Source organism: Geodermatophilus siccatus (genome assembly GCF_900103785.1).
GTDB lineage: Bacteria > Actinomycetota > Actinomycetes > Mycobacteriales > Geodermatophilaceae > Geodermatophilus > Geodermatophilus siccatus.
In genome coordinates this window covers 341,233-396,993 of sequence record NZ_FNHE01000004.1, presented here as the reverse complement: position 1 = coordinate 396,993, position 55,761 = coordinate 341,233, and the positions used below count along the sequence as shown (strand labels likewise).

At 75.0% G+C, this 55,761-nt stretch carries 57 protein-coding genes, 1 pseudogene and 1 riboswitch (2 of these 59 cut by a window edge); of the genes and pseudogenes, 19 read left to right on the top strand and 39 right to left on the bottom strand.

The features are described from left to right. The 3 genes in view from BLS21_RS10455 to BLS21_RS10445 are tightly spaced (at most 38 nt apart) and all read left to right on the top strand, a layout consistent with a single transcriptional unit that may run on beyond the window. Positions 1 to 888, top strand: the 3' portion of a protein-coding gene (locus BLS21_RS10455) for a Re/Si-specific NAD(P)(+) transhydrogenase subunit alpha (protein ID WP_091217659.1). The gene continues 654 nt to the left of window position 1, outside the view; 888 of the gene's 1,542 nt are visible here — the last part of the coding sequence; its start codon lies beyond the left edge, outside the window; it ends in the stop codon at positions 886 to 888. 5 nt (positions 889 to 893) lie between these two features. Continuing rightward, positions 894 to 2,300: a Re/Si-specific NAD(P)(+) transhydrogenase subunit beta gene (gene pntB / locus BLS21_RS10450; protein WP_091217404.1), complete on the top strand. Its 1,407-nt coding sequence runs from the start codon at positions 894 to 896 to the stop codon at positions 2,298 to 2,300. Between the two features lie 38 nt (positions 2,301 to 2,338). Next, positions 2,339 to 2,767, top strand: a complete 429-nt coding sequence (locus BLS21_RS10445) for a hypothetical protein (RefSeq protein WP_091217402.1) — start codon at positions 2,339 to 2,341, stop codon at positions 2,765 to 2,767. On the opposite strand, the gene BLS21_RS10440 is transcribed toward BLS21_RS10445, so the two are convergent. From BLS21_RS10440 to BLS21_RS10430, 3 genes are all read right to left on the bottom strand, one after another. After that, complete coding sequence (locus BLS21_RS10440) at positions 2,764 to 3,318, bottom strand: DUF4334 domain-containing protein (protein ID WP_091217399.1); 555 nt, start codon at positions 3,316 to 3,318, stop codon at positions 2,764 to 2,766. The genes BLS21_RS10445 and BLS21_RS10440 overlap by 4 nt on opposite strands. Before the next feature lie 73 nt (positions 3,319 to 3,391). Beyond that, on the bottom strand, positions 3,392 to 4,267 hold the full coding sequence (locus tag BLS21_RS10435) for a pentapeptide repeat-containing protein (protein ID WP_091217397.1): 876 nt from the start codon (positions 4,265 to 4,267) through the stop codon (positions 3,392 to 3,394). 14 nt (positions 4,268 to 4,281) lie between these two features. Beyond that, positions 4,282 to 4,491: a DUF4177 domain-containing protein gene (locus BLS21_RS10430; protein WP_091217393.1), complete on the bottom strand. Its 210-nt coding sequence runs from the start codon at positions 4,489 to 4,491 to the stop codon at positions 4,282 to 4,284. 143 nt (positions 4,492 to 4,634) lie between these two features. Between BLS21_RS10430 and BLS21_RS10425 the strand changes: the two genes are divergently transcribed. After that, positions 4,635 to 5,816: a PP2C family protein-serine/threonine phosphatase gene (locus tag BLS21_RS10425; RefSeq protein WP_245700256.1), complete on the top strand. Its 1,182-nt coding sequence runs from the start codon at positions 4,635 to 4,637 to the stop codon at positions 5,814 to 5,816. A gap of 34 nt (positions 5,817 to 5,850) precedes the next feature. Then, entirely contained in the window at positions 5,851 to 6,234 is a 384-nt protein-coding gene (locus tag BLS21_RS10420) for a VOC family protein (protein ID WP_091217390.1), read from the top strand. A gap of 1 nt (position 6,235) precedes the next feature. On the opposite strand, the gene BLS21_RS10415 is transcribed toward BLS21_RS10420, so the two are convergent. Then, entirely contained in the window at positions 6,236 to 6,622 is a 387-nt protein-coding gene (locus BLS21_RS10415; RefSeq protein ID WP_091217387.1) for a hypothetical protein, read from the bottom strand. Between BLS21_RS10415 and BLS21_RS26195 the strand changes: the two are divergent. Beyond that, a pseudogene (locus BLS21_RS26195) lies at positions 6,621 to 6,992 on the top strand (DUF2784 domain-containing protein); the annotation flags it as partial. The gene BLS21_RS10415 and the pseudogene BLS21_RS26195 overlap by 2 nt on opposite strands. A 108-nt stretch (positions 6,993 to 7,100) precedes the next feature. Here the strand turns inward: BLS21_RS26195 and BLS21_RS10405 are convergent. The 3 genes from BLS21_RS10405 to BLS21_RS10395 all read right to left on the bottom strand — a co-directional run bounded on the left by BLS21_RS10405 (position 7,101) and on the right by BLS21_RS10395 (position 9,626). Beyond that, entirely contained in the window at positions 7,101 to 7,823 is a 723-nt protein-coding gene (locus BLS21_RS10405; RefSeq protein ID WP_091217384.1) for a DUF72 domain-containing protein, read from the bottom strand. Positions 7,824 to 7,831: 8 nt separating this feature from the next. Beyond that, complete coding sequence (locus BLS21_RS10400; RefSeq protein WP_091217383.1) at positions 7,832 to 8,476, bottom strand: class I SAM-dependent methyltransferase; 645 nt, start codon at positions 8,474 to 8,476, stop codon at positions 7,832 to 7,834. Between the two features lie 310 nt (positions 8,477 to 8,786). After that, the gene (locus tag BLS21_RS10395) at positions 8,787 to 9,626 is read right to left on the bottom strand and encodes an aggregation-promoting factor C-terminal-like domain-containing protein (RefSeq protein ID WP_091217380.1); all 840 of its coding nucleotides are present in this window, start codon (positions 9,624 to 9,626) and stop codon (positions 8,787 to 8,789) included. A gap of 216 nt (positions 9,627 to 9,842) precedes the next feature. Continuing rightward, positions 9,843 to 10,003: riboswitch (cyclic di-AMP (ydaO/yuaA leader) on the bottom strand. Positions 10,004 to 10,218: 215 nt separating this feature from the next. Here BLS21_RS10395 and BLS21_RS10390 point away from each other — a divergent pair. Both BLS21_RS10390 and BLS21_RS10385 read left to right on the top strand, forming a co-directional pair. Further along, complete coding sequence (locus tag BLS21_RS10390; RefSeq protein WP_091217378.1) at positions 10,219 to 11,316, top strand: LLM class flavin-dependent oxidoreductase; 1,098 nt, start codon at positions 10,219 to 10,221, stop codon at positions 11,314 to 11,316. Beyond that, positions 11,313 to 11,933, top strand: a complete 621-nt coding sequence (locus tag BLS21_RS10385; protein WP_091217376.1) for an FMN reductase — start codon at positions 11,313 to 11,315, stop codon at positions 11,931 to 11,933. The genes BLS21_RS10390 and BLS21_RS10385 overlap by 4 nt, the downstream gene beginning before the upstream one ends. Before the next feature lie 83 nt (positions 11,934 to 12,016). Here BLS21_RS10385 and BLS21_RS10380 read toward each other — a convergent pair whose 3' ends face one another. Both BLS21_RS10380 and BLS21_RS10375 read right to left on the bottom strand, forming a co-directional pair. After that, positions 12,017 to 12,742, bottom strand: a complete 726-nt coding sequence (locus BLS21_RS10380; RefSeq protein WP_091217373.1) for an AmiS/UreI family transporter — start codon at positions 12,740 to 12,742, stop codon at positions 12,017 to 12,019. Positions 12,743 to 13,117: 375 nt separating this feature from the next. Beyond that, positions 13,118 to 13,369 carry a hypothetical protein gene (locus tag BLS21_RS10375; protein WP_091217371.1) on the bottom strand — a complete coding sequence of 84 codons (252 nt, stop codon included), beginning with the start codon at positions 13,367 to 13,369 and terminating at the stop codon, positions 13,118 to 13,120. A gap of 134 nt (positions 13,370 to 13,503) precedes the next feature. Between BLS21_RS10375 and BLS21_RS25120 the strand changes: the two genes are divergently transcribed. Continuing rightward, positions 13,504 to 13,671: a hypothetical protein gene (locus BLS21_RS25120; protein WP_175479525.1), complete on the top strand. Its 168-nt coding sequence runs from the start codon at positions 13,504 to 13,506 to the stop codon at positions 13,669 to 13,671. A gap of 55 nt (positions 13,672 to 13,726) precedes the next feature. On the opposite strand, the gene fmdA is transcribed toward BLS21_RS25120, so the two are convergent. The 7 genes from fmdA to BLS21_RS10340 form a co-directional block, all read right to left on the bottom strand. Then, the gene (gene fmdA, locus BLS21_RS10370; RefSeq protein WP_091217367.1) at positions 13,727 to 14,980 is read right to left on the bottom strand and encodes a formamidase; all 1,254 of its coding nucleotides are present in this window, start codon (positions 14,978 to 14,980) and stop codon (positions 13,727 to 13,729) included. Positions 14,981 to 15,144: 164 nt separating this feature from the next. Further along, the gene (locus BLS21_RS10365; protein ID WP_091217364.1) at positions 15,145 to 15,423 is read right to left on the bottom strand and encodes an FmdB family zinc ribbon protein; all 279 of its coding nucleotides are present in this window, start codon (positions 15,421 to 15,423) and stop codon (positions 15,145 to 15,147) included. A gap of 46 nt (positions 15,424 to 15,469) precedes the next feature. Then, on the bottom strand, positions 15,470 to 17,152 hold the full coding sequence (locus BLS21_RS10360; protein ID WP_091217361.1) for an FMN-binding glutamate synthase family protein: 1,683 nt from the start codon (positions 17,150 to 17,152) through the stop codon (positions 15,470 to 15,472). 168 nt (positions 17,153 to 17,320) lie between these two features. Continuing rightward, on the bottom strand, positions 17,321 to 18,784 hold the full coding sequence (locus BLS21_RS10355) for a GntP family permease (RefSeq protein WP_091217357.1): 1,464 nt from the start codon (positions 18,782 to 18,784) through the stop codon (positions 17,321 to 17,323). Between the two features lie 31 nt (positions 18,785 to 18,815). Continuing rightward, on the bottom strand, positions 18,816 to 20,363 hold the full coding sequence (locus BLS21_RS10350; protein ID WP_091217354.1) for a gluconokinase: 1,548 nt from the start codon (positions 20,361 to 20,363) through the stop codon (positions 18,816 to 18,818). Between the two features lie 46 nt (positions 20,364 to 20,409). Then, positions 20,410 to 21,045, bottom strand: coding sequence for a DivIVA domain-containing protein (locus BLS21_RS10345; RefSeq protein ID WP_091217351.1), 636 nt, complete (start codon positions 21,043 to 21,045; stop codon positions 20,410 to 20,412). Positions 21,046 to 21,291: 246 nt separating this feature from the next. Further along, a complete protein-coding gene (locus tag BLS21_RS10340) occupies positions 21,292 to 22,623 on the bottom strand; it encodes an MFS transporter (protein ID WP_091217348.1) in 1,332 nt (443 codons plus the stop codon). A 153-nt stretch (positions 22,624 to 22,776) separates the two neighbouring features. Between BLS21_RS10340 and BLS21_RS10335 the strand changes: the two genes are divergently transcribed. The 5 genes from BLS21_RS10335 (at position 22,777) to BLS21_RS10315 (ending at position 26,919) form a co-directional block, all read left to right on the top strand. Continuing rightward, positions 22,777 to 23,409 carry a TetR/AcrR family transcriptional regulator gene (locus BLS21_RS10335; RefSeq protein WP_091217345.1) on the top strand — a complete coding sequence of 211 codons (633 nt, stop codon included), beginning with the start codon at positions 22,777 to 22,779 and terminating at the stop codon, positions 23,407 to 23,409. Between the two features lie 198 nt (positions 23,410 to 23,607). After that, positions 23,608 to 24,009, top strand: coding sequence for a cupin domain-containing protein (locus BLS21_RS10330; RefSeq protein ID WP_091217342.1), 402 nt, complete (start codon positions 23,608 to 23,610; stop codon positions 24,007 to 24,009). A 143-nt stretch (positions 24,010 to 24,152) separates the two neighbouring features. Next, positions 24,153 to 24,707: a glycosyltransferase gene (locus tag BLS21_RS10325; protein WP_091217340.1), complete on the top strand. Its 555-nt coding sequence runs from the start codon at positions 24,153 to 24,155 to the stop codon at positions 24,705 to 24,707. 128 nt (positions 24,708 to 24,835) lie between these two features. Beyond that, positions 24,836 to 26,239, top strand: a complete 1,404-nt coding sequence (locus tag BLS21_RS10320) for a sensor histidine kinase (protein ID WP_091217337.1) — start codon at positions 24,836 to 24,838, stop codon at positions 26,237 to 26,239. Beyond that, the gene (locus BLS21_RS10315; protein ID WP_281241928.1) at positions 26,236 to 26,919 is read left to right on the top strand and encodes a response regulator; all 684 of its coding nucleotides are present in this window, start codon (positions 26,236 to 26,238) and stop codon (positions 26,917 to 26,919) included. Before BLS21_RS10320 ends, BLS21_RS10315 begins: the two co-directional genes overlap by 4 nt. A 31-nt stretch (positions 26,920 to 26,950) precedes the next feature. On the opposite strand, the gene BLS21_RS10310 is transcribed toward BLS21_RS10315, so the two are convergent. Beyond that, entirely contained in the window at positions 26,951 to 28,219 is a 1,269-nt protein-coding gene (locus BLS21_RS10310) for a GAF domain-containing protein (RefSeq protein WP_091217651.1), read from the bottom strand. A gap of 205 nt (positions 28,220 to 28,424) precedes the next feature. Here BLS21_RS10310 and BLS21_RS10305 point away from each other — a divergent pair, with 205 nt between their 5' ends. Beyond that, a complete protein-coding gene (locus tag BLS21_RS10305) occupies positions 28,425 to 30,248 on the top strand; it encodes a flavin-containing monooxygenase (RefSeq protein WP_091217334.1) in 1,824 nt (607 codons plus the stop codon). A gap of 122 nt (positions 30,249 to 30,370) precedes the next feature. On the opposite strand, the gene BLS21_RS10300 is transcribed toward BLS21_RS10305, so the two are convergent. The 13 genes from BLS21_RS10300 to BLS21_RS10240 form a co-directional block, all read right to left on the bottom strand. Further along, complete coding sequence (locus BLS21_RS10300; RefSeq protein ID WP_091217330.1) at positions 30,371 to 33,199, bottom strand: CHAT domain-containing protein; 2,829 nt, start codon at positions 33,197 to 33,199, stop codon at positions 30,371 to 30,373. After that, positions 33,196 to 33,573, bottom strand: coding sequence for a CU044_2847 family protein (locus BLS21_RS10295; RefSeq protein WP_091217328.1), 378 nt, complete (start codon positions 33,571 to 33,573; stop codon positions 33,196 to 33,198). The genes BLS21_RS10300 and BLS21_RS10295 overlap by 4 nt, the downstream gene beginning before the upstream one ends. A 309-nt stretch (positions 33,574 to 33,882) precedes the next feature. Further along, a complete protein-coding gene (locus tag BLS21_RS10290) occupies positions 33,883 to 34,506 on the bottom strand; it encodes a GDSL-type esterase/lipase family protein (RefSeq protein WP_091217325.1) in 624 nt (207 codons plus the stop codon). A gap of 133 nt (positions 34,507 to 34,639) precedes the next feature. Continuing rightward, entirely contained in the window at positions 34,640 to 35,410 is a 771-nt protein-coding gene (gene fabG / locus BLS21_RS10285) for a 3-oxoacyl-ACP reductase FabG (RefSeq protein ID WP_091217322.1), read from the bottom strand. 127 nt (positions 35,411 to 35,537) lie between these two features. Next, on the bottom strand, positions 35,538 to 35,957 hold the full coding sequence (locus BLS21_RS10280; RefSeq protein ID WP_091217319.1) for a DUF350 domain-containing protein: 420 nt from the start codon (positions 35,955 to 35,957) through the stop codon (positions 35,538 to 35,540). A 99-nt stretch (positions 35,958 to 36,056) separates the two neighbouring features. After that, entirely contained in the window at positions 36,057 to 36,461 is a 405-nt protein-coding gene (locus BLS21_RS10275; protein ID WP_091217648.1) for an AAA family ATPase, read from the bottom strand. An 83-nt stretch (positions 36,462 to 36,544) separates the two neighbouring features. Continuing rightward, positions 36,545 to 36,808, bottom strand: a complete 264-nt coding sequence (locus tag BLS21_RS10270; RefSeq protein WP_091217317.1) for a hypothetical protein — start codon at positions 36,806 to 36,808, stop codon at positions 36,545 to 36,547. Positions 36,809 to 36,896: 88 nt separating this feature from the next. Next, positions 36,897 to 38,216 carry an AI-2E family transporter gene (locus BLS21_RS10265; RefSeq protein WP_091217311.1) on the bottom strand — a complete coding sequence of 440 codons (1,320 nt, stop codon included), beginning with the start codon at positions 38,214 to 38,216 and terminating at the stop codon, positions 36,897 to 36,899. A 144-nt stretch (positions 38,217 to 38,360) separates the two neighbouring features. Continuing rightward, positions 38,361 to 38,771, bottom strand: coding sequence for an ankyrin repeat domain-containing protein (locus BLS21_RS10260; RefSeq protein ID WP_091217308.1), 411 nt, complete (start codon positions 38,769 to 38,771; stop codon positions 38,361 to 38,363). 148 nt (positions 38,772 to 38,919) lie between these two features. Then, on the bottom strand, positions 38,920 to 39,669 hold the full coding sequence (locus BLS21_RS10255) for a dienelactone hydrolase family protein (protein ID WP_091217305.1): 750 nt from the start codon (positions 39,667 to 39,669) through the stop codon (positions 38,920 to 38,922). 48 nt (positions 39,670 to 39,717) lie between these two features. Then, positions 39,718 to 40,263, bottom strand: coding sequence for a hypothetical protein (locus BLS21_RS10250; RefSeq protein WP_091217302.1), 546 nt, complete (start codon positions 40,261 to 40,263; stop codon positions 39,718 to 39,720). Between the two features lie 190 nt (positions 40,264 to 40,453). Continuing rightward, positions 40,454 to 41,041, bottom strand: a complete 588-nt coding sequence (locus tag BLS21_RS10245) for a hypothetical protein (RefSeq protein ID WP_091217300.1) — start codon at positions 41,039 to 41,041, stop codon at positions 40,454 to 40,456. 37 nt (positions 41,042 to 41,078) lie between these two features. After that, complete coding sequence (locus tag BLS21_RS10240; protein ID WP_091217297.1) at positions 41,079 to 41,546, bottom strand: PPOX class F420-dependent oxidoreductase; 468 nt, start codon at positions 41,544 to 41,546, stop codon at positions 41,079 to 41,081. Positions 41,547 to 41,609: 63 nt separating this feature from the next. Between BLS21_RS10240 and BLS21_RS10235 the strand changes: the two genes are divergently transcribed. Both BLS21_RS10235 and BLS21_RS10230 read left to right on the top strand, forming a co-directional pair. Continuing rightward, the gene (locus BLS21_RS10235) at positions 41,610 to 42,959 is read left to right on the top strand and encodes an AI-2E family transporter (protein WP_245700253.1); all 1,350 of its coding nucleotides are present in this window, start codon (positions 41,610 to 41,612) and stop codon (positions 42,957 to 42,959) included. Positions 42,960 to 43,041: 82 nt separating this feature from the next. Continuing rightward, a complete protein-coding gene (locus BLS21_RS10230; RefSeq protein WP_091217294.1) occupies positions 43,042 to 43,992 on the top strand; it encodes a proteasome assembly chaperone family protein in 951 nt (316 codons plus the stop codon). A 294-nt stretch (positions 43,993 to 44,286) separates the two neighbouring features. Here the strand turns inward: BLS21_RS10230 and BLS21_RS10225 are convergent, their stop codons facing one another. The 7 genes from BLS21_RS10225 to BLS21_RS10195 form a co-directional block, all read right to left on the bottom strand. Continuing rightward, positions 44,287 to 45,948, bottom strand: a complete 1,662-nt coding sequence (locus tag BLS21_RS10225) for a catalase (RefSeq protein ID WP_091217292.1) — start codon at positions 45,946 to 45,948, stop codon at positions 44,287 to 44,289. Then, the gene (locus BLS21_RS10220; RefSeq protein WP_091217288.1) at positions 45,945 to 46,418 is read right to left on the bottom strand and encodes a Fur family transcriptional regulator; all 474 of its coding nucleotides are present in this window, start codon (positions 46,416 to 46,418) and stop codon (positions 45,945 to 45,947) included. Before BLS21_RS10220 ends, BLS21_RS10225 begins: the two co-directional genes overlap by 4 nt. A 65-nt stretch (positions 46,419 to 46,483) precedes the next feature. Then, positions 46,484 to 47,377 (bottom strand): formyltetrahydrofolate deformylase, encoded by an 894-nt coding sequence (gene purU / locus BLS21_RS10215; protein WP_091217285.1) that lies wholly within the window; start codon positions 47,375 to 47,377, stop codon positions 46,484 to 46,486. A 157-nt stretch (positions 47,378 to 47,534) separates the two neighbouring features. Then, complete coding sequence (gene ligD, locus BLS21_RS10210) at positions 47,535 to 48,455, bottom strand: non-homologous end-joining DNA ligase (RefSeq protein ID WP_091217282.1); 921 nt, start codon at positions 48,453 to 48,455, stop codon at positions 47,535 to 47,537. Between the two features lie 90 nt (positions 48,456 to 48,545). Continuing rightward, complete coding sequence (ligD, locus tag BLS21_RS10205; protein WP_245700250.1) at positions 48,546 to 49,799, bottom strand: non-homologous end-joining DNA ligase; 1,254 nt, start codon at positions 49,797 to 49,799, stop codon at positions 48,546 to 48,548. Positions 49,800 to 49,851: 52 nt separating this feature from the next. After that, positions 49,852 to 50,916: a non-homologous end joining protein Ku gene (gene ku / locus BLS21_RS10200; RefSeq protein WP_091217277.1), complete on the bottom strand. Its 1,065-nt coding sequence runs from the start codon at positions 50,914 to 50,916 to the stop codon at positions 49,852 to 49,854. Positions 50,917 to 51,045: 129 nt separating this feature from the next. Continuing rightward, the gene (locus tag BLS21_RS10195; protein ID WP_217636076.1) at positions 51,046 to 51,621 is read right to left on the bottom strand and encodes a DUF1360 domain-containing protein; all 576 of its coding nucleotides are present in this window, start codon (positions 51,619 to 51,621) and stop codon (positions 51,046 to 51,048) included. A 189-nt stretch (positions 51,622 to 51,810) separates the two neighbouring features. On the opposite strand from BLS21_RS10195, the gene BLS21_RS10190 reads away from it, so the two are divergent. Both BLS21_RS10190 and BLS21_RS10185 read left to right on the top strand, forming a co-directional pair. Beyond that, positions 51,811 to 52,344, top strand: a complete 534-nt coding sequence (locus tag BLS21_RS10190; RefSeq protein ID WP_091217274.1) for a hypothetical protein — start codon at positions 51,811 to 51,813, stop codon at positions 52,342 to 52,344. Between the two features lie 396 nt (positions 52,345 to 52,740). Then, positions 52,741 to 53,139, top strand: coding sequence for an STAS domain-containing protein (locus BLS21_RS10185; protein ID WP_091217271.1), 399 nt, complete (start codon positions 52,741 to 52,743; stop codon positions 53,137 to 53,139). Between the two features lie 193 nt (positions 53,140 to 53,332). Here the strand turns inward: BLS21_RS10185 and BLS21_RS10180 are convergent, their stop codons facing one another. Together BLS21_RS10180 and BLS21_RS10175 are read right to left on the bottom strand one after the other, a co-directional pair. Continuing rightward, positions 53,333 to 54,355 carry a DNA topoisomerase IB gene (locus tag BLS21_RS10180; protein ID WP_245700248.1) on the bottom strand — a complete coding sequence of 341 codons (1,023 nt, stop codon included), beginning with the start codon at positions 54,353 to 54,355 and terminating at the stop codon, positions 53,333 to 53,335. Positions 54,356 to 54,413: 58 nt separating this feature from the next. After that, a protein-coding gene (locus BLS21_RS10175; protein WP_091217268.1) for a SpoIIE family protein phosphatase crosses the window boundary here: on the bottom strand, positions 54,414 to 55,761 show its 3' portion. 503 nt of this gene lie beyond the right edge of the window; 1,348 of the gene's 1,851 nt are visible here — the last part of the coding sequence; the start codon falls outside the window, past its right edge; the stop codon is at positions 54,414 to 54,416.

The following is a 55,761-nucleotide window of genomic DNA, read 5'->3' as shown; positions in this document are numbered from 1 at the left end:
GAGCAGGCCGGCGGCGGCACCGGCTACGCGAGCGTGACCAGCGAGGACTACGACCGCCGGGCCGCGGCGATGTACGCCGAGCAGGTCCGCGAGGTGGACATCGTGATCACCACCGCGCTGATCCCCGGTCGGCCGGCGCCGCGGCTGATCACCGAGGAGATGGTGGCCGCCATGGCGCCGGGCTCGGTGGTCGTCGACATGGCCGCCGCGCAGGGCGGCAACGTGGCCGGCTCGGTGCCTGACGAGGTCGTCGTCACCCCGAACGGCGTCACGATCATCGGCTACACCGACCTGCCGGGCCGGCTGCCCGGCCAGGCCTCGCAGCTGTTCGGCACGAACCTGGTCAACCTGGTCAAGCTGCTCACCCCCGGCAAGGACGGGCGGCTGGTGCTGGACCTCGACGACGTCGTCCAGCGCTCGATGACCGTGGTGCGGGACGGCGAGCTGCTCTGGCCCCCGCCGCCGGTGCAGGTGTCGGCGGCGCCGGCTGCCGCTCCGGCTCCGCGCCCGGCCCCGCCCGCGCCCGCGCCGAGGGCGCCGCGCTCCCCCGCCCGGACCGCGGCCGTCGTCGGTGTCGCGGCGCTGGTGCTCTTCCTGGCCACCGCGTTCTCGCCGAACCAGCTGATCGGCAACCTGACGGTGTTCGCGCTGGCGGTCGTCGTGGGCTTCTACGTGATCGGCAACGTGCACCACGCGCTGCACACGCCGCTGATGAGCGTCACCAACGCCATCTCCGGGATCATCGTGGTCGGCGCCCTGCTGCAGATCGGCCACACCAGCGCCCTGGTGACCGTGCTGGCCACGGTCGCCGTGCTCGTCGCCAGCATCAACGTCTTCGGCGGCTTCGCCGTGACCCGCCGCATGCTCGGCATGTTCACGAGGAGCTGACCGCCATGACCCTCACCTCGGCCGCTGCCGGCGCCTACGTCGTCGCCGCGCTGCTGTTCGTGCTCAGCCTCGCCGGGCTGTCCCGGCACGAGACCGCCAAGTCGGGCAACGCCTCCGGCATCGCCGGCATGGCGATCGCCCTCGCCGCGACCGTCGGCCTGGCCGCCCGCAGCCTCGAGGCCGCCGCCGTGGGCCTGATCGTCGTCGCCATGGCCGGCGGCGCCGCGATCGGGCTGTGGCGGGCCCGCCGGGTCGAGATGACCGGCATGCCCGAGCTGATCGCGCTGCTGCACAGCTTCGTCGGCCTGGCCGCCGTGCTCGTCGGGTGGAACGGCTACCTGTCGGTCGAGGCGAGTGCCGGGGAGCAGACCGAGGTGCCGGCCGACCTGCTCGGCATCCACTCCGCCGAGGTGGTGATCGGCGTCTTCATCGGCGCGGTCACCCTCACCGGCTCGATCGTCGCCTTCCTCAAGCTCTCGGCGCGGATCAAGAGCAACCCCCTCATGCTGCCGGGACGCAACTGGCTCAACCTCGGCGCGCTGGTCGCCTTCGCCGCGCTGACGGTCGTCTTCGTCGTCTCGCCGTCGCTCGGGGTGCTGGCCGCGGTCACCGTGCTCGCGCTGGCGCTGGGCTGGCACCTGGTCGCCTCGATCGGCGGCGGCGACATGCCGGTCGTCGTCTCGATGCTCAACAGCTACTCGGGCTGGGCGGCCGCGGCGTCGGGCTTCCTGCTCGACAACGACCTGCTGATCATCACCGGCGCGCTGGTCGGCTCCTCGGGCGCCTACCTCAGCTACATCATGTGCAGGGCGATGAACCGCTCCTTCCTGTCGGTGATCGCCGGCGGCTTCGGCAACGAGGGCAGCACCGCCTCCGGCACCGAGGACGGCGAGCACACCGAGATCACCGCCGAGGAGGTCGCCGAGCTGCTGCGCGACGCCGAGTCGGTGGTGATCACGCCCGGCTACGGCATGGCGGTGGCCCACGCCCAATACCCGGTGGCGGAGCTGACCCGCCAGCTGAGCGAGAAGGGCGTGCGGGTGCGGTTCGGCATCCACCCGGTCGCCGGCCGGCTGCCCGGCCACATGAACGTGCTGCTGGCCGAGGCGAAGGTGCCCTACGACATCGTCCTGGAGATGGACGAGATCAACGACGACCTCGCCAAGACCGACGTGGTGCTGGTCATCGGGGCCAACGACACCGTCAACCCGGCCGCGCTCGAGGACCCGGGCAGCCCGATCGCCGGCATGCCGGTGCTGCAGGTGTGGGAGGCCGAGCACGTCGTCGTCTTCAAGCGGTCGATGAGCACCGGCTACGCCGGCGTGCAGAACCCGCTGTTCTTCCGGGAGAACACCCGGATGCTCTTCGGCGACGCCCGCGAGCGGGTCGAGGACATCCTCAAGGCGCTCTGACGGTTGCGGGGGCGGCCCGGGTCCCCGACGGTGGGCACGTGGACCCCTTCCGCGGCCTGGGCCTCCCCCGCATCCCGGGACTGTCCGAGCTGGTCGACGTCCTGCAGAAGCAGACCGAGGCGCTCGCGCAGCTGCCGCGGACGATCGCGGACCTCAACACCGCCGTCCGCGAGCTGATCACCGCCACGCGCGTGGCGACCGAGACCATCGCGTCCGCGCAGCGGACCGCCGAACGGCTCGAGGGCCTGGTCGAGGAGCTCGAGGAGCCGGTGCGGGCGCTGCGCCCCGGGCTCGAGCGCGTCGGCCGGGTGCTCGACGACCCGGCCATCGAGACCGTGCCCGACACGCTGCGCACCGTGGCCGACGACCTGCTGCCGCTGGTGCACGGGCTGCGGCAGGCCACCGACCGGGTCGGCTCGGTCGCCGGCTTCCTCCGCCGGCGCGGCCGCCCGGAGGACGACCTCTAGGAGTTGTCGCGGGCCCGTTCGAGCAGGAAGGCGAACGGGCCGGGCAGGCCGCGCATGTCCATGAGGCCGAGCAGCAGGTCCGGGGTCACCCGGCGGAAGACGTCGACGACCGGCAGCCGGTCGTAGACCAGCGCCGCGGTGGGCACCCCGCGGTGCACCACCGTGCGCAGCCGGGCGGTGGGACGGCGGGTGGTCAGCAGCGGCCGGACGGCGCTGAACGCCAGCCGGGCCGGGGCGCTGCGGGCGAGGCCCGGCGCGCGGCGCAGCAGCCCCAGCGGCGCGGGCGCGGGGTCGATCGGCCGCGGCCGGCCCGACCGGTCGGGGAAGAGCAGCGGGTGGACCGTGTCGGCGTCGCGCACCTCCTTGCCCCACCAGCGGTGCGCGGGGAGCAGGCCGTCGAGCGGTGAGCCGGTGGGCAGCTCGGCGCCCCGCCAGCGGCCGGTCATCTCCTCGACCGCGACACCGGGCAGCCGGTCGGCGAGGGCCAGGACGTCGGCCGGCGCCGCGAGGCCGCGGTGCCGCTCGACCCAGCGGAGTGCCTCGGTGCTCACGGGTCCTCCTCGCCGGCGCTCGTCGGCCGCGTTCCCGGCGCTGCCGTGCCGGCCGGTGCGCTGGCCAGCTCGCTCATGCCGCCTCCCAGTGCGCCGGGTGCTCGAGCCCGGCCGGCAGCCGGGTCGCGGCGTCGCCGCGGGCGCCGGCCACCTGGCGCCGGGTGAGGAACAGCGCGCCGGAGAGATCGGCGCCGCGCACGTCCGCACCCCGCAGGTCGGCGCCGAGCAGGTCGGTCAGGGACAGGTCGGCGCCGCGCAGGTCCGCCCCGATCAGCAGGGCCCCGCGCAGGCTGACACCGCGCAGGTCCCCGCGCCGCAGGTCGGCGCCGACGAGGTCGGCGTTGCGCCGATGGAGGACCCTCCGCCCCCCGCCGCTCGCAGGCTCGCGGCGGGCCCCTGCGGAGGGCCGCCTGCGGGCGCCGGCCCGCGCCAGCTCGCTGACCGACAGCAGCAGCGCGCCGACCTCCGCCTGCAGGGCGCCGGCGTCGACGGCCGCGAGCTCGCCCGGGCCGGCGGCGGTGAGGCCGGCGGTGCGCTCGTGCGCGGCGGCCAGCTCCCGGTGCAGCGGCGCGGCGGCCTCGAGGGTGAGCGCCTCGGTGAGGTACCAGAGCAGCTCGTGCAGCAGCCGCTGGACGCCGAAGGCCGCGAACACCGCCGCCGCCTGCTCCGGGGAGTCCCGCCAGTGCGGGGCGCCGCCGAAGGTCACCTGCACCGTCTGCTGCCCGGCGCCGAAGCAGTCGAAGACCGTGCAGCCGGGGAAGCCGCGCTCGCGCAGCTGCGCGTGGATGCCGCAGCGGTCGTCGTCCCGCAGGTTCGGGCAGGCGTGCCCGGCCGGCTTGTCGATGGCGAAGTCGGCCGAGGCGGCGAACGCCGGGGCGACGCAGCACAGCCCGGCGCAGCGGGTGCAGTCCGCGCGCAGCCGGGCGCGGGCCACGACGGCGTCGGGCACGGGCGCTCCTCGGGTCAGGTCGTCGGGCGCTCCAGGGTCACCAGCACGCCCTCGACGCCGCCCGGGCCGATCCGGCCCTTGACCTCGACCGAGGTGATCGCCTTGAGCTGCCAACCCTCGCGGGCGTGCTGGTTGAGCACCTTCTCCAGCTTGTCACCCGACATCCTCCCGCCGATGAGCCCCTCGCGGAGCTCGACCACCCGGTACTCGAAGCGCTGCGCCACGTCCCGTCCCCTCTCGTCGGCCGCCGTCCCCCGTCCCTGCCCCGGCGCGGCCCGGAGGATGCCTCCCGGGCCCGACCGGCCGTGCCCGTGCTCAGCGCATACCCTGCGTGCGACCCGACCCGCCGACGGACAGGACGAGCTCGGTGACCGAACCCCTGAGCTCGCTGCTGCGGGCCGCGCACCTGATGTCGCCGTCGAGGCTGGCCAGCACCGTCGCCGCCCACGCCCGGGCGCTGGGGGTGACCGAGTCCGTCCTGTACCTGGCCGACTACGAGTCGGCCACCCTGCTGCCGCTGCCCGGCGACGGGGTCCCCGAGCGTCCGGAGGTGCCGGTCGAGGGCACGATGGCCGGCCGGTCGTTCCGCCGCGTCGAGGTGCTCACCAGCAGCACCGGGCCGGACGTCCGGATGTGGCTGCCGCTGCTCGACGGGGTGGAGCGCCTCGGCGTGGCGGAGCTGACGCTGCCGTCGGCCCCGGACGAGGAGTCCGGGGAGCGGCTCAAGGCCTTCGTGAGCCTGGTCGCCGAGCTCGTCGTGGCCAAGGACGCCTACAGCGACGTGTTCTCCCGGCTGCGGCGCCGCAGGGCGCTGAGCCTGGCGGCGGAGATGCAGTGGGAGCTCTTGCCGCCGGTGACGTTCGGCACCGAGCGGGTGGTCATCACCGGGGGCCTGGAGCCGGCCTACGACGTCGGCGGTGACAGCTTCGACTACGCCGTCAACGGGGACACCGCCGACCTGCTGGTCATCGACTCCGTCGGGCACGGCCTGCCCGCCGCGGTGCTCGCCAGCGTGGCGATCAGCGCCTACCGGCACGCCCGCCGCAACGGGCTCGACCTGCCGGGGATCGCCGCCGAGATCGACGCCGCGATCGCCGGGCAGTTCCCCGGCAGCCAGTTCGCCACCGCGGTGCTCGCCCGCCTGGACATCGACACCGGCCGGCTGCGGTGGATCAACGCCGGGCACCCCGACCCGCTGATCCTGCGCGGCTCGTCGCTGGTGCAACTGCCGCGGTGCGCGCCGACCCGGCCCCTGGGGCTGCAGGGGCACGAGCCGGTCTGCTGCGAGACCCGCCTCGAGCCCGGCGACCGGCTGCTGCTCTACACCGACGGGATCACCGAGGCCCGCTCGCCGGAGGGGGAGTTCTTCGGCGAGCAGCGGCTGGCCGACTTCGTCCTCTCGGCGTCCGCGGCTGGCTATCGGGCACCGGAGACGGTGCGGCGGCTGATGCGCAGCGTGCTGGCCCACCAGGCCGACAAGCTCCAGGACGACGCCAGCATCGTCGTCCTGGAGTGGCTCACCGGGGAGGAGCAGGAGCTGGTGCCGTAGCGAGGCCGGTCCTCGGTCGGGGCAGGATGCCCGGGTGGACGTGCTGAGCAGCCGGGTGCTCCTCCGGCCGGTCGACCCCGCGCGGTCGCAGACCTTCTACCGCGACGTGCTGGGGCTGGCGGTGTACCGCGAGTTCGGCCCGTCCGAGCACCCCGGGGTGGTGTTCTTCCTGGGCAACGGTCTGCTCGAGGTCTCCGGGCCCGGCGACGAGCCGCCCCGGGGCCTGGCGCTGTGGGTGCAGGTGCGCGACGTCGCCGCCGAGACGGAGCGACTCCGCGCCGCGGGGACGACGGTGCTGCGCGACCCGCGGACCGAGCCGTGGGGCCTGGTCGAGGCGTGGGTCGCCGACCCCGAGGGCGTGCGGATCGTGCTGGTCGAGGTACCGGCCGACCACCCGCTGCGGCGCGACCAGCGGTAGCTCAGGCGCGCGGCGTCGTCCCGTCGTCGGGGTCGCCGGGACGGCGGACCAGGTCGGCCACCGACTCCTCCAGCCGCGCCCAGGTCGCGCTCCACTCCACCAGCGGGTCGAGGATCCGCTCGAAGACGGCCAGCTGCTCGTCGAAGGCCTGCAGCTGGGCGGTCATCGCCGCGATCTGCTGCCGCTGGCTGCGCACCGCCCGGTCGATGGCGCGCAGCTGGGCCGCCGACAGCGCGCCGGGCGGCGAGGGCAGCCGCGGCAGCGAGAACGGCACCGCGCCGCGTGCCCGGTCGGTGAAGCTGCGCAGCTGGCCGACGAACTCCTCGACCGACCGGCTCACCCGGCTGCCCGACCCGCTCTCGCGGCCGCCCGCGTCGCTCTCGCTCATGGCCCCATCCTCCCGCCGGGAGGTCCCCGGCGCGCTCCCGGCGTGCCAGGCTGGGTGCGTGCTGTGGGCGCACCTCGTCGCGGTGGTGCACGCGCTGGCCGTCGTCCTCATGGTGACCGGCGCGCTGGTCGCCCTGCGCCACCCCCGGCTGCTGTGGGTGCACGCGCCGGTGGCCGCGGCGATCCTCGCGGTCAACCTGGCCGGGGCGCCGTGCCCGCTCACCGAGCTGGAGCTGGCGCTGCGCGAGCGCGCCGGCGGCGAGCCCTACACCGGCGGTTTCCTCGGCCACTACGCCCTGGCGCCGTTCGGCCTGGACGTCGCCGGGCCCGCCGTCCAGGCCGGCATCCACACCGTCGCGCTGGTGCCCAACGTGCTCGGCTACGGGCTCCTGGCCGCGCGGGCCGTCCGGAGATCGTCTCCGCCGGGGCTGGGGCCGCGCACACCGCACGACCGCACGGGACGCTCCGGGCGGCCGCACTCAGCCCCCGGTCAGCGCCCGCAGGATCTCGGCGTTCCGGACCGCGTGCCCGTGCCCGTCGTTGTTGAAGTAGGCGTAGACGTCGCGGCCGCCGCGCGCCCACTCGCCGATCCGGTCGGCCCACCAGCGCAGGTCGGCGTCGGGGTAGGAGCCGGCGTAGAGGTGGGCGTCGTCCGGGCCGTGCAGGCGCACGTAGACGAACGGCGCGGTCGCCCGCAGCACGCACGGCAGCCCGGCGCCGCTCATCACGCAGTACGCCGCGCCGTGCCGCTCGAGCAGGGCGTACACCGCCTCGTCGTGCCAGCTGGGGTGGCGGAACTCCACGGCGACCCGCATCCACTCCGGCAGCAGGCCGAGGAAGAAGTCGAGCCGGGCGTCGTCCCGGGCCTGGGTGGGCGGCAGCTGCACCAGCAGGACGGCGCGCTTGTCCCCCAGCTCGTGCCAGGACGCGGTGAGCCGGCCGACCCAGGTCTCGGGGGCGTACAGCCGCTTGGCGTGGGTCAGCCCGCGCGGGGCCTTGACCGAGAGCTGGAAACCCGGGGGCAGCCGCCGGCGCCAGGAGGCGAAGGTCGCCGTGCGCGGCCAGCGGTAGAAGCTGGCGTTGAGCTCGACGGTGCCGAAGCGCCGGACGTAGTGCGCCAGTCGGTCCCGCGGCGGGGTGCCCGGCGGGTAGAGGACGCCGGCCCAGTGGTCGTAGCTCCAGCCCGACGTCCCGACGTGCACGGTCCCGCTCAGGGCAGCCGCCAGACCGTCGTGCGGCGCAGCCCGGGCCCCTCGGTCTCCGCGATCTCGTAGCGCGCAACCGCCTCGAGCCGGTCGTGCGGCAGGTAGGGCCGGCCGGGGTCGCCGACGTAGACCTCGCAGCCGCGGGCACGGGCCCGGTCGAGGAAGGGCAGCACCCGCTCGGTCATCTCCCGGTCGTAGCAGACGTCACCGGCCAGGACGACGTCGATGCCGACCGGGTCGCGGCCGAGGACGTCGCCGGTGACGCTGATCCCGCCGACTCCGTTGAGACCGGCGTTGACGCCGACCGCCGTGCGGCTGAACGGGTCGACGTCGCTGGCCAGCACCGACCGGGCGCCGGCGAGGCGCGCGGCGAGCGCCACCAGCCCGCTGCCGGAGCCCAGGTCGAGGACGGCCCGGCCGGCCACCACCGACGGGCTGTCGAGCACGAAGCGGGCCAGCGCCTGGCCTCCGGGCCAGGCGGCGGCCCAGAACGGCGGGGTCTCCCCCGCCCCGCCGTCCGCCGCCTCCATCGCCTCCCACAGCGCGACGACGTCGTCGGCGACGTGCAGCCGGACCTCCGGCACCGAGGAGGGCCGCCGCACCTGGGTGTGCGCGCGGACGAAGGCGGACGGGACGGCGCGGACGGTCACACCTCGCAGTCCACCACGGCCCGGGAACGGCCGAGGGCCGCCCCCACGGCCCGGGAACGGCCGAGGGCCGCCCCCACGGCCCGGGAACGGCCGAGGGCCGCCCCCACGGCCCGGGAACGGCCGAGGGCCGCCCCCACGGCCCGGGAACGGCCGAGGGCCGCCCCCACGGCCCGGGAACGGCCGAGGGCCGCCCCCGCGGTGCGGGGACGGCCCTCGGTGCCGTCGACCTCCGGCCTGCGGGGGGCAGGAGGCGGCCCCGTCCCGGGTCCCGCCCCGAGCCCGAGAGGGGTGGGGAGGACGGGGTCCTCGCTCAGTACCAGCCGGTGGACTGCGAGTGCGCCCAGGCGCCGCAGGGGCTGCCGTAGCGGCTCTCGATGTAGATCAGGCCCGCGTCGATCTGGCGGTAGCCGTCCGACGTCTTGGCGATGCCGGTGCTGGCCCAGGTCGAGTTCAGGAACTGCGGGATGCCGTAGGCGGTGCTGGTGGGGTTCTGCGCGTTGGGGTTCCAGCCGCTCTCCTTGCCCCACAGCTTCTCCAGGCAGCTGAACTGCTCGGCGCTGCCGACCTTGCTCATCGCGTAGTCCTTGAAGGAGCCGCGCGGCGCGGCGGACGACGACGAGCTGCTGGCGGCGGGAGCCGCAGCCGGCGCGGCGGCGGCCTTCTTCGCGGCGGCGTCGCGCTCCGCGGCCTCGCGAGCGGCCTGCTCGGCGGCGGCCTTTTCCGCGGCCTCGCGGGCGGCCTGCTCGGCGGCGGCCTTCTCGGCGGCCTGGCGGTCCAGCTCGGCCTGCTCGGCAGCGGCCTGGACCTGCGCGGCCTGCGCCTCGGCGACCTGGCGCTCGCTGCGGGAGGCGGCGAGGTCCTGCAGCGGGGCCAGCTCGGTGGCGCCCGGGGCGGCGAGCGGCTGCTGCGCCGACTCCTCGGTGATGCCGAGCTGCTCGGCGACGCTCATCGAGGCCGTCACCGTCTCGGCCTCGGCCTCGGCGGCCGGCTGCGCGCCGATGACGGTGTTGACGACGATCGCACCGGCGGCGGCGGTGGCCAGCAGGATCGCCGGGCGGCGGCCGCGGGTGGGCAGCCGCAGTGGACGGCGGGCGCTCCGGTCGGCGGGGGCGTCGGTGGCCGGGACGGCCGGGAACTGCTTGGTGTCCATCAGGTGGGGGTGCTCCGTGGCGAGAGGGCGCGCGGGAGGGTCCTCAGGGCAGAGGACAGCCCGGTGCGGCGCGGTCTACGGGGACGCCGGCGGACGAGGGGTGCCGGCGGGCGCGGTCGGGTGCCGGGTCAGCAGGCCGGGGAAGAGGCGCGGAGTGCGCGCGGCCGGGCGGGCCGGCGTGCCGCGAGGGCCCGTGGGCGGGGCATGCGGGTGCTCCGTTCTTCCGTGAGCCGCCTACCGAGTTAGCTGACGGGTTCGGGCGGGAAGCAGCCCTACCGGCCCGCGGTTCGTGCTCGCGGGCGGGATTCACCCCAGTACTGCGGTGGGTCCCCGGCTCGCGCCCGCTGGTGGCGGACACGACTCGGCGGCGTCCGGTCAGGCTCCCCGAGCGGGGACGAGACGACCGACCGGACGTCAGCCACCGTAGGCGGCGTTACCGTCCCGTGACAATGTCGGGAACCACATCCGGAACGTGAGTGACGTCGCACTCCGGCGTCCGCCCTCCCGCCGAGGGGTCGCGACGAGGGGAATACCGCGGGCCGCGGTACGTTGCACCGGCCGGTAGTTGCACTCTCAACCAACGGAGACCGACATGCAGTTCGGCGTCTTCTCGGTCAGCGACATCACGACCGATCCCACCAACGGCCGCACGCCCGGCGAGGCTGAGCGGATCCAGGCGATCGTCACCATCGCGAAGAAGGCCGAGGAGGTCGGGCTCGACGTCTTCGCCCTGGGCGAGCACCACAACCCGCCGTTCTTCTCCTCCTCGCCGACGACGACGCTGGCCTACATCGCCGCGCAGACGACCACGCTGCAGTTGTCGACGGCGACCACGCTGATCACCACCAACGACCCGGTGAAGATCGCCGAGGACTACGCGATGCTGCAGCACCTGGCCGGCGGCCGGGTCGACCTGATGATGGGCCGCGGCAACACCGGCCCGGTCTACCCGTGGTTCGGGCAGGACATCCGCAACGGCCTGCCGCTGGCGGTGGAGAACTACGCGCTGCTGCGCCGGCTGTGGGACGAGGACGTCGTCGACTGGCAGGGGCAGTTCCGCACGCCGCTGCAGGGCTTCACCTCCACCCCGCGGCCGCTGGACGGCGTCCCGCCGTTCGTGTGGCACGGCTCGATCCGCTCGCCGCAGATCGCCGAGCAGGCCGCCTACTACGGCGACGGCTTCTTCCACAACCACATCTTCTGGCCGAAGGAGCACACCGCCCGGATGGTCGAGTTCTACCGCCGCCGCTTCGAGCACCACGGCCACGGCAGCGCCGACCAGGCGATCGTCGGGCTGGGTGGGCAGGTGTTCATGCGGAGGAACAGCCAGGACGCCGTCCGGGAGTTCCGGCCGTACTTCGACAACGCGCCGGTCTACGGCCACGGCCCCTCGCTGGAGGACTTCTCCCGGGAGACGCCGCTGACCGTCGGCTCGCCGCAGCAGGTCATCGAGCGGACCCTCGGCTTCCGCGAGTACGTCGGTGACTACCAGCGGCAGCTGTTCCTCATCGACCACGCCGGCCTGCCGCTGAAGACGGTGCTGGAGCAGCTGGACATGCTGGGCGAGGAGGTCGTGCCGGTGCTGCGCCGCGAGTTCGCCGCGCTCAAGCCGGCGCACGTGCCCGACGCGCCGACCCACGCCTCGCGCGTGGCGGCCCGGCAGGCGTCCCTCGAGGAGGTCTCCGCATGACCACCCGCACCCTGGCCGTCGTGAGCGCCGGGCTGTCGACCCCCTCGTCGACCCGGCTGCTGGCCGACCGGCTGACCGCCGCGACCGTCGCCGCTCTGCGCGAGCGGGGCGACGACGCGACGGTGGAGGTCGTCGAGCTCCGTACGCACGCCCGCGACCTGGCCGACGACGTGGTCACCGGGTTCGCCAACGAGTCGCTGCGTGCGGCGATCGACACCGTCACCGGCGCCGACGGGCTGATCGCGGTGACGCCGGTGTTCTCGGCGTCCTACAGCGGGCTGTTCAAGACGTTCTTCGACGTCCTGGACAAGGACTCGCTCACCGGGACGCCGGTGCTGCTCGGCGCCACCGCCGGCACCGCCCGGCACTCGCTGGTCATCGAGCACGCGATGCGGCCGCTGTTCGCCTACCTGCGCGCCGTCCCGGCGCCGACCGGCGTCTTCGCCGCATCGGAGGACTGGGCCGGTGCCGGTGGGGTGGACGCGGAGCTGGCCCGCCGTATCGACCGTGCGGCCGGTGAGCTGGCCGACCTGGTCGCCGGCCGGCCGGCCGGCAAGCGGCCGGTCGACCCGTTCGCCGACGTCCCCTCCTTCGAGGAGCTGCTCCGCGGGCACTGAACCCGCACTCCCCCGCGATCACGGCGCCGGGACCACCTGCCGAGCGTGGTGGGTGGTCCCGGCGCCGTGATCGACCGGGTGGATCAGCCGCTGGTCCGCCTCCCCGAGCCGGCTCCGTGGCCGGCGTCGGTGGTCCGCCGGGCCGCCGGCACGCCCTGGGACGCGGCCGACGTGCCCTCCGGGACCGGCCCCGACGGCGGCCCGGCCGGCTCCAGGTGCCCGCGCAGTGGCGGGTACAGGAGGACCAGGCTGGCGGCGCAGACGACGGCGAGCACGATCGCCGAGATCCCGATGTAGTCGTCCCACACCCCGGTGAGCAGCATGAAGGCCGGGACCGCCGCGGTCAGGATGCCCGCGATGAGCGCGATGGCCCCGGTGTACCGGGTCAGGTCGTCGCGCTTGAGCCCCAGGACGAGGTAGAACAGCGCCCACAGCACGGCCCAGTACAGCCAGATCACGCCGAACGCCGAGTCCGTGGGCTGGACGTACCAGAAGTTCAGGCCGGAGAAGACGAGCGCACACGCCGCGACGAAGGCGGAGAACCAGCCGAGCCCCGTGCCGTCGAGGCCGGCCAGCAGGTTGATCCCGACGTACAGGTACGTGAACCCGAACAGGTAGAGACCCGAGGCGTTCAGGGTGATCGCCGCGTCACCCCCCGCGGTGAAGATGAGGTACGTCGGCGTGACGACCTGCAGCGCGCCGACGAAGAGGTTGAGCGGAGCGGCGCTGCGGGCTTCCACCACCCCCAGCAGCATGAGGCCGTTCACGGCGAGCACGGCTCCGACGTAGAGCAGTCCGACGCTTCCCATGTGCGTTCATCTCCTCGCGTCCGCACCTGTGGGTGGAGTTCCCCGTGGGAGTCGGCGGAGGGGCCGGTCGGGTCGGCGTCGGCTGGTTCCCGACGGGCCCCGCCGGACTACGCGCGCGGCCGGGACCGGCGAGGGAGGCAGGTGTGCGGGCGCGGCGTCGGGCAGCGGTGTGGCAGGGCGGCCGCGGGGGCGCCGGTGGTCATCGTCGACCTCCCAGCCGGGCGAGCGCCGGGCCGGGAGGCACGACGTCGCCGGCGTGCGTGTGCGGGACGACGATCATGCCGGACCGGCGCACCCGTCAACGACCCGCCGGACGGCGCACGTCCGCACCGCGCGCCGTCACCCAGGGGGTCGGCGCCACCCCGCACCGCTGCCTCAGCTGCGGTGGTGCGACTCCCGCTCCGCGGGGTCCGCGCCGCCCTCGTCGAGGGCGGCGTCGATCAGGGCGGCCAGCCCGGCGAGGCTGCGGTGCCGTCCCCCCGCCCGGCGCAGCACGACGGGATCCTCGTCGCCGCCGTCGTTCGCGGCCAGTTCGGCGGTGAGCTGGTGCGCGGTCCGCAGTGCGGTCGTGCCGAAGCGGTCGACGGCCTCGTGCTGCGGGATGCGAGGTGGCGCGTCGTCGTCCACGCGTCCAGTGTCGGCCCACCCGGGTGCGGCCGGCCATCCGGCGACGGCGTGGGACGGCTGCGCCCTGGGTACCTCGCGCCCCGGCGGCCCCCGACCGGACGGGGGCCGCACGAGTGCACCGAGGAGAGCGGTCCGTGGAGAGCCGGATCGAGGTCAGCTGGACCTGCCACCCCTGCGAGGTGGGCGGGCAGGACGCCGAGGAGGACGCGGCCGAGGGGCCGGCGTGCTGGAACTGCGGCGGTCCCGTCGTGGTCACCGCCCGACCCACCGTCCGGATAACGAGCGGCCCGGACACTCGCTAGGGCGCCCGGGCCGTTCTCCGTCAGGCCGTGTCGCGGGCGGCGACCAGGAGCACGGTCACGAGGTGACCGCGCACTGCCCCCTGTCCGCCCGCACCGGACCCGCCGCCGACGGCCGGACGTCGAAGTCGAAGATCGCCGTCGGCAGGTACAGCGAGCAGCAGGCGTTCGGGATGTCGACCACCCCGCTCACCCGGCCCTCGATCGGTGCGGACCCCAGCAGCAGGTAGGCCTGCTCGCCCGAGTACCCGAACTTCTCCAGGTACCGGACGGCGTTCAGGCAGGCCCGCTTGTAGGCCAGCGTGGCGTCGAGGTACTTGTTCGTGTCGGTGTCGTGGTCGACCGAGATCCCGATGAAGGTCAGGAACTCCGAGTACCGCGGCTCGACGTTGCCGGGCATGAACACCGGGTTGGTGGTCACGCCGTAGGTCTCCATGCCGCCCTTGATCAGGTCGATGTGGAAGTCGATGAAGCCGCCCATCTCGATGGCGCCGCAGAAGGTGATCTCGCCGTCCCCCTGGCTGAAGTGCAGGTCGCCGCCGGAGAGCTTGGCGTCCCGCACGTGCACCGGGTAGAAGACCCGCGAGCCGCGGGAGAAGTTCTTGATGTCGTGGTTGCCGCCGTTCTCGCGGGCCGGGACGGTGCGCGCGCCGTCCCGGGCGATGCCGTCGAGGACGTCGCCGGTGGCCGTCCCGCCCAGGGTCTGGTCCTCGAGCGGGAGCAGGGCCAGGGCCGGGACCCGGTCGGGATCGGTGTCGGCCAGCGCCTTCTCCCGGCGGTTCCACCGGGCGAGCAGGTCCGCCGACGGCGCCGTCCCGAACAGCCCGGGGTGGGTGAGGCCGGTGTACCGCACGCCCGGGATGTGCCGGGAGGTGCACTGCTGGCCCTGGAAGTCCCAGATCGCCTTGTAGGCGTCCGGGAAGTAGTCGGTGAGGAAGCCGCCGCCGTTGGCCTTGGCGAAGATGCCGGTGTACCCCCAGCCCTGGCCGGGGGCGTCGCCGTACTCCTGCGGTGCCTGCACCGGCCCGAGGTCGAGGATGTCCACGACGAGCAGGTCGCCGGGCTCGGCGCCCTCCACCCCGATGGGCCCGCTGAGCATGTGCGCCCGGTTCAGGTCGACGTCCCGGACGTCGTTGGCCGAGTCGTTGTTGCCGATCTGGCCGTCGGTCCACTCCCGGCACTCCACCCGGATGTTCTGCCCCGGGCGGACCATCGTGGCGACCGGGACGTCCGGGTGCCACCGGTTGTGTCCGGGTACGGCCTGGTCGCGCATCGACTTGGCCTGGTCCACCGTGAAGACCACATCTGGCATGTCGCCACACTCCGATCTGTCTCGTGCTGGGTGCAGCCCGCGGTCGACGGGCCGTGCGGGGCCGGTCGCGCTCGGCGGGAGCCGCCGTCGTCCGGCGGCGGGCCGCCGGTCCGCCTGTCGTCCTGGTCGCCACCACGCCTTCCCCGGCCAGGGCGGACAGCCGGTCAGGGACGGGGCAGAGCGCTCCACCGCGGGTCGCGGGCGACCGGCCGGACGGCCGCGGGCGGCACGGCGGTGGCCACCGCGGGGGCGTCACCGCTGGCCTCCTCGCGCAGGCGGGCGGACGCCACCGCGGTGGGGGTCCGGCTCAGCAGCGGCGGGGTGTACTGGCGGCGGCCGGCGGCTCCGCAGGACGGGCAGGTGCTCGTCGGCTCGGCGGTGCCGATCGGCCGGTGCACCTCCCAGGTGCCGCACGCCCCGCACCGGTACAGGTAGCTGGCCATCAGCGGCTCCAGACCTCGGACGGCTGGGCTCAGGGAGGGACCGTAGTCACCCCGCCGATCGGGTCGACGGCCCTCCGACTCCGGGGGCGGGGTCGATCCCGTCGTCCCGCGCGTCCCTACTCCCGGCCGCTCCGGCGTGACCGTCGGTCGGAGGTCGGCCGACGGCGTCGGCGGAGGCCGGGGCCGCGCCGCCCTGCGGGGCCTCGGCCGTCATGATGCGGGCGATCTCGGCGCGGTCGGCGGCCGAGGGCAGCCCCCACCCGGGCTCGTAGCCGTAGACCTCCCCCAGCGGCGTGGAGGCCGTGCGCCCGGTGAGCACCTCGACGGAGGAGGCGTCGATCAGCCCGGGGTGCTCGACACCGCAGGCCTCGGCGACCTTGACCAGGTCGCGGCGCAGCGTCCTGATGTAGTTCGCCGCCCGCACGGACTTCAGCCGCGGGTCCAGGCCGTGCGCCAGCCAGGGGTTCTGCGTGGCGACCCCGGTCGGGCAGGTGTCGGTGTGGCACTTCTGCGCCTGGATGCACCCGATCGCGAGCATCGCCTCACGGCCGACGTTGACCATGTCGCAGCCGAGCGCGAACGCCACGATCGCGTTGTCGGGCAGGCCGAGCTTGCCGGCGCCGATGAAGGTGACCTGCTCGTGCAGCCCCGCGCGGGCGAACACCGCGTGGACCCGGGCGAAGCCGAGCTGGAACGGCAGGGACACCGAGTCGGTGAAGATGAGCGGCGCGGCTCCGGTGCCGCCCTCGCCGCCGTCCACCGTCACGAAGTCCACCCCGCGGCCGGTGGTCGCCATCAGGTCGGTGAGCTCGTGCCAGAAGGTCATGTCGCCGACGGCGGACTTGATGCCGACCGGCAGCCCGGTCTCGGCCGCGAGCAGCTCCACCCAGTCGAGCAGGCTGTCGGGATCGGAGAACTCGGCGTGCCGTGACGGGCTGATGCAGTCCACGCCCTCCGGCACGCCGCGCGCGGCCGCGATCTCCGCCGACACCTTCGCAGCCGGCAGGACGCCGCCCAGGCTGGGTTTGGCGCCCTGGCTGAGCTTGACCTCCAGGGCGCACACCGGCGCGGAGGCGACGAGGTCCTTGAGCCGTTGCAGGTCGAAGCGGCCCTGCTCGTCCCGGCAGCCGAAGTAGGCCGTGCCGATCTGGAAGACCAGCTCACCGCCGTTCCGGTGGTGCACCGAGAGCCCGCCCTCGCCGGTGTTCTGCAGGCAGCCGGCCAGCGCCGCCCCGCGGTTGAGCGCCTCGATCGCCGCGCCGGACAGCGAGCCGAAGCTCATGGCCGAGATGTTCACGACCGAGGCCGGCCGGAACGCCCGCGCCCGCCCGCGTGGTCCGCCGAGCACCTTGGCGCTGGGCAGCGTGACGTCGTGGCCCGCGTGCACGGAGGTGGGCGGCACGGCCCGGCCGAACGTGCGGTGGTTGATGACCGGGTAGCCGGCGGTGAACTCCAGGTCGTTGTCGGTCCCGAAGCCGAAGTAGTTGTTCTCCTGCTTCGCCGACGCGTAGACCCAGCGCCGCTGGTCGCGGGTGAACGGGCGCTCCTCGTTGTTGCCCGCCACGAGGTACTGGCGCAGCTCCGGGCCGACCGACTCCAGCAGGTAGCGCGCGTGGCCGATCACCGGGAAGTTGCGCAGCAGGGTGTGCTCGCGCTGCAGCAGGTCGCGGGCGGCGACCGCGGCGAGACCGGCCAGGCCGGCTCCGGCGAGACGGAGGGTGCGTCCCATCGCGCCACGATGCCACCGCGGCCCCGGTTGCGGCGGTCCCGTCGCCGCGGGGTCTGCGCCCGGCGTCACCGACCTCCGTCCTCGGTCGCGATCACGGCGCCGTGACCACTCCTGGCGACCCAGCGGTGGTCACCGCGCCACGATCGGCGGCGGGCGAGAGGGACCGGCTCACAGGAACAGGCTCAGCACCAGCGCGATGAGGAAACCGATGGTGCCCAGCAGGGTCTCCATGACCGTCCAGGTCTTCAGCGTCGTCTTCTCGTCCATCCGGAAGAAACGGCTGACCAGCCAGAAGCCGGAGTCGTTGACGTGCGACAGCACCGTCGCCCCACCGGCGATCGCGATGACGACGAGTGCCAGGTCGACCTGCGAGAGCCCCTCGGTCGCCTCGACCACCGGCGCCATCAGCCCGGCGGCGGTGGTCAGCGCGACCGTCGCCGACCCCTGCGCCACCCGCAGCAGCACCGAGATGACGAACGCCGCCACGATGACCGGCAGCCCGATGTCCCCGAGGACGTCGGCCAACGCCTGGCCGATGCCGCTGGCCCGCAGCACGCCGCCGAACATGCCGCCGGCGCCGGTGATCAGGATGATCGCGCACACCGGTCCCAGGGCGCTGTTGACGATCGACTCGACCTGGGCGCCGCTCTCCCCGCGGCGCACGCCGAGCACGACCATCGCCACGAGCACGGTGATGAGCAGGGCCACCGGGGTGGCGCCGAGCAGCTGACCGGCGCGCACCAGGAACGAGTCCTCGGCCACCGCGCCCGCGCTGGCCAGCGTGGAGAGCCCGGTGTTGAGGAAGATGAGCACCAGTGGCAGCAGCAGGATGCCGACGACCGTGCCGAAGCGCGGCGGCGCCGGCCGGGTCGCGGTCTCCGTGGCCCGCCCGCCGGTCGACGCGATGCCCGGCGAGGTGCCCTCCACCGAGGGGTCGGGTTCGTCGTCGGCCGTCCGCACAGCGTCGTCGTCGAGGATGTGCGGCACCGCGACGTCGTAGCGGCGGCCGGCCCACAGGCCGAACAGGTAGCCGCCGAGGTACCAGGTCGGCAGGCCGACGACCAGGCCGAACACCAGCACCAGGCCGATGTCGGCGCCGACCAGCTCGGCGGCCGCGACCGGCCCCGGGTGCGGCGGCACGAAGGCGTGCATCACCGCGAAGGCACCGGCGGTGGGCAGCCCGTAGGTCAGCAGCGACCCGCCCAGCCGGCGGGCGACCGTGAAGACGATCGGCAGGAAGACGACCAGCCCGGCGTCGAAGAAGATGGGGAAGCCGAACAGCAGCGCGGCCACGCCGAGGGCCAGCGGCGCCCGCTTCTCCCCGAACCGGCCGATCAGGCTGTCGGCGAGCACCTGCGCGCCACCGCTGTGCTCGAGCAGCCGGCCGAGCATCGCGCCCAGCCCGACCAGCAGCGCGACGCTGGCCAGGGTCGTGCCGAAGCCGCCGGTCAGCGTGGTGACGACGTCCTCGAGCGGGATCCGGGTGGCCAGCGCGGTGAGCAGGCTGACCAGCACCAGCGCGAGGAACGCGTGCAGCTTGAGCTTCATGATCAGGAACAGCAGGACGCCGACCGCGGCGGCCGCGATGAGCAGCAGCGGGCCGGCACCGAACGCCGGTTCGACCTCGGGCACGGGTTCCTCCTCGTGGGGATCGGACGGCGGGTCAGACGGGGTGGGGCGGGTCGTCGAGGGCGTCCAGCGCGGTCAGGACGTCGGTCAGCGCGTCGGTGGAGCGCTCCACCAGCGGCCGCAGCTCGCGGTAGACCGCGGCGTCGGCCGGGTCCGGCTCGACCGGGTCGTGCACGGTCACCAGCGCGGTCGCGGCGTCGAGGTCGGGCAGCGCGCCGAGCGCGTGCAGCCCGAGCAGGCAGGCGCCCAGGGCGGTGCCCTCCGGTGAGTCGGCGACCCGCACCGGCAGGTCGAGGGCGGCGGCGAGCGTGCGCACCCACAGCGGCGAGGCCACCGCTCCCCCGGTGGCGCGCACCTCCCGCACCGGGGCGTCGCTCGCGGCGAACGCGTCGTGCACCAGCGCCAGCTGCTGGCAGACGCCCTCCACCGCGGCCCGGACGAGGTGCGGCCGGCGGTGCTCCCGGCGCAGCCCCAGGTAGGCCCCGCGCAGGCCCGAGCGCCACCACGGCGCCCGCTCGCCGAGCAGGTAGGGCAGGCACAGCAGCCCGGCGCTCCCGGCGGGGACGTCTGCCGCCTCCTCGAGCAGCCGGGCGTCGAGCGCGTCGGCCTCCTCGCCCTGCGGCTCGTGCTCCCCGGGCTCGACGGCCAGGGCGATGGAGGCCCAGCGCACCACCGACCCGCCGTTGTTCACCGCTCCCCCGAGCACCCAGTGCTCGTCGGTGAGGGCGTAGCAGAACAGCCGGCGGCCGGGGTCCACCCGGGGCGTGGGGACGACGACCCGCATCGCGCCGCTGGTGCCCAGCGAGACCGCGGCGACCTCCGGGCGCACCGCGCCCACGCCGAGGTTGGCCAGCACCCCGTCCGAGGCCCCGACGACGACCGGGGTGTCGGCGGGCAGCCCGGCCGCGGTGGCCACGTCGGCGCGCAGGGCGGGCAGCACCGCGGTCGTGGGCAGCACCTCGCCGAGCTGGTCGGCCCGCACGCCGGCGATGTCCAGCGCCTCGTCGTCCCACCGGCCGGCGCGGATGTCGTACATCCCGGTCGCCGAGGCGCACGAGCGGTCGACCACCTGCGGGCCGCCGCACAGCGCCGCGAGGACGAGCTCCTTGACCCCGCCCCACCGCGGTGTCGCGCCCACCCGTCCGCCGTCCTGCGCCCGCTCCCAGGACAGCTTCACCAGCGGCGACATCGCGTGCACCGGCGTGCCGGTCCGGGCGTGCAGGGCGGGGGCGCGCCCGTCGGCGTGCAGCGCCCGCGCCCACTCGGTGGCCCGGGCGTCGGCCCAGGTGACCAGCGGCCCCAGCGGCGCGCCGTCGCCGTCCATCGGCACCACCCCGTGCATGGCGGCCGACAGCGCGATCCCGACGACCCGGTCGCCGCGCTCGCGGGCGTGCCCGGCGATGGCCGTGAGCGCCTCGATCGCGGCCCGCTGCAGCCGGCCGGCGTCGAGCTCGGCGCGGCCGGGGCCCGGCACCAGCAGCGGGTAGCCGACGCTCACCAGGTCGCGGACGCGGGCGTCGACACCCGCGGTCACCGCCTTCGTCGCCGTCGTCCCCGAGTCGAGCCCGACGACGACGTCCACGCGCACCTCCCGCTGGGGTCTGGCGGTCGGGCCCGACGCTAGCGGCTCACCCGGCCAGCGGCGCGCGGGCGGGTTGCTCCTCCCCTGCCAGGGCCTGCAGCACCTCGTCGAGCTGCGCGGTCAGCCGGCGGACCTCGGCGTGCGCCTGCGCCAGCTCCTCCTCCGCGGCCGCCCGGGCCTCCTCGGCCTCCGCCCGCATGCGCTCGCAGTCGGCGACGGCGCCGTCGCGGACCTCGCGGGCCCGCCGCAGCAGCGCGTCGGCCTCGGCCCGCGCGACCCCGCGGATCCGGTCGGCGTCCGCGGCGCCGGCCTCGGTCAGCCGGGCGGCCTCGTCCGCGGCCAGCCGCAGGATCTCCCCGACCCGCTCGGAGGTGCGCACCTGCTCGCGACCGGCCGGGGAGCAGGCCAGCAGCCGGCGGGAGATCTCCAGCTCCGCCGAGCAGGCGCCGTAGCGCGTCAGCAGGTCGTCGTTGGCCCGCCGGACGGCGAGCAGCTCGGTCTCGGCCCAGGCGACGTAGTTGTCGACCTGCAGCCGGTCGTAGCCGCGCAGCGCGGCCCGGAAGACCGGTCGCGGTTCGAGCAGGGCGTCGAGCTGCCCGGAGGGTGCGGGGGCCGTCCCGGGGGACGGCGGCCTCCCGGACTCGGACCCGCCACCGGCCGGGACCTCGTTGCGTCGGAACACCGCGCCCCTCCCTGCGTCCCCGTTCCTGCCGAGGGCCGGACGCTGCCAGACCGCGGGGACCGGGTGGGCGGCCGCGCGCCTGGCGAGGAGGCGCGACGGTGGTGTCCGCCACCTGCGTGCCGGATCGGCCACGCGGCGTGAGAAGGACCCCCTTGCCCCCCCGCCTCGCAGGCTCGCGGCGGGCCCCTGCACGGGGGCCGTCAGCGGCCCGCCGAGCCTGCGAGGCGTGGGGGGCTGGTCCTCCGGTCAGCGGTAGGCGGAGCGCCCCCGCAGCCGGGCGCTGACGGCGGCGACCAGCGGCGCGAGGACGACGCCGTCGCGGGCCAGCCGCGCGCGCAGCTGCCGCCGGTGCCGGACCACGCCGACGAGGCCGATCGCCCAGAACACGTACTGGACGGCGAACGCGGCGCGGAAGGCGTCCAGCGAGTAGTCGGTCGAACCGCCCGGGGTGAGCAGGTCGAGCACCGCGCCCACGGCCAGGACGGTGAGCAGCGAGGCGACGAAACCGCCGACGTTGACCACGCCGCTGGCGCTGCCCTGCCGCTCGGCGGGGTTCCAGGTGCGGGCGAAGTCGAAGCCGATCATCGAGCCGGGACCGTTGGTGCCCAGGACGACCACCAGCAGCACCAGGAGCGGCAGCGGCGCGCGACCGGGCCACAGCAGCACGACGGTCCAGATCGCGGCGGTCGCGGCCAGGATGCCGAACACCAGCGACGAGCGGCGCAGCGGCCAGCGGCCGCACAGCCGGCCGAACAGCGGTCCGACGATGATGCCCACGACCACGAGCAGGGTGAGCAGCCCGGCGGCGGTCGTCGGGCTCAGGCCCTGGCCGAGCACCAGGAACGGGTAGCCCCACAGCAGCGCGAAGACGGTGCCGGAGAACTGGGTGACCAGGTGCGTGTAGAGGCCGATGCGGGTCCCCGGCTCCCGCCAGGTCAGCGCCAGGCTGCGCCGCACCTCGGCGAGCCCGGCCGGAGCGGCCACGTCGGTGCCGGGCGGCGCGTCGCGCAGCGCCACGACCACGAGGACGGCGACGAGCACGCTCACCGCCGCCGCGCCGAGGAAGGTGCCCTCCCAGGACGTCGAGTGCAGCAGCGCGACCAGCGGGTAGGCCGCGACGATCTGCCCGAACTGGCCGAGGATGCCGGTGAGCTGGGTGATCAGCGGGATGGTCCGGCCGGGGAACCAGAACCCGACCACCCGCAGCACGCTGACGAAGGTCATGGCGTCGCCGGCGCCGACGAGCACCCGCGCCGCGATCGCCGTCGGCACGTCGCCGGCCACCGCCAGGATCGCCTGACCGGCGGCCATGGTGAGCGCGCCGGCCAGGATGAGCCGGCGCGAGCCGAAGCGGTCCAGCGCCACTCCCACCGGCACCTGCATCGCGGCGTAGACGACCAGCTGCAGCACGAGGAACAGCGAGACGGCCGAGGCGCCGGCGGAGAAGCGCTCCTGGGCCTCGACCCCGGCCACGCCGAGGGAGGCCCGGTGGAAGACCGCGACGGTGTACGCGGCCAGCGCGACGAGCCACACCGCGTAGGCGCGGGCGGTCGGTCGGGGAGCGGTCGGCGTCGTCACCTCAGGGAGGACGCCGCGAGCGCCGCCGTCTCTTCCCGGTCCGCCCGGTGAGGTCTGTCACCGTGCCGGTGTGCCCGGTCCGGACACGCCGCACGCCGGACACCGGACGTCGGCGCGGGGCCCGCACCGGCCAGGGCCGATACAGTCCCGCGCGTGGGGGGTCTCGTCGAGCTCGGCGACGACCCGACCGTGGACGACGCCCAGCGCCGCGGCCGGATCCTCGGCGCCCTGGCCACCTGCATGGCCGAGAAGGGCTACCGCGCCACGACCGTCGCCGACATCGCGCGGGTGGCCCGGGTGTCGAAGACCGTGCTGTACGCCCACTTCCGCGACAAGGAGGACTGCCTCCTCGAGCTGGTCTCCCGGGCCACGGACAAGGTCCTCGCCGAGCTGCGCCGGACCCAGCAGGAGGGCGCCGCGGCGGGGCTGCCGTGGCGCGACCGGCTGCACGCCACCGTCTCGGCGCTGCTCTCCGCCCTCGCCTCCGGCCCGGAGGCCGCCTGGGCGGTGCTGGTGGAGGTGCAGGCCGCCGGCCGCAGCGGGCTGGCGCTGCGCCGCGACGTCCTCGACCGCTACGTGACCCTGCTGTGCGAGACCGCCGACGACCTGGTCGCCCGCTTCCCCGACGAGGTCCGCCCGGTCGGACCGGACCTGGTGCTCGCCGCGGTCGGCGGCATCCACGAGCTCATGCTCGCCCGCGTCGAGCGCGGCCAGGCCGCCCGGCTCACCGAGGACGCCGACGTCGCCGCGGCCGTCCTGGTCGGCCTGTTCGAGCGCCGCGGCTGAGGGAGGACCCCCTTCCCCCGCCGCTCGCAGGCTCGCGGCCGGACCCTGCGAGGGGGCCGGTGGGACCCGGGGCCCGTCGGCGGGTGGGGGGACGCAGGAATGAGCAGCGCGGACGGAGGGCAGGAGGGACGTCGTCCGCCGGGCCCGTCCGGGCCGCGGCTGCACCGACCCGTGCCCGACCGACGAGAGGAGCCCTCGATGGCGTCCGTCATCCACTACACCATCGCGACCGAGGCGGAGAAGTACGACGACTTCCGCCGCGTGCTGTGGACCGGCAAGAACACCCAGTTGGTCATCATGACCATCCCGCCGGGCGGTGAGATCGGCGAGGAGGTGCACGAGGACATCGACCAGATCCTCACCTTCGTCAGCGGCACCGGGGAGGCGCGGATCTCGGGCAGCAAGAAGCAGGTGGCGCAGGGCGACCTCGTCGTCGTCCCCGCCGGCACGAAGCACAACTTCGTCAACACCGGCCCGAACCCGCTGGTCCTCTACACCGTCTACGGCCCGCCGGAGCACGCCGACGGCGCGGTGCACCGCACCAAGGAGGAGGCCGACGCGGCCGAGGAGTCCGGCGAGGACGAGCCGCCGACCGGGTGAGCGCCGGGGTGGGGGGTGCGCCGGGCCCCCCACCCGGTCCGGCTCCACCGCCCGGGCCGGAGGAGTCGTACGACCCCCGTCCAGGTGCGGCACCGACCGGCGCGCTGGTGCAGTGACCCCGTCCCGACCGGGAGGGGGAGGCCATGGCGACGGGTCCCGTCGCACCGCGCCGGCTGCTGTGCGTGGCGCCGCTCGTGCCCACCGGTGGGGTCGACACCCTGCTGACGGCGTTCGGCATGCTCGCCGGCGACCACCCGGAGCTGTCCGTGGAGGTCCTCGGCACCGGACCGCTGTCGCGGGTGCTGCACGACCAGGCGGCCTACCTCGGCATCGCCGATCGGGTGCACTTCCGCGGCCGGCCGACCGCGTCGGCGGTCCGGGCCGCGGTGCACGGCTGCGCGGTCCTCGTGCTGCCGCACCGGGACGACACCGGCGTGGCGCCGACCGCGGAGGTGGCCCTGGCCCAGGCGCTGGCCAGCGCCCGCCCCGTGGTGGCCACGCCGCTCGCGTCGCGCCCCGACCTGCTCGACGCCGGCACCGTCGTGCCGCCGGGCACCCCGACGGTGCTGGCCCAGACCCTCGAGTCCGTCCTGGCCCGCAGCCGGTCCGCCGCGGACGGCGCCTGCCCGGCGGACACCGCCGCTCCGGATCGCGACGGCCGCCTGCTGCGGCGGGTGTGGCTCCGGGTCCTGCGGTGAGGCCCGCGGTCCGCTCCGCCGTCCCCCCGTCCGGGGCACCCCGCCGACCGGTGCCTTGCGCGCCGCCACCGCGGGATGGCACAACTCCCCCGCAGGCCCGTGCCACGCCTGCGCCGAGCGGGGGTGCGATGGCGACGGAGCCGACGACGGTCGTCGCGCCCGCGGTGGACCCGGGGTGGGTGGTGCTCGGCGACGGCGCGGCCGGCACCCGCCCCCGGCCGGCGTCCCCGTCGGTGGGCCGGGTGGTGCTGCGCTTCGTGCTGGCCAACCTGGTCGCCGTCGTCCTGCTGCTGGCCGGCGGCCTCTGGGCCGGCGTGGAGGCGGCCGAGGACGAGGCCCTCGCCGACGCCCGCCGCACGACGGACCTGCTGGCCGCCGTCCTGGTGCAGCCCCTCGTCGACGAGCGGCTGGTGGCCGGCGACCCCGCGACCGTCGCCGCCGTCGACGCCGCGCTGCGCGAGCGGCTGGCGCAGACCCCCGTCCTGCGGGTCAAGATCTGGACCGCCGAGGGCCGTGTCGTCTACTCCGACGAGGCGCGCCTCATCGGGCTGACCTACCCCCTGGACGACGCCGACCGGCAGACGCTGCGCGACGGCGTCACCCGCGCCGCGGTCAGCGACCTGAGCCGCCCGGAGAACCGCTTCGAGCACTCGGCCGGTCGGCTGCTGGAGGTCTACGGCCTGATCGAGGGCCCGGACGGCGAGCCGTTGCTCCTGGAGACCTACTCGGAGTACTCGGAGGCCACCGAGCGCCGCTTCGAGATCTGGGTCCGGTTCGCGCCGATCTCGATGGTCGTGCTGCTCACCCTGGTCGTCGTCCAACTGCCGCTGGCCCGCCGCATGGTGACCCAGCTGCGGGCCACCCAGCAGGAGCGCGAGCGGCTGCAGGCGCGGGCGCTGGACGTCTCCACCGAGGAACGCCGGCTGATCGCCGGGAGCCTGCACGACGGCGTCGTCCAGGACGTCTCGGCCTCGGCGCTGCTGGTCGCCCGCGCCGCCGACGACCTGGCGACCGGCCGCGACCGCGGGCAGCACCGGCAGGTCGCCGAGGTGCTCGGCCAGGCCGCCGGGGCGCTGCGGGAGGCGGTGCGCTCGCTGCGCTCCCTCCTCGTCGAGATCCACCCGCCGACCCTCGAGGGGGCCGGGCTGCCGGGGGCCCTGGCCGACCTCACCGCGCGGCTGCGGCCACGGGGCATCACGGTGCGCCTGGCCGTCGCCGAGGACCTCGAGGTCGAGCCCGCGACCGCCACGCTGCTGCTGAGCACCGCCCAGGAGGCGCTGCGCAACGTGGTCAAGCACGCCCGCTCGAGCAGCGTGGCCGTCACCGTGGCGCAGCGGCCCGGGCAGCTGGTGCTCGAGGTCGCCGACGACGGCGTCGGCTTCGACGTCGCACCGGCGGCCGCCCGCTCGCGCGAGGGCCACCTCGGGCTGCGCCTGCTGTCCGACCGGGCCGCGGCAGCCGGCGCCACCCTCGCCGTGCACACCGCCCCAGGTGCCGGGACGACGCTGCGACTAGAGGTCCCCCGCCCGTGATCGACGCCCCCGTGATCGACGTGCTGGTCGTCGACGACCACGCGCTCATGCGCACCGGCCTGTCCGGCCTGATCGCCGCGGCCGGCGACATGCGCGTGGTCGGGACGGCGGCCGACGGGGCCGAGGCGGTCGAGCAGGTGGCCCGGCTGGCGCCGCACGTGGTGCTGATGGACCTGTCCATGCCGGTGCTCGACGGCGTCGGGGCCACCCGTCGCATCGTCGAGGAGCACCCGGACGTCGAGGTGCTGGTGCTCACCTCCTTCTCCGACCGGCAGCGCGTGATCGAGGCCCTGGACGCCGGCGCCGGCGGCTACGTGCTCAAGGACACCGAGCCGGCCGACCTGCTCGCCGCCATCCGCTCCACCGCCCGCGGCCACTCCCCGCTCGACCCCCGGGTGGCCCGCACCGTGCTGCACGCCCGGCGCGGCCCGGCCCGCGCGGCCGAGCTCACCGACCGGGAGCAGGAGGTGCTCGCCCTGGTCGGCCGCGGCCTGGCCAACAAGCAGATCGCCCGCCGCCTGGGCATCCGGGAGAGCACCGTCAAGGCGCACCTGACCAGCGTCTTCCAGCGGATCGGCGTCCGGGACCGCACGTCCGCGGCGCTGTGGGCCCGCACCCACCTGCCCGAGGAGCCCGACGCGCCGGCCCGGCCCCCTGCGGGGTCCCGCCGCGAGCCCTGATGCCTCCTCGGAGGGGGACGGGGGTCCTTCCTCAGCCGCGCCGCAGCCGCTCCACCAGCGGCGCGGTCGACGCCGGGAGCAGCCGGGCGGCCGGCGTGGGCAGCCGGACCTCGACGGCGACGTCCTCGTCGACCCGGTAGGGCTGGGTCAGCAGCACCGAGCCCAGCGTGCGGCGCAGCCGGGAGACCTCGGCGCGCACGGTGACCGTCCGGGTCGGGTCGCCGAAGAGGTCCGCGGCGAGCGCGGCGGCCGAGCGCCCCGCCGGGTGCCGGGCGAGGGCGAGCAGGATCTCGGCGTGCCGCAGGCTCAGCCCGGCCGTCCAGCTGCCGCTGGGCCCGGTCACCTGCACCTGTGGGCGGGGGCCGGCGAGGTCGAGCACCAGCCCCGCCGGCCGGTCGTCGTCCGCCGGGCCGGACGGCCGCAGCAGCCAGCCGCCGGGCAGCGGCTCGACGGTGCACCGGCCCAGCGCCGGCACCCACACCGGACCGGCGTGCACCTCCTCGGGCAGCGCCACCCGATCGGGCGCGGCCAGGCCGGCCGCGGCAGCGGTGCAGCCGTCGACGCCCACCACGAGCGCCGGGCCGGTCAGCCGGGCGAGGATCGGCGCGGCCAGCGTCCGCAGTCGCTCGACGTGCCGGGTGTGGGCCTGCTGGAGCTCCTGCCCGGCCAGCGCGGCGACGGCGTCGACGAGGGCGATCGTGCTCGGGTGCACCGTCGAGGCGGGGCCGGAGAGGTCGACCACCCCGAGCACCCGGCCGGTGACCGGGTCGCGCAGCGGGGCGGCGGCGCAGGTCCAGGGCTGGTGGCCCTCGGCGTAGTGCTCGGCGGCGTGCACCTGCAGCGGGGCGCGGACCACCACGCTGGTGCCGATGGCGTTGGTGCCGACGACGTCCTCGTCCCAGCAGGAGCCCTCGACGAAGCCCAGCCGGTCGGCCCGCCGGCGCACCTCGGCGCCGCCCTCCCGCCAGAGCACCCGGCACCCGGCGTCCACGACGACCAGCACCTGCCCGGCGTCGCGGGCGACCGGCAGCAGGCGCTCGCGCAGCAGGGGCAGGAGCGGGGCCAGCCCGCTCTCCGCGCGGCGGCGCTCCAGCGCGGCGCCGTCCAGCGGGACGACGTCCGGTGTGCGGGAGGGGTCCAGCCCGCTGCCGCGCAGCCGGCGCCACGACGCGCCGATCACCGGACGGGGCGCGGCGGGCGGGGTGCCCCCGGAGAGGGCCGCGGCGCGCACGCGCGCGAGCAGCCGGGTGTGCACCCGCGGGTCGGCCCCGGGCGGCAGGGCGCTCTGGACGGCGGTCATCGGCAGCTCCTCCACTGTGACCTGCGCCACGACCATATGCCGTGCAACCCCCTGCAACGGCTGCCGCCCGTCCCGATGGGCGGGTGTCCTGGGTCACCACCGCCCCACGACGACGCAGGAGGCGCACAGTGACCGAGCTTGCGAGGGCAGCAATGAGCAGAGCGACCCAGGGCACCTGGCCGACGAGCGCCGGCGGGGAGGACCGGTGACCCAGACCGCCGAACGACCCGGCACCACCGGCTCCCCCGCCGAGCGCACCGACGCCTGGTTGGCCGCGTTCGAGGAGGCGCTCACCGCCCGCGACGTCGACCGCGCGGCGGGCATGTTCGCCGCGACGAGCTTCTGGCGCGACCTCATCGCCTTCACCTGGAACATCACCACGGTCGAGGGCACCGACGGCGTCCGCGACCTGCTGACCGCGACCCTGGACCGCACCGACCCACGCGGGTTCCGCACCACCGAGGAGCCGACCGAGGCCGACGGGACCACCACGGCCTGGATCGAGTTCGAGACCGCGGTCGGCCGCGGCCGCGGGATGCTCCGGCTGCAGGAGGGGGGCACGAAGGCGTTCACGCTGCTGACCACGCTGTACGAGCTGAAGGGGCACGAGGAGCCGCTGCGCGAGCGCCGGCCGATGGGCGCGGAGCACGGCGCGAACCGCGAGCGCACCACCTGGCGGGAGCGCCGGGAGCAGGAGGAGGCCGAGCTCGGGTACACCACCCAGCCGTACGTGCTCGTCGTCGGCGGCGGCCAGGGCGGCATCGCCCTCGGCGCCCGGCTGCGGCAGCTCGGCGTCCCGGCCCTGGTGATCGACAAGCACGCCCGCCCCGGTGACCAGTGGCGCAGCCGGTACAAGTCGCTGTGCCTGCACGACCCGGTCTGGTACGACCACCTGCCCTACCTGAAGTTCCCGGACAACTGGCCGGTGTTCTCGCCCAAGGACAAGATCGGCGACTGGCTCGAGTCCTACGTGACGGTCATGGAGGTGCCCTACTGGGGCAGTACCGTGGCGCGCTCGGCGAGCTACGACGAGTCGGCCGGTGAGTGGACCGTGGAGGTCGAGCGCGACGGTCAGCCGCTCACCCTGCGCCCGAAGCAGCTGGTGCTGGCCACCGGCATGTCCGGCAAGCCGAACGTCCCCCGGCTGCCCGGCCAGGACGTCTTCCGCGGCGAGCAGCACCACTCCTCGGCCCACCCCGGGCCCGACGAGTACAAGGGCAAGAAGGTCGTCGTCGTCGGCAGCAACAACTCGGCGTTCGACATCTGCGGCGCGCTCTGGGAGATCGGCGCCGACGTGACGATGGTGCAGCGCACCTCGACGCACATCGTGAAGAGCGACAGCCTCATGGAGATCGGCCTCGGCGACCTCTACTCCGAGCGGGCGCTGGCGGCGGGGGTGACCACCGAGAAGGCCGACCTGGTCTTCGCCTCGATCCCGTACCGGATCATGCACGAGTTCCAGATCCCGCTGTACGAGCAGATGAAGGAGCGCGACGCCGACTTCTACCGGCGGATGGCCGACGCCGGCTTCTGGCTGGACTGGGGCGACGACGGCTCCGGCCTGTTCATGAAGTACCTGCGCCGCGGCTCGGGCTACTACATCGACGTGGGCGCCGCCGACCTCGTGGCCGACGGCGAGGTGAAGCTGGCGCACGGGCAGGTCGACCACCTCACCGAGGACTCCGTCGTCCTCGAGGACGGCACCGAGCTGCCCGCCGACCTCGTCGTCTACGCCACCGGCTACGGGTCGATGAACGGCTGGGCGGCCGACCTCATCTCCCAGGAGGTCGCCGACAAGGTGGGCAAGGTGTGGGGCCTGGGCTCGGACACCACCAAGGACCCGGGTCCGTGGGAGGGCGAGCAGCGCAACATGTGGAAGCCCACCCAGCAGGAGGCGCTGTGGTTCCACGGCGGCAACCTGCACCAGTCACGGCACTACTCGCTGTACCTGGCCCTGCAGCTCAAGGCCCGGTACGAGGACGTCCCCACCCCGGTCTACCGCCTGCAGGAGGTCCACCACACCTCCTGAGGCGACGGGACGGCGACGGCGCCGTGACCACCCCACCGGCTGGACGGGTGGTCACGGCGCCGTGCTCGCGGGCCCCGTCCCGGGTTCCCGCTCCCGAGCCGGCGAGGGCGTGAGGGCCTTCCTCAGCCGTCGAGGTCGAGCACCCGGACGGTGCCGTCGTTGAGGTTGGTCACGTAGCCGCGCGACCCATCGGGCAGCACCGCGACGGAGGTCGGTGCGTCGCCGATGGGGATCCTCGCCGTGACCCTCCAGTCGTCGGCCGCGATCACCGAGAGCGTGTCGGCGTCGACGCTGGTGACGTAGGCGAACTGGCCGTCAGGCGCCCAGGTGACGTCCTGAGGCCCCGCCTCGACCGGGATGCTGGTCACGACCGTGTCCGAGTTCGTGTCGATCACCGTGACGGTGTCGGCGTCGTAGTTGACGTTGGCTACCAGCGGCCGTGCCGGGTGCACCGCCACGCGGTGCGGGCCGGCGTCGACCGGCACCTCCCGGAGCACGGTGTCGGTCGTGGTGTCGATGACCGTGACGACGTTGGAGGTGTGGTCGGCGACGTAACCGCGCGTGCCGTCGAGGGTGAACTCGATGGAGTGCGGCAGGGGCGGCACCGGGATCTCGGTCCGGACCTCGTGCGCCCCGGCGTCGATGACCACGACGGTGTTCGGGCCCTCGACGGGCACGTAGACCCGGTCCCCGTCGCGGGTGACCGCGGGTGCCCACGGCTTTCCGTCCAAGGGGATGGTCTCGATCATCTTCCAGGTCCTGGTGTCGAGGACGCCGACGGCCCCGGCCTCGGTGTCCTCGTCGTACAGGCTGAGGTAGGACGTCCGGCCATCCGGGGAGAACTCCACGAACTGCGGTGGGCCCACCGGCACGGGGATCTGCCCGGTCACGCGGTCCAGCTCGGTGTCGACCACCGTGATGGTGCGGGCCCCGCGGTTGGCGACGTAGAGCTGGGTCCCGTTCGGCGTGGCCACCGCGTAGCCGGGTGTCTCGCCCACCGGGATGGTGGCGCCGGCCGCGGGGATCGGCATGCTCGCGGCCGGGGGTTGCGGACCGGCGCTGGTGGTCTCCGCGGGGCCCGGGGGTGCCGTGGCGGACGAGGCCGGCTCGGCGCGGTCGTCCGGTCCACCGGGCGCGCCCTGCTGCGTCACCAGGACGACCACCCCGCCGAGCAGCCCGACCAGGAGCACGACCGCGGCGAGGACCAGCAGGTGCCTCCGCGACGGCCGGGGAGCCGGCGTCGGCACGGGCTCCTCCGTCGGCGGTGGGGGCGGCGGAGGCGGGGGCGATGCGGACGAGGGCCCCTGCCCCCGGGCGGCCGGGCCGGTCCCAGCCGGGGGGACGCCGGGCGGAGCGGCGCGGGCCGTCCCGGCCGGCTTGCTCCGCGTGGACGTCCGGGGTGCTGCCGGTGCGGTCCCGGGAGCGCCCTCCCCTGCGGCCGGCCCGCCCTGCGCGCGGGCACGCGGTGCCGCGGTCTTGCGGGGGCGTCCGCGATGCGGGGCCGTGGCTGGCGCGGGACCACGGGGGATCGCGCCGTTCCCGGCGTCGGGCCGGCGCCGCTCCCCCGGACGCCGCGCGGCTGCGGGCACCTCCTCGTCGCCGCGGTCCTGCTGCTGCGTGTTGCTCGGCGGGCCCCCGCCCCCGCGAACAGGCGTGTCAGTGGCAGCAGGGCCGTCGTGCTCCGCTCCCGCTGTGGCGGTGGGAGCCCGCGGGTCGGGCGGCCGCCCGGCGTCCCGCCCGCGGTCCGAGGGGTCGCCGCGGACCGATCCCTGGACGACCTCGGGGGCGACGGCTGCGACCGCGTCCGCGGCCGGCGCACCCTCGGCGGGATCCGGCGGTCCGGCGACGTCGAAGACGCGCCCGTCGGGCGCGCGCAGGTACAGCACCGGGGTCCCCCACTCGACCTCGTTCGGCTGGAGCCGGATGGCCTTGCGGGCCTCGGCGATCGCCGCGTCGAGCGGGTAGCCGTCCGCGACGGCCTCGTAGAACCCGCGGGTGAAGACGATGGCAGCCCGGTCGGAGATCTCGAACTGCATGGCGACCACGGCGGGGATGCCCTGGTGGACCAGGCTCTGCGCGGTCCCCGAGTAGGGGTCGCGCCGGCCGCCACGCGCACCCTCGCACGAGTTGAGCAAGGCCAGCCGCAGGGTGCGGTGGTCGTGCAGGAGGGCGCCGAGGTCAGAACCGCTGATGGGCTGGGCCCGGCCGGTCGGGCCCTCCATGGCCAGCTGCCCGTCCCCGAGCTCGGCGTCGTACCGCCCGTGGCCGATGTAGTGGAAGACGTGGTGCTGACCCCGCCGCAGCTGGCGCTGCAGGTCGGCCATGGTCCCGTTCGGGGCCCGTTCGAGGCGGACCCGTCCGGCGTGCTCCAGACCCGCGAGGGCCTCCCGCAGCCGCGCCCACTCGGCGTCCACGTCCAGGGGCGGGAAGTCGGTGGGGCTGGCGACCAGCACCAGCACACGCAGCGGCGGCCGGACGGAGAGCGGGCGGATGCGGCCGGGCAGGTCGAGGTAGCGCACCAGCGGCGTCCACGCCGACAGCGCCAGGTACCGACGGGCGTCCCTGTCGTAGAGGTACTCCCATGGCAGGTCGGCCAGCTCGGGCGAGTCGGTCAGCCGCAGCCGCACGCGCAGCCCGGCGTCCTGGCCCTCCGCCTGGTCGAGGCTCGCCATCAGGGCGCTGTGCACCTGGTCGTGGAAGACGGCGTCGAAGAGCCGGGCACCGAACTCGCGGACCGCCGTGGCCTCGGGCGCCTCCTCGCTGCGGACCGGGTACCGGCGCGGCCGGCCGATGCGCAGCAGGAAGTTCTCCAGCTCGAGGTCGGAGAACGGGATCGTGACGGGCACCGGGCGGGTCTCGCCCACCGGTGAGTTCAGCACCCGCGCTCGGTAGCTGCTCGGCGACACGGGTTCGAGCAGCACGTCGAAGTCCAGGTAGGTGCGCTCGGTCATCCGGCTGTGCCCCTCGCCGGGTCGTCCCGGCCGGGCCGCCAGGTCATCGACACGGTGAAATTGCCCGTGGAGCTGGCACCGGCCACGAAGGCCCCCACCTCCGCGCTCAGCTCGAGACCGAAGTCGATTTTGATCTCCTCCGGGCGCTCCGCGACCGACCGCAGTCGGCGCACGAGCGCCTGCACGGCCGGCTGGACGTGGCCGACGGCCTCCTCGAAGCTCTGCTGCGCCTGCAGGACCACCCGCTCGTCCCGGTCCCCCCACCCCCGGGTGACCTCACCGTCGCCGTACCCGCCGGCCGCGGTGCCGTCCTCGGCCTGCACCAGCACGGTGCCGCCGTCCTCGAGCGTGAACCGCACGAGCCGCTTTGCCATGACCGACCACCCATCCGCGAGCCGGGACGCGTCGTCCTCGACACGGATGAGCTCGGGAGGAGGGCTCGTGATACGCCGCTGCGTGACCGGGCCGTGCCTCGACGCAGGGGGGGTCCCCACCACGGACGCCGACCCCGGGCACGACCACGAGCGACACGTCTCCCCCTCCGGACCACATCCGTCCGAATGACGCGTCAGCGACGCTAGGGAGTGTTCCGGTCACCGTCCAGAGGGACGGGTGCGTGTGGACGGCCGCGGGGCGCGGACCCGGTGACGCAGGCTCCCTTCCGGGTCGGGTGCTGCACGTCCTCAGGCGGCGGCGCCGTCCCGGCGGGCGTGCGCGGCGGCGACGACGTGCGGCACCAGCGCCTCGGCGATGTGCGCGTAACCGGCCGACGACGGGTGGAAGCGGTCGGCGGAGAACAGGGCCGGATCGGTGCCGAAGGCCGCTGCCACGGCGTCGGAGACAGCGGCGACCATCGCGCCGTTCGCGCGGGCGACGGCGGCCTGCTCGCGCTGCAGCTGCCGGGAGGCGCTCTGCACCAGCGGCCGCAGTGCCGGCGGGACCCACGGCACGGTCGACATGTCCGGCGCCGGGACGACGACCACGTCGGTGTCCGCGGCGCGGAGCCGGGCCAGCGCGCTCGCCAGGGCCGCGGCGGCCTGCGCCGGGGGCACCAGCCGCGCCAGGTCGTTGGCGCCGACCACCACCACGGCGAGGTCGACGTCCAGCGCTGCGGCCCGGCGGACCTGCGCGGCCAGGTCGCGCGACACCGCCCCGGGGACGGCGAGCACGGACAGGTCGATGTCGTAGCCGGCGTCGGTCAGGGCGGCGGCCAGGCGCGGGCCGAGGGCGTCGCCGGGCCCGGCGGCGCCGGAGCCGTACGCGAGGGAGTCACCGAGGAGAGCGAGTCGCAGGGGCGTGCGGGTCACGGTTCGTACAACACCGGCGCACGCACCGCCATGCCCGCGCCCCGGACGCAGCAGGGCCCGGCCGGGGTGCCCGGCCGGGCCCTGCAGCGAAGCCCCGCCCCGAGCCGCGAGGGGTGGGGCAGGGGGTCCTCTTTCAGGCCTTGGGGCCGCCGGCGGCGTAGACGACCTGGCCGGAGACGAAGCCCGCGCCCTCGCTGACGAAGAAGGCCGCCAGGTTCGCGATGTCCTCGGGCTGGCCGACGCGCTGCACCGGGATCTCCTTGGCGGCGTAGGCGATGAAGTCCTCGAACGCGACGCCCATCCGGTCCGCGGTGGCCTTGGTCATCTCGGTCTGGATGAAGCCGGGGGCGATGGCGTTGGCGGTGACGCCGAACTTGCCCAGCTCGATCGCCAGGGTCTTGGTGAAGCCCTGCAGACCGGCCTTGGCCGCCGAGTAGTTGGCCTGGCCCCGGTTGCCCAGCGCCGAGGTGCTGGAGAGGTTGACGATCCGGCCCCACCTGGCGTCGATCATGTGCTTCTGCACCGCACGGGTCATGAGGAAGGCGCCGCGCAGGTGCACGTTCATGACCGTGTCCCAGTCGGACTCGGTCATCTTGAACAGCATGTTGTCGCGGATGACGCCGGCGTTGTTGACGAGCACCGTCGGGGCACCCAACTCGGCGGCGACGCGGCCGACCGCGGCCTCCACCTGCTCGGCGTCGCTGACGTCCGCGCCGACTGCCAGCGCACGACCGCCAGCGGCCTCGATGGCCTCCACCGTCGCCTTGCCCGCGGCCTCGTCCAGGTCGACTACGCCCACGGCGAACCCGTCCTGCGCCAGCCGCTTGGCGACGGCCGCACCGATGCCACGCGCGGCCCCGGTGATGATCGCCACGCGGGCGCCGGTGCTGTTCGACTCGCTCATCTGTTGTCCTCTCCGATCCTGCGCCGTCCGGTGCGCTGGAGCACACGGTACGGATCCGGATCCCCGAGCTACCGGCGGGTAGCCCCGCGTGTCCCGCGGACGGCGGGGACGGCGGCGACCGGCCTGGTCAGGGCCAGATGCTGGCGACGACGATGCCGGCCACGGCGAGCTGGACGGCGGCGAGCACCAGGCTCGCGGGGTGGAAGGCCACCTCGGTCACGTGCTGGCCGAGCTTGCCCGGGGTCAGCAGGTCGAGCACCACGAAGGCGATCCCCTGCAGCACCACGCCGAGCACGCCGAAGACGACGGTGTAGAGCAGCGCCGATCCGAACCCGCTCGTCGCGTTGGTCCAGATGGCGCTGAAGATGACCAGTCCCTGGGCGAGGAACCCGGCGGCGAGCACGATGCCGGCGTTGACCGACCGCTCCTCGTGGATGTGCCGGCCGAGGCGACCCGGGGTGAGCAGGTCGAGCACGAGGAAGCCGAGGGTCAGCAGCACGATGCCGACCCCGGTGTAGGCGACGGCGTAACCGATGCTGGCCAGCACGAGGGACCTCCGGGGGACGCGGGACGGGCGGACGCCGGACGTGTCTACCGCACCGGCCTGCCCGGATCCGCCCCGGCGTGTCCCGACGCGCCCGCCGCCTCAGCGGGTACGGACGACGTCCACCCGGTCGAAGCCCTCCTCCGTGCTGGGCGGGACGAGCCGCGCCGCCGTCCCGTACAGGCCGGCCGGCGGCACCCGGGCCCGCCCCTCTCGCGCGTCGTTGCGCGCGGCGCAGACCGGCACCGGGGTGTCCAGCCAGACCGCGCGGACCCCCACGCCGGCCGCCCGGGCCGCCGCGACCAGCGGCGCGCGCTCCTCGGGCCCGGGGTTGGTGTTGTCGACGACCACGCTGCGGCCCTCGGCGAGCAGCTCGGCGACCACCCGCCGCTGCCGGGCCTCGCGGCGGCGGGCGTTGGGCCAGTGGTCCTTGCTCACGACGGCGTGGGTGGCGGCCAGGTGTTCGCACACCCAGGTCGACTTCCCACTGCCCTGGAGCCCCACCACGACCACGAGCTCCTGTGCGGGTGCGGCCCCCGTGCAGGGGCCCGCTGCGAGCCGGTGAGCGGTGGGGGGCAAGGGGTCCTCGTTCAGGCGGTCTGGCGCAGCGGCCGCACGTCGGCGTCGTCGTCCAGCGCCGGTCCGGGTGCCGGGTGCTCGACGAGCGCCAGGACCCGGCCGGCCATGAACCGGGCGGTGCGGACCGGGGTGCCACCCCGGGTGCTCTCGGTGACCTCCACCAGCCCGCGGCCGTGGGTCACGTCCACCCGCCGCCCGGCGCGGGTGGCCTCGATCTCGTAGGTGCGGGTGCTCCCGCCGGCGTCGATCACGACCTCGACACGGTCGCCCTTCATCGCGTCCTCCAGACGTCGTGCCGGGCGGGGTGCCCGACATGGTGACAACGTCCTCCAGGGGTCCGACATTCCGGGCTGACCTGCGCTTTCAGTCCTCCGTCGGGCGTCGGTGGGGGCGTGGGACGTGCAGCGCGCGGACCGAGGCGAGGGCCGCGCGGCGGGCGTTCGCACGCTGGCGGGCGCGGCTGGTGCGCGGCGCTCGGGGTTCCTCGCGCAGCAGCGCGTCGAGCCAGTGCCCCCGGGGGTCGACGTCCACCAGCAGCGCCTTGAGCAGCAGGGTGAGCGGGATGGCCAGCAGCGCGCCCAGCGCGCCGAGCACCCAGCCCCAGAACAGCAGCGCCACGAAGGTGACCGTCATCGACAGCCCCACCGAGTCGCCGACGAACCGCGGCTGGATGAGCGTCTGGACGACGAAGTTGAGCAGCGCGTAGACCGCGACGACGACCCAGAAGCCGGTCCAGCCGCCGTCGAGCAGCGCCAGGATCGCCGGTGGCACCAGACCCAGCACGAACCCGATGTTGGGCACGTAGTTGGTGACGAAGGACAGCAGCCCCCACACCACCGGCAGCGGGATGCCGATGATCGCCAGCGCGATGCCGTCGCCGACGGCCACGATGCCGCCGAACACCGTGCTGACCCACAGGTAGCTGCGGGTGCCGCGGGCGAACAGGCCCAGGGCGATCGGCAGGTGCGGGCGGTCGGCGGCGACGAGCGCCAGCCGCCGGCCGAACCCGCCCGACTCGATGGACAGGAACACCAGCGCCGCCAGCAGCAGGACCAGCGTGGACGCGGCGTCGGTGGCCCGGGACAGCACGCCGGTGGCCACGCCCACCAGCTGGCTGTAGTCGAACTGCGCCACCAGGTCCGAGAGCTGGCCGGAGACGATGCCGCGGTCGTTGAGGTCGGCGACCACCGAGGCGATGAGCGCCTCCGCCTCGCCGGCGTAGTTGGGCAGCAACGCCGCGAACTGGGCGATCGAGACCACCAGGAGGGCGACGAAGCCCAGCAGGACGGTCCAGACGAGCAGGAGCAGCACCGTGGCGCTGGCCCACCGCGGCCAGCCGTGCCGCTGCAGGAAGCGCTGCACGGGCGTGAGGGCGATGACCACGACCAGGGCCAGCAGCACCGGGCCGACCAGCCAGGCGATCGAGCGCACCCCGGCGATCGCGATGGTGGCGGTTGCGGCACCGATCAGCAGCACCATCCAGCGCGGCATGCCACCGGTCGGCGGCCCGGGCACGTCCTCGGGCAGGAGGGCGGCCTCGGTCCCGGTCACCGCGGCGGCGTCCGCCGCTGCCCGGGCCTGGACGGCGGCGGTCTGCACCTCGGCGGCGGCGGCCGGCGGCACGCCGGTGGCCCCGTTGGCCTGTGGGACCTCGGCGCCCGGGACCCCCCGCTGCGTGGTCACCGTCGGTCGCCTCAGCCCGCCGCGCCGGTGGGCGCGCCCGAGGTACCGGCGCCCGACGGCCCCGGGTGGATCCCCACCATGTGCCCTCCTCCGCGGATCGCCGCGCTGCCCGGGCGGTCACCCTGGCACGCGCGGCCGGCCGGCTCAGGGACGCGCACCGTCGAGCAGCGCGGTCATCGCCGGCAGGTCGAAGAACGCCGCCGTCTCCCGGGCGGTCGGGCCGCCGGCGTCCGGGTCGGCACCGGCCGCGAGCAGGGTGCGCACGGTCTCCTCGGACTGCTTGAAGACCGCCGCGGCCAGCGCCGTCTGGCCCCGGTCGTTCGCCCGGCCGGCGTCGGCGCCGCGCTCGAGCAGCGCGGCGACCGTGTCCGGGTGGCCGTGGTAGGCGGCCAGGATGAGCAGCGTGTCGCCCTTGTCGTTGGTCAGGTTCGCCGGCACCCCGGCGTCGACGTAGGCGGCCAGCTCCTCGGTGGCCCCGCCGCGCGCCAGGTCGAAGACCCGCGCCGCCAGCTCGATGACCCCGGGATCGATCCCGCCGCTGGGCTGCTCACTCATCGGTCCTCCTCGCCGGCGCCCGTCCGCCCGGTGCGTGGCACTGCTGGACTCCTGCCCGACCTCGCACGCCCGGTCGCGCTGTCGAGGGTAGGAGGTCGGCCCGTCGTCGGGGACGCCGCGGCGTCCAGCACCCGTCGGCGTCCCCTCCTCAGCCGGTGGCCACCCGGTCGGTGAGCGCCAGCACCCGGCGCCAGACGTCGTCACAGGCCTCCGCCCAGTCGCCGTACGCGCGGTCGAAGAAGGAGTGCGGCGCCCCGTCGTAGACGGCGGTCTCCACCTCCGCGCCCCCGGCTCGCAGGCGCTCCGCCAGGGCCAGCTGGTCCTCGACCGGGGTGGCGGCGTCGGCGCCGGCGACGACCATCAGCGTCGGGCGGACGGCGGGCGCGTCGCCGGTCAGCTCCGGCTTGCCGTAGAAGCCGACGCAGCCGGCCAGGTCCACGTCGGCGTTCCCGGCCAGCCGCCAGGAGTGGCTGCCGCCGAAGCAGAAGCCGACGGTGACGACCGGGAGGTCCGCGCGGGTGCGCCCGCGCAGGTAGGCGATCGCCGCGGCGACGTCGGCGTCCACGCCGGCCGCGGTGACCTGCGGGATGTGCGTCTGCCAGTCGAAGTCCTGCCCACGGGTGCCGGTCTCGGGCAGTCCCGCCGTCCGCCCGAACCAGTCGACGGCCAGCGCCGGCAGCCCGGCTTCCGCGAAGCGCTCGACCAGCGCCACGTAGTACGGGTGCAGCCCGCGGATGTCGGGCAGCAGGACGACGCCGACCCGGGCCGGGCCGGCCGGCGCGGCGTACGCGGCGGCGACCTCGGTGCCGTCGGTCGAGGTGAGGGTCAGCGTGCCGCGCTCGGCGACGTCACCGCTCCGCGGCGGAGCGGGCGGCCGGCTGTCGGTGTCGTGGCACATGTCCCGGTTCTACCCGGGCGGAGGGCGGGCCGCCCGGTGGTCACCCGCTCAGGTGTCGGCCGCGGCGTCGGCCGGGCCGGGGTGCCCGCCGAAGACGCCGGCGGCCACCTCGCGGCGGACGTCGGCCAGCCAGTGGTGCTGCTTGTCGGCCTGCGCGATGAGCCGCTCGAACAGGGCCTCGTCGATGCGCGGTTCGGCCTCCGCGGCGGCGCGCAGCGTCTCGAAGCCGGCCCGCTTGGCCAGCACCGCGGTGGCGATGAACTCGAACTCCACGAGGTCCGACAGCGGCGAGCGGGACAGCAGGTGCCCGTTGAACTTGACCCGGGAGACCTTCTCGCCGAGCCAGACGGCGGCCTGCTTGTACTGCCGCACCGGCAGGCCGAGGGCGCGCATCTGGCCCTCCAGCGACGACCGCTCCTCGCGCAGCTCGTCGAGCAGCTCCTCGAGCCGCGACTCGTAGGGGGTGCCGCGCCAGCGGCCGAGCATGCGGCTGACCAGCTCGATGCCGCCGGTGGCCGAGGCCAGGTGGTCGTTGGTGTAGACGCCGAGCAGGTCGGCGTTGCGGATCCCGCCTGGCGCGGTCGACTCGGACACGGGTGCTCCCGGGGATCGGACGGCAGAGGTGCCGGACCATTCTGGCCGTCCGGTGATCACCGCGCGCGGCGGAGGCCGGTCAGCTGCGCAGCAGCACCGCGACGCCGCCGCCCACGGCACACCGGCCAGGTGTGCCGGCGTAGCGGCCCGGCCCCGCCACCAGCGAGGACGACGGCGTGCCCCTGGGCGCTCACCCGGCCGCCCGGGTGAGCAGCCGCGCGGCGGTGGGCCGCAGCTCGCGCTCGAGCTCCCACAGGCCGGCGGCCAGGCGCTGGCCCACCGCCTGGCGGGAGATGCCCAGGAACGCGGCGGCGTGAGCCTGGGTGCGTCCGGCGCCGACCAGCTCGATGGCCTCCCAGGCCTGGGCGCTGCGCCGCTGGACGACGACCGCCAGCGCGCTCAGCACGGCCTGCGCGTCACCGGCGTCGGCCGGGACGGCGCCGCGCACGGCCAGCCGGACGCTGCGCTGCTCGGCCGCGTCGACCGCCCGGCGGGCGCACAGGTACGCGGGCCCGGCGCCGGCGCGGGTGCTCTCGGGCAGCGGGGTCTGCACCGGGCCGGCCCCGACGCCGATGCTCCAGCCGCCCTCGCGGACCAGCCGGAGGACGACGTCGACGACGACCGCGGGGTCGGCCAGCACCCCCTGGAACTCGTCGCCCGCCGTCCGCTCGAAGGGCAGCACCGTCGGGACGCCGCCCGCCAGCCGCCGCAGGACGCCGGCGACCCGGTCGGGACCCCGGCGGCCGGCCTGCTGGTCCACGGTCAGCACGTACGGCACCCCGCCAGTCTGGCGCTCCCCCGGCTCGGAGCAAGCCTCAGAGCTTGTCGACGACCTCCGGCGGGAAGCCGCCCGTGGCGATCGGCCCCCAGCGCTCGATGGTCACGCGCAGCAGCGACTTGCCCTGCCGGACCATCGCCGCCCGGTACTCGTCCCAGTCCGGGTGCTCGCCGCTGATCGCGCGGTAGTAGTCGACCAGCGGCTCGAGCGCCTCGGGCAGGTCGAGCACCTCGGCGCGGCCGTCGACCTGCACCCAGGGGCCGTCGAAGTCGTCGGAGAGCACGCAGAGCGAGACGGCGGGGTCGCGCCGGGCGTTGGCCGCCTTGGCCCGCTGCGGGTACGTCGAGACCACGACCCGCCCCTCCTGGTCGAGGCCGCAGGACACCGGGGACATCTGCACGCCCCCTCCGCTGCGCCGGGTGACCAGCACCGCCTTGTGGCGGGGACGGAGGAACTCCTCGAGGGCGGCACGGTCGACGCGGTCGGCGGTCGCGGTTCTCGGCATGGCCTGGACGTTACGACGGCCACGTCATGATCGTCCCGGCCCGTTCCGGGGTACCGCCCTGCCGTGATCGACCGCATGAGGTCCCGACTGCCCGGCCGCCCGGACGCGGCGTCCGCCCCGGACGCGGGCGACGACGCCACCGCCACCGCGCGGACGCCCAGCTTCGCGGCGGTGACCACCGCCGCGGTGACCAGCAGCCCGGCCCCCAGCGCCGAGCGCGGCCCCCGGCTGCGGAAGGGCGTCCGGGCGCTGGCCGTCGCCTCGGCCCAGCTGCTGCTCATCGCGGCCGCGCTGGTGGTGGTCGGCTGGGTCTTCGGCAAGCTGTGGCCGGTCCTGCTGCCGGTCATCCTGGGCCTGTTGTTCGCCACCGTGCTGTGGCCGCCCACCCGGCTGCTGCGCCGGCTGCACTTCCCGCCGGCGCTGGCCGCCCTCGTGGTGCTGCTGCTCTTCTTCGCGGTCGTCGGGGGCCTGTTCACGTGGATCGTCCCGCAGGTCGCCGACCAGGCCGGTGAGCTGGCCGACGCCGCCACCGCCGGGCTGCAGGACGTGCAGCAGTGGGTGACCGGTCCGCCGCTGAACCTCGGCGAGGACCAGATCGGCCAGGCGGTCGACCAGGTCATCAACAGCATCCAGGGGAACGCCCAGAACATCGCCGGCTACGCGCTGACCGGCGTCTCCGCGGTCGGCAACGGCCTGCTCAACCTCGTCCTGGCCCTGGTCCTGGCGTTCTTCTTCATCAAGGACGGGCCGCGCTGGCTGCCGTGGCTCGCCGCGCAGACCGGCCCCAAGGTGGCCCCGCACGTGGCGGCGCTGTCGTACAAGACCTGGACCACCCTGTCGGAGTTCATCCGGCAGCAGGCACTCGTCGGCTTCGTGGACGCCTTCTTCATCGGCCTGGGCCTGTGGATCCTCGACGTCCCGCTGGTGCTGCCCCTCGCCGTCCTGACCTTCTTCGGGGCGTTCATCCCGATCATCGGTGCCTTCGTCGCCGGCGCCTTCGCCGTGCTCATCGCCCTGGTCAGCAACGGCTGGCAGACGGCGCTGATCGTGCTGGTCATCGTGCTGGTGGTGCAGCAGCTCGAGGGGAACGTGCTCCAGCCGATCATCCAGGGGCGCGGGCTCAACCTGCACGCGGCCGTGGTCATCCTGGCGGTCACCGCCGGCGGCAGCCTGTACGGCATCCTCGGCACGTTCCTGGGCGTGCCCGTGGCCGCGCTCATCGCCGTCGTCTACCGCTACGTCCGCGACGAGCTCGACGGCCGGACGCCGGAGGTCGCCGACGACGGCACCCGGGTGCAGGTCACCGGCGACGAGACGGGCGCCACGGTCGTGCGGGAACGCGTCACGACGCCCGGGCAGGGCGCGGCGGATCCCCCCGCCGACGCGGAGCCCCCGGCCCGGCCGCCGGCCTGACCCCTCCGGGGGGACCCCCGGGAATGCGGCCGGCACGGGGAGAGCTGTAGATCGCAGACCCGTGACGCGAGGAGGCACCACCGTGGCGCAGCGACCGGAGGAGCTCGTCGAGCTGCTCCCCGAGGCCGAGCCGTTCCTGGCCCGCGAGTCCGCGGTCACCGGGGCCGGCGCGCGCCGCGGGCTGGTGCTCGTGCACGACCTCGCCGGCGAGTTCGACGCGGCCTCGGCGGGCGCGCTGGCCGGTGCGCACCTGCTCGGCGCGCTGCCGCACGAGGTCATCGCCCGGTTCGACGTCGACAGCCTGGTCGACTACCGGGCGCACCGGCCGCGGGTCACCTTCCACGGCGACCGCTACGAGTCCTTCGCGGCGCCGGAACTGCTGCTCTACGCACTGGAGGACGACACCGGCGAGCCGTTCCTGCTGCTGCACGGCGCGGAGCCCGACTTCGCCTGGGAGCGGTTCGTGGCCGCGGTCGGCGTCCTGGTCGAGCGGCTCGGCGTCACCTCGGTGGTGGCCCTGCAGGCGATCCCGATGCCGGTGCCCCACACCCGGCCGGTCACCGTCACCGCGCACGCGACGCGGCGCTCGCTCATCGCCGAGTACCCGGTGTACTGGGGTGAGGTGAGGATCCCCGGCAGCGTCGCCGCGCTGCTGGAGCTGCGGATGGGCGAGGCCGGCGTCGACGCCTACGGGGTGGCCGCGCACGTGCCGCATTACCTGGCGCAGGCGACCTTCCCCGCGGCGTCGCTGACGCTGCTCGAGCACCTGTCCCGGCTGACCGGGCTGCACCTGCCCACCGAGGCGCTGCGGGAGGCCGCCGAGGCGCACCGCACCGAGGTCGACGAGCAGATCGCCCGCTCACCGGAGAACACCGCCGTCGTCGCCGCGCTGGAGCAGCAGTTCGACCGCTTCACCGCCGCCCGCGAGGGCAGCGACCTGCTCAGCGAGATCGGCGAGGTGCCCAGCGGCGAGGAGATCGGCGCGGAGCTCGAGCGGTTCCTCGCCGAGCAGGAGCGCCGCCGGGGCGAGTAGCCCCGGAGGACGGCGCCGCGGCGACCCCGCCCTGCGAGGCCGCCGACGAGCGGGCCCCGGAGGGGTCCGCGAGGAGGTGCGGGACGGGCTCGGCGCCCGCGGAGGACGGCACCTGGCCGCGGTGTCGTCCGGTGGGACGGCGGACCGCGCGGCGGGCCGCGACCGGGGGGGTCCCGGTCGCGGCCCGCCGCGGGTGCAGGTGCCGGTGTCAGCCGGCGACGACGTCGCCGGTTGCCTTCCGCGCCACGGTCCGCTCCTCGGTCGCTGGCGCTCCCTGCGATGCTCCCGTGGCTGTCAGGCGACGACGACGTGCTCGTTGGGCACGCAGTGCGTCATCTGGTGGCCGGTGACGTCACGCGGACCGTTCTTGCCGAGGTTCGCGGCGCGCTGCTGCTCCTCCTCGGAGAGGGTCTGCGTCTGCAGCGGGGGCAGGCCACGGACGTCGTCCGCGGTGATGCCCAGGCCGTCACCGACGCGCTGGCCCAGCTCGTCCTCGCACATGAAGAAGTGCCAGACCATCCGCTCCTGGATCTCGCGGCGGCACTGCGAGAGGGCGTCGACCAGGTTCGCCACCAGGTCGTCCTTCTCCCACTGCTCCGACAGCAGGTAGCGCTCGCCGGCCTGCGCGTAGTCGTTGGTCCGCGGGATCCGCTTGCGGGTGAGCCGGCCGGTGATGACCGGACCCTGCTCGTCGTGGGTCGGGTACTGCGCCTCCCGCAGGCCGCCCAGGATCGACGGCTCGTAGTTCACGCTCGGGTTGGTGCCCTCGGCCCGGTCCACGCCGTAGGCCATCTGGCCGTCGCGCTGGTTGGTGGCCACCCGCGCCTTCGGCTGGTTCACCGGCAGCTGCAGGTAGTTCGGGCCGACCCGGTATCGCTGGGTGTCGGAGTAGGAGAACGTCCGGCCGACCAGCATCTTGTCGTCGGAGAAGTCCAGCCCGTCCACCAGCACACCGGTGCCGAACGCGATCTGCTCGTTCTGCGTGAAGTTGTCCTCGGGCATCCGGTCCAGGGTCATCGTCCCGACCTTGCGGAGCGGGAAGACCTCCTCCGGCCAGACCTTGGTGTCGTCGAGCGGGTCGAAGTCCAGCTCCGGGTGCTCGTCGTCGCTCATGATCTGCACGTGCAGGTCCCACGACGGGAAGTCGCCGGCGGCGATGGCGTCGTGCAGGTCCTTGGTGTGGGTGCCGAGGCTCTTCGCCTGGGCGGCGGCCGCGTCGGCGGCGGTCCAGGACTTCACACCCTGCTTGGGCAGCCAGTGGTACTTGACCAGGACGGTCTCACCCTGGGCGTTGACCCACTTGTAGGTGTTCACGCCGAAGCCCTGCATGAACCGGTAGCTGGCCGGCGTGCCACGGGGGCTGAAGACCAGCGACACCATGTGCATGGCCTCGGGGGTCTGGCTGAAGAAGTCGAACGCGCGCTCGGCGACGCTGGCCTCGAAGGTGACCGGGTCCGGCTTCTGCGAGTGGATGAAGTCGGGGAACTTGATGGCGTCCCGGATGAAGAAGACGCCCAGGTTGTTCCCGACGAGGTCCCAGTTGCCGTCCTCGGTGTAGAACTTCACGGCGAACCCGCGCGGGTCGCGCGCGGACTCCGAGGAGTCGCGGCCACCGGCGACGGTCGAGAACCGCAGCGCGACGTCGGTGCGCCTGCCCTTCTCCTGGAACAGCTTGGCGCGGGTGTACCTGCTGATCGGCTCGTCGCCGACCGTGCCGTCGGCCTCGAAGTAGCCGAAGGCCGTCACGCCGCGGGCGTGCACCACGCGCTCCGGGATGCGCTCCCGGTCGAAGTGGCTGATCTTCTCGAGGAACTGGTAGTTCTCCAGCGTCGCCGGGCCACGAGCGCCCACCGTCCGCTGGTTCTGGTTGTCGTAGACCGGGTGACCCTGACGATTGGTCAGGACCGGACGGTCGGCCTCGCTCGGCGCAGGGCCCTGCGATGCGACGTCGGTCATTCGTGTACTCCTCCTCGATCGTGGTGCTCGGGGACCTTCGTTGTCTCCGACGGTTTCCCTACCCGGCAGTCCCGGCAGAGACCCCAGAAGACGACCTCCGCCTCGTCCACGACGAAACCCGCCGTGTCCGAGGGCGTCAGGCACGGAGCCGCTCCCACGGTGCAGTCGACGTCGGCGACCGCACCGCACGAGCGGCAGACCAGGTGGTGGTGGTTGTCACCGACGCGCAGCTCGAACAGCGCGGGCGCGCCGGCCGGCTCGATCCGGCGGGCCAGGCCGCCGGTGACGAGCGCCTGGAGCACCCCGTAGACCGCCTGCGGCGACAACGTCGGGTGCACCTCGCGGGCGGCGGTGACGATGGTGTCGACGTCCGCGTGCGGACGTTCGGCGAGCACCTGCAGCACCGACAGACGGGGCCGCGTGACGCGCAGCCCCACCGCGCGGAGCTGCTCCTGCCAGGTCGCCTCCATCACGACCCACCCAACACGGTTTTCTTGATCGAGTCAAATCAAGGACCGCGCAGGGCCGCCGGCCCTCAAGCGAAGACGATCGTCTTCTCGCCGTCCACGATGACCCGGTCCTCCACGTGCCAGGTGACCGCCTGGGCCAGCACCTGGCGCTCGACGTAGCGGCCGATCCGGCGCATGTCCTCCACGGTCGCGCGGTGGTCCACCCGGGCGACCTCCTGCTCGATGATCGGCCCGGCGTCGAGCTCGGGCGTCACGTAGTGCGCGGTGGCCCCGATCAGCTTCACGCCGCGGTCGTGCGCCGCCCGGTACGGGTTCGCCCCGACGAAGGCCGGCAGGAAGCTGTGGTGGATGTTGATCAGCCGCTCCGGGAACCGGCTGCAGAAGTCCGCCGAGACGATCTGCATGTAACGCGCGAGCACCACCAGGTCGACGTCCCCGATGAGCTCCAGCGCCCGCGCCTCGGCCTCCGCCTTCGTCTCCGGAGTCACCGGCACGTGGTGGAACGGGACGCCGGCCGCCCGGGCGACCGGCTCGAGGTCGGGGTGGTTGGAGACGACGGCGGCGATCTCGGCGCGCAGGTCGCCGGCACGCACCCGGTAGAGCAGCTCCTGCAGCACGTGGTCGGTCCGGGAGACGAACACCGCCAGGCGTGGGCGGTGCGCCGCCTCGGTCAGCCGCCAGGTGAACTGCCACGTCTGCGCGAGCAGTCCCAGGGCTGCCTCGAGCTGCTGACGCCGGCCGGCCAGGTCGGCGAGGAAGAACTCCAGGCGCAGCGTGAAGGTGCCGCCCACCGGGTCCGACGAGTGCTGCTGCGAGTCGATGATGTTCGCGCCGGCGTCGGCCATCAGCCCGCTCAGGACGGCGACGATCCCCGGCCGGTCGGGGCAGCGGACGAGGAGGCGCCCCACGTCGGCCAGCCGGTCGTCGCGCGGGCCGGGCGAGGGCAGTTCAGCGGACACGGGTAGCGAGGATGCCAGGCCCGCACCCGACCCCTGCAGGAACTCACCTCAGGGGATGGAGAAGACGATCATGGGCCTGGGCTGGCGACGCACCCGGGCCGCGCGGCGGGCTGCCACCCCTCCTCCGTGAACACCGCGGCGGGAGCCCCACGGCGCTTCACGCCGGGGGCAGGGTGGCGCGCCGGGCCCCCGCGATGTCGAAGAGGTCGCCGTAGTCCTCGACGCGGGCCAGCACGTCCTCGGTGCGGAAGCGCAGCGAGCCGGGGTCGGCGCCGTCGAGCACCGCCTCGACCTCGTCCCAGCCGATCGGCGTGGACACCGGGGCGTCGGGCCGGGCACGCAGCGAGTACGGGGCGACCGTCGTCTTGGCCGGGTTGTTCTGGCTCCAGTCGACGAGCACCTTGCCCGGCCGCAGCACCTTCTCCATCCGCCACACCACGCGGTCCGGCGTCTCGGCGGAGAGCTCCTGGGCCAGCACCTTGGCGTACCGGCTGGGGTGTTCGCGGTCGCGCACCCGGATCGGCGCGTACACCTGCACACCCTTGGAGCCCGACGTCTTGACCACCGGGTCCAGGCCGTCGTCGACCAGCCGCTGGCGCAGCCGGTCGGCGACCTCGCAGCACTCCAGGATCCCGGCGTCCGGGCCCGGGTCGAGGTCGAGGACGAGCAGGTCCGGCAGCGTCGGCTGCAGCCGGCTGCCCACCTGCCACTGCGGCACGTGCAGCTCGAGGGCGGCCAGGTTGGCCGCCCACGCGAGGTCGGCGACGGTCTCCAGGACGACCATGTCGAGGGTCTCCCGGCCGCGGGAGCTGCCGGGGCTCGGGACGGTCACCTTCCGCACCCAGTCCGGCGCGTGCCGGGCGCTGTTCTTCTCGAAGAACGCCTGCCCCTCCACGCCGTCGGGCCAGCGGGTGAAGGTCACCGGCCGCCCGGACAGGTGCGGCAGCAGCACCGGCGCGATCCGCACGTAGTAGTCGATGACCTGGGCCTTGGTGAAGGACACCTCGGGGAAGAGCACCTTCTCCAGGTTCGAGACGTGCAGCTGACGCCCGTCGACGCGCACCAGCTGCCGGCTCACGCGACCTCCTCGCTGGCGCTCGTCGGTGGCGTTCGCCAGGCTGCTCTGCTCATGCGTGAGCTCACGAGCACACCAGTACCCGCCCGGCGGTCACCACTCCTCGACCACGTCCTCGGGCAGCAGGTCGTCGCGCAGCCCGCGCCACGACGGGTGCCGCATCCGGCCGTCGGCGGTCCACGCGGCGAAGGCCACCTCCCCGACCAGCTCCGGCGCCACCCAGTGCGCGTCGCGGGTGACCTCGCGCGGCAGCGCGTCGGCGAAGGGCGGCGCGTCGGCCGGGGTGAACAGCGGCTCGAGCTCTTCCAGGGCCGCCGCCGTGAAGCCGGTCCCGACGTGCCCGGCGTAGACGAGCCGGCCGGCGTCGTCGTGCACCCCCACCAGCAGCGAGCCCACTCCCCCGGCCCGCCGGCCCCGCCCGGGCCGCCAGCCGCCGACGACGACCGCCTGGGTCCGGACGTTCTTCACCTTGCGCCAGTCCGGCCCGCGCAGCCCCGGGCGGTACGGCGCGTCCAGCCGCTTGGCGACGATCCCCTCGAGGCCGTTGTCCCGGCTGGCGGCCAGCACCGCGGCTCCTCCGCCGCGGAACCACGGCGTGGGCACCCACCGCCCACCGGCCAGGCCGAGGGTCTCCAGCCGGTCCCGGCGCTGCGCGTACGGCAGGCCGAGCAGGCTCTCGCCGTCCCACTCCAGCAGGTCGAAGACCAGGTAGGTGACCGGCGCGGCGGCGGCCATCCGGCGCACCTCCGGGCCGGTGCGGTGCATCCGGCCCTGCAGCGCGCCGAAGTCCGGCCGACCGCGCGCGTCGAGGGCGACCACCTCACCGTCGACGATCGCGTCGTGCCCGCTCAGCACCTCGGGTAGTCGTTCCAGTTCGGGATAACGGTCGGTGATGTCGGTGCCGCTGCGCGCCCAGAGGGCCAGTGTCCCGGCCTCGACCACGGAGATCGCCCGGACGCCGTCCCACTTGAACTCGTAGCCCCACGCGTCGTCCTGCCCCGGTGGTGGCAGCTCACCCGCCGTCGCGAGCATCGGGACCAGCGGCGCGCCCTCCACCGGGGCGTCGAGGGCGCGGACCCACCAGCCGCCGTCGCGCTCGCGGAAGAGCACGTGCCGGCCGCGCAGCCGCCGTCCGGCGAGGGCGACGACGACGCGGTCCTCGCGCCACTCCTCGACCGCGCAGCGGCCGGAGTCCCACGGGCGCACCCCGGGGACGGTGCCGTCGGTCGTGGGGACGGCGGCCAGGGCGGGCCCCCGCCCGGTCGGTGGCCCCTCCGGCAGCGCCCAGCACCACGGGACGCCGTCCCGCTCGAGCCGCAGCACGAGGCCGGCCGCGCCCTCGGACACGGCGAACGGGTCCCCGGCCGGCGTCCGCCGGGCACTCCCCCGGGCCGGCACCTCAGGCGCTGCGGCGGGCCCGCTTGGCCGGCGCCTTCTCGGCGGTGGCCTTCCCGGCCGCGGTGGCCTTCCCGGCCGGGGTCGCCTTCCCGGCCGGGGTCGCCTTCCCGGCCGCGGTCGCCTTCCCGGCCGCGGTCGTCTTCTCCGCCGCGGTCGTCTTCTCCGCCGCGGTCGTCTTCCGGGCCGCCGTGCGGCGGGCCGGGGCCTCGCCGCCGGCCCGGGGCGCCGCCTTCCTCGCGGCGGTGGCCTTCTTGGCCGGCGCCCGGCGGGCGGGGACCTCCTCGGCGGGCGCGCCGCCCCGCGCGGCCTCGACGCTGCGGCGCAGTGCGCTCATCAGGTCGACGACGGCGGCGCCGGAGTCGGCGGTCTCGGGCAGCGGCTGCACCTCGCCGCCGCTCTGCTTGGCCTCCAGCAGCTCGGCCATCGCCTCGCGGTAGTCGTCGGTGAACTCGGTCGGGTCGAACTCCCCCGTCATGGACCCGATCAGCGCCTCGGCCATCTGCAGCTCCTGCGGCCGGACGGCGACCTCCTCGTCGAGGAAGGCGAAGTCGGGACGGCGGATCTCGTCGGGCCAGCGCATGGTGTGCAGCACCATCACGCCGTCCTTCACGCGCAGCGCCGCCAGCGACTCCCGCGAGCGGATGGCGATCTTGGTGATGGCGACCCGGCCGGCGTTCTCCAGGGCGTCGCGCAGCAGCACGTACGGGCGGGTCGCCGAGGGGTCGGGCTCCAGGTAGTACGTCTTCTCGTACTGGATCGGGTCGATCTCCTCCTGGTCGACGAACTGCAGGACCTCGATCTCCCGCCGGCTGGCCAGCGGCAGCTCCTCGAAGTCCTCGTCGGTCAGCACCACCAGCTGGCCGTCGGGCAGCTCGTAGCCCTTGGCGATCTCGGAGTACTCGACCTCCTCGCCGTCGATCGAGCACACCCGCCGGTACTTGATGCGCCCGCCGTCGACGGCGTGCACCTGGTTGAACCGGATGTCGTGGTCCTCGGTGGCCGTGTACAGCTTCACGCCGATGCTGACCAGGCCGAACGACACCGCCCCGCGCCAGATCGACCGCATGCCGTGCTCCTGTCGAGAGATCGGGTCCGCGACCGCGGGCGGGGAAGGCGGGCGGTCAAGATCAGCAGGATAGGACCGCCGCCACCCCTCCGGCAGGTCGAGCGGCGCCACCTCCTCCGGACGGAGGAGTCACTGCACGCCGGACTCCTCCTCGCCCTCAGGAGCGAGCGCACCGTTCTGGATCGAGTCGTAGATGAACTGCAGGACGTCCGAACCGGCGACCAGGGTCATGGTCAACGCGACCAGGCGGGTGGCCTTCGGTGCGGTCACGTAGCCGAAGACGAGCCCGGTCGCCACCCACTGCGCCAGGCAGAACGGACACGTGAGCAGCTCCCCGACGGCGTGCTTGACGCCGCCGTGCTCGCGGACCTCCTCGGCGACCTCCGCATGGCCCGAGGGGCCCTGGAAGGTCGTGAACGGCGCCCGCAGCGGGCTGGTCACCGGGTCCTTGGCGATCCGCCGGGCCAACCGGAAGGTGGCCACCGCCAGCAGTGCCGCGTCGCCCGGCGGGATCCGTTCGGGCAGCTCCCGGCCCGACGCGCGGACGGCGGCGGCGGCGGCCGACACCAGACCGAGGTAGACGCCCATGGCGCCCAGGTCACCGCCCAGCGGGCGCGGCTCCCCCTGCGTGTACTCGCGCTTCTGGTGGCGGGCCCAGCGGCGGACCGGGGCCCCGATCCGCTGGACCTCGTCTGCGATGGCCATGGCACGCGCGCTACCCACTCCTGCCGGCGCCATGCGGAACGGGCCCGGCCGGTGTCCGCGAGCCGGGTCACGCATGGGGCGGGGTCCGACGGGTAGGGCGAGATCACGACGCCGGTCACCCGACCGGTCCCCCGTCCACGACGGACGAACGTGCGCGAGGCGGACGCACGCAGAACGGAGGCACCCCCCATGACCGAGGCCGACCCGAACGACCGCGGAGCCGTCCACTCCGCCCTCAACGACAGCGAGTTCCCCGACGACGAGCGAGGCCTCACCGGGACCCGCGACGACGTCCGCGGCGACACCGGGGCCACCGGGCCCGAGGGCCAGACCGCCCGGGACGTCTTCCCCGAGGACGACGGCGTCCCCGACGTCTCGCAGGACGACTTCCCGACCATGCAGCGGTCCGAGGACCCGCAGTTCGCCCCGGAACTCGGCGACCGGGAGAGCCACCGGACCGTCGACTTCGGCACGACCGCGTTCGAGCAGTCCGAGGGCGAGCCGCTGTCCGCTCGCCTGGAGCAGGAGATCGCCGACGACGTCCCGGACGTGCGCCCCGCCGAGGACCCGGCCCGTGGCGTCGGCCAGCTCGAGCAGGACTACGACACCACCCCGGACAGCGACTCCGGCACCAACCGCACCGCCGACGACGTCGAGGCCAGCCTCGACCCGGTGGTCGGCGGCGAGGGCCCGGAGGAGTCCGCGATGCACGTCGTGGACTGAAGGAGGCCCCAGGCCCCGTGGACCGGTCGGGGGACCCTCCGGACCCCCGCGACCGGTCCACTCGGCCAGGTGCCGTTCCCGGCTCGTCCGGGTCCCGCTCGGCTGGGTGACCTCTCGGCCCGGCGAGCACCCCCGGGTGACGCCGTGCCTCCCCCCTCCGGGCACCGCGTCACGAGTTGGTGGCGGTCGCCGGGGGCGGGTTGGCGCGTTCGACCTCGGATGTCTACGTTGATGGTGCGGTTGAGCAGGCAGCCGCGGCCGCGCCGGGCGACCTCCCGGTACGGACACGAACGACGACGTGCGTGTCCGGGGGCCACGACATCCGGGGGGCCGCGCAGCGGTAGATTGACCGGGCGGTCGTGCCGCCGGGTACTGCCGTTGAGAGGAGCTCAGCCCGTGACCACATCCGACCTGCCTGCCGAGGGGCAGCCCGACGTGTCGACCGAGGGCACGGACGCACCCTTCGACGACGTGATCACGCTCTCGACCTCCACCGGCGAGGACGGCGCGGTCACGGTGACGGTCGTCGGCGAAGTGGACACGTTCACCGCCCCGGTGCTCCGGTCGTCTCTCGACACCCAGCTCGAGCAGCAGCCCAAGGCCCTGGTCATCGACCTGTCGGGCGTGCAGTTCCTGGGGTCCGCCGGCCTGGCCGTGCTCGTCGAGACGCAGAAGTCGGCCCGCTCCCGCGACGTCGACCTCCGCCTGATCGCCACCACCCGCGCGGTCACCCGCCCGCTCGAGGTCACCGGCCTGATCGACCTGTTCACCATCGTCGACGGCAGCGCCCGCTGACCTGCTGAGCCGGGACGGGCCCCGCGTCCACACCCGGACCCCACGACGAGAGGCCCCGCTCCAGCGGGGCCTCTCGTCGTCTGCGGCGGCTCCCTCCAGGGCACCGCCGGCCCCGTCCGGGGCCCCGCCTCGAGCGCGCGGCGGGCGGTGGGGTGGACGGGGTCCTCCCCCGGAGGCGTGGGGGGTGGTCCTCTCAGGCGGTGAGCAGCCGGCAGACCGCCTGCTCCAGAGTGCGCTGCACCTCGCGGTCCCCCTCGGCCCCCGCCGCCTCCGCCAGCGCGTCGGCGATGGTCTCCCCGTCCTCGTAGCGGTCCACCACCCGCGGGTCGACGTAGCTGGCCTTGCAGACCGCCGGGGTGTTGCCGAGCTGCTCGGAGACCTCCTTGTAGGCGGCGTTGACCGTCCGCTTGCGCGCCGTCCTGCTGGTCGGTGGCGGAGCCGCGGCCAGCGTGGCGGCCATCTGCACCGTGGCGTTCCACGTGCGGAAGTCCTTGGCGGTGATCTCCGCGCCGCTGATCTCCTTGAGGTAGGCGTTCACCTCGGTGCTCGTCACGTCGTGCCAGGTGCGGCCGCCCTCGGCCGGGTCGTCCACCCAGTAGCCGAGCAGCTCCTCCCCCTGGTCCGCCGGACGCCTGAGCAGCTCGCGGACGACGTCGGCCGTGGGCTTGTCGGTGAGCTCCAGCTCCCGCTCGATGCCGCCCTTGGCGGTGTAGGAGAAGAAGACCCGCTCGCCGCGGACCCGCACGTGCTCCCGGCGCAGCGTGGCCAGCCCGTAGGTGCCGTTGTCCTCGGCGTACTGCTCGCTGCCCACGCGGAAGGCGCCGAGGTCCAGCAGCCGGACGGCGCTGGCGAGCACGCGCTCCCGCGTCAGCCCGCTGCCGTGGATCGCGTCGACGACGGCGTCGCGCACGTCGGGCAGCTGGTGGGCGATCTCCAGCACCCGCTCGTGCTTCTCGGCGTCCCGCCGCGCCCGCCACTGGTCGTGGTAGCGGTACTGCCGGCGGCCGGCGACGTCCACCCCGGTGGCCTGGATGTGCCCGTTGGGCCAGGGGCAGATCCAGACGTCCTTCCAGGCCGGTGGGATGGCCAGCGACCGCAGCCGCTCCAGGCGCTCGTCCTTGATGAGCGCCCCGTCCTCGTCGTAGTAGGCGAAGCCGCGGCCGGCCCGCCGGCGCCGCCATCCCGGGCCGTGCACGTCGCTGCGGCGGAGTCTCACGCCCACAGGATGGGCACCGCCGGCGTTCCGCAAACGCGGGGGGACGGCGGTTCCCCCCTCAGCGCAGCTCGACCAGCCCGTCGAGCCCGCTGATCTCGAGGATGTGCCGGGTCACCCCGCCCTCGGGCGCGTGCACGACCAGCCGCCAGCCCTCCTCGCCCGCGATCCGGGCCATCGCGAGGACGACGCGCACCGCCGCACTGCTGAACAGGGTGACCGCCGCGAGGTCCAGCTCCACCCGGCCGGTACCGCCGTGGCTGGCCTCCAGCAGCCGGATGCGCATCTGCTCGGCGCCGACCATGTCGACCGCGCCGGACGCCCGCACCACGGGGCACTCGCCACTGCGGTCGACGACGACCTCCGCCGCGCTGCTGCCGCCGCGCCGGTCCTCGTCCTCCTCCGGACTGCGGCGCAGCCGCATGCTCAGCGTCACCGTCGTCCCGTGCTCGCCCTGCAGCACGACGCCGTCGACGAGCTGCCGCATGATCAGCAACCCGCGGCCGCGGTCGCCGGGGTCGCGGTCCGGCGGGCGCCACCGGCCCTGGTCGCGCACGGTGACGGTGAGCAGCCCGTCGACGTCGACCGCCGCGGTCACCTGCATCCGCCCCGGCTCCACCCCGCGGTAGGCGTGCTCGGCCGCGTTGGCGGTGGCCTCGCCCACCGCGACCATCACGCCGACCCGGTCCTGCTCCCCCATGCCCAGCCTCGCCAGCCAGGCACCCAGGTGACGGCGGACCATCGGCAGCGCCGCCGGGACGGCGGGCAGGTCGAGTTCCAGCGGCTCGGTGGTCTCCGCCCGGCGGTGGGCGACCAGGACGGCGATGTCGTCGGGGTGCTCCTCGGAGCCCAGGAGCCCCTCGACGATCGCCGCGGCCAGCTCACCCGGTGCGTCGCCCTCCAGGGTGCCCGGCCCGGTGAGCGCGTCGCGCGACACCTCGGCCAGCCGGTGCAGGCCCTCCGCCGACAGCGCGCCGGAGGCAGCCACTGCGCCGTCGGAGAACAGCACGAGGGTGGAACCCTGCGGCAGCTGGGCGGTGGCCGCGACGCTGGGCGCGCCCGGCAGGGTGCCCAGCGGCGGCCGGGGGGCCAGCGGGAGGAACTCCGCGCTGCCGTCGGCCCGGACCAGCAGCGGAGCCGGGTGCCCGGCCGCGGCGTACACCAGCCGCCCGGTGGCCGCCTCCAGCACCCCGTAGAAGACCGAGGCGCCCTCGACGTCGTCCATCTGGCCGGCGAAGGCGTCGAGCGCGGCCACGACCGCTGCGGGCGACGGGTCCCGCAGCGCAACCGAGCGCATGGCCCCGCGCAGCCGGCTCATCGCCCCGGCCGCGGGCACCCCGTGGCCGACGGCGTCGCCGACGACCAGCGCCAGCCGACCGCGCCCGAGCGGCACGGCGTCGTACCAGTCG

Excerpts from the sequence above, each read along its gene's own strand:
- BLS21_RS10240 (WP_091217297.1), bottom strand. The coding sequence starts at position 41,546 with ATGCCGAGAACCGCGACCGCCGACCGCGTCGACCGTGCCGCCCTCGAG.
- BLS21_RS10330 (WP_091217342.1), top strand. The coding sequence starts at position 23,608 with ATGGCGTCCGTCATCCACTACACCATCGCGACCGAGGCGGAGAAGTAC.
- BLS21_RS10395 (WP_091217380.1), bottom strand. The coding sequence starts at position 9,626 with ATGGACACCAAGCAGTTCCCGGCCGTCCCGGCCACCGACGCCCCCGCC.
- BLS21_RS10325 (WP_091217340.1), top strand. The coding sequence starts at position 24,153 with ATGGCGACGGGTCCCGTCGCACCGCGCCGGCTGCTGTGCGTGGCGCCG.
- BLS21_RS10295 (WP_091217328.1), bottom strand. The coding sequence starts at position 33,573 with ATGGCAAAGCGGCTCGTGCGGTTCACGCTCGAGGACGGCGGCACCGTG.
- ku (WP_091217277.1), bottom strand. The coding sequence starts at position 50,916 with ATGCGGTCGATCTGGCGCGGGGCGGTGTCGTTCGGCCTGGTCAGCATC.
- BLS21_RS10320 (WP_091217337.1), top strand. The coding sequence starts at position 24,836 with ATGGCGACGGAGCCGACGACGGTCGTCGCGCCCGCGGTGGACCCGGGG.
- BLS21_RS10390 (WP_091217378.1), top strand. The coding sequence starts at position 10,219 with ATGCAGTTCGGCGTCTTCTCGGTCAGCGACATCACGACCGATCCCACC.
- BLS21_RS10225 (WP_091217292.1), bottom strand. The coding sequence starts at position 45,948 with ATGACCGACGTCGCATCGCAGGGCCCTGCGCCGAGCGAGGCCGACCGT.
- BLS21_RS10385 (WP_091217376.1), top strand. The coding sequence starts at position 11,313 with ATGACCACCCGCACCCTGGCCGTCGTGAGCGCCGGGCTGTCGACCCCC.
- BLS21_RS10270 (WP_091217317.1), bottom strand. The coding sequence starts at position 36,808 with ATGAAGGGCGACCGTGTCGAGGTCGTGATCGACGCCGGCGGGAGCACC.
- BLS21_RS10190 (WP_091217274.1), top strand. The coding sequence starts at position 51,811 with ATGACCGAGGCCGACCCGAACGACCGCGGAGCCGTCCACTCCGCCCTC.
- BLS21_RS10195 (WP_217636076.1), bottom strand. The coding sequence starts at position 51,621 with ATGGCCATCGCAGACGAGGTCCAGCGGATCGGGGCCCCGGTCCGCCGC.
- BLS21_RS10415 (WP_091217387.1), bottom strand. The coding sequence starts at position 6,622 with ATGAGCGAGAGCGACGCGGGCGGCCGCGAGAGCGGGTCGGGCAGCCGG.
- BLS21_RS10380 (WP_091217373.1), bottom strand. The coding sequence starts at position 12,742 with ATGGGAAGCGTCGGACTGCTCTACGTCGGAGCCGTGCTCGCCGTGAAC.
- fabG (WP_091217322.1), bottom strand. The coding sequence starts at position 35,410 with ATGAGCGAGTCGAACAGCACCGGCGCCCGCGTGGCGATCATCACCGGG.
- BLS21_RS10255 (WP_091217305.1), bottom strand. The coding sequence starts at position 39,669 with ATGTGCCACGACACCGACAGCCGGCCGCCCGCTCCGCCGCGGAGCGGT.
- BLS21_RS10365 (WP_091217364.1), bottom strand. The coding sequence starts at position 15,423 with ATGGCCAGCTACCTGTACCGGTGCGGGGCGTGCGGCACCTGGGAGGTG.
- BLS21_RS10300 (WP_091217330.1), bottom strand. The coding sequence starts at position 33,199 with ATGACCGAGCGCACCTACCTGGACTTCGACGTGCTGCTCGAACCCGTG.
- BLS21_RS10360 (WP_091217361.1), bottom strand. The coding sequence starts at position 17,152 with ATGGGACGCACCCTCCGTCTCGCCGGAGCCGGCCTGGCCGGTCTCGCC.
- BLS21_RS10310 (WP_091217651.1), bottom strand. The coding sequence starts at position 28,219 with ATGACCGCCGTCCAGAGCGCCCTGCCGCCCGGGGCCGACCCGCGGGTG.
- fmdA (WP_091217367.1), bottom strand. The coding sequence starts at position 14,980 with ATGCCAGATGTGGTCTTCACGGTGGACCAGGCCAAGTCGATGCGCGAC.
- BLS21_RS10220 (WP_091217288.1), bottom strand. The coding sequence starts at position 46,418 with ATGGAGGCGACCTGGCAGGAGCAGCTCCGCGCGGTGGGGCTGCGCGTC.
- BLS21_RS10260 (WP_091217308.1), bottom strand. The coding sequence starts at position 38,771 with ATGAGTGAGCAGCCCAGCGGCGGGATCGATCCCGGGGTCATCGAGCTG.
- pntB (WP_091217404.1), top strand. The coding sequence starts at position 894 with ATGACCCTCACCTCGGCCGCTGCCGGCGCCTACGTCGTCGCCGCGCTG.